The sequence below is a fragment of the Collinsella sp. BA40 genome, from assembly GCF_008014645.1.
GTDB lineage: Bacteria > Actinomycetota > Coriobacteriia > Coriobacteriales > Coriobacteriaceae > Collinsella.
Map to the genome: position 1 here is coordinate 1 of NZ_VOWY01000011.1, position 55,377 is coordinate 55,377.

The window sequence follows — 55,377 nt, forward strand, 5'->3', positions numbered from 1 at the left end:
GGTGGACGGCACTTCGGTGCATGGAAGGGGTCCTCCCGCGGGGGAGGGCCCCTTCCTTCGTTTCTTATGACTTTTCAGCGCTCGTCCTCCTACGGGATACAATAGACATCCTGATAGTGTTTTGGAGGTACCTATGGGCGCTACGAGCATTGGGGTCGATATCGTCGATATATCCCGCATGGAGCGGGTCCTTGAGCGCACGCCGTCTTTCGCAGAGCGCGTGTTCACGGAGGAGGAGCGTGCGTATTGCGACGCTTCCACGCGTCCCGCCGCTCATTACGCTTGTCGGTTTGCAGCCCGTGAGGCGGTTCTCAAGGCGCTCGGCACGGGATTTTCCCAGGGCGTGGGACGCAAGGATGTGTCCGTGTGCAGGGATGAGTCGGGGAAACCCCAGGCCGTGCTTTCGGGTCGTGCGCTTGAAATCGCCACGTCTATGGGTATTCTTGAAATCGCTCTTTCGCTCTCCTTTACGTCGGATGTCGCTGTTGCCAACGCTATGACAATCACGGCCGATGCCCGTCCTAAGCAAAAAGAGGACAAGGAAAGCGAGAAGCAGCGGATCGCCCGCTCGTTTCGTGAGGCGCGTTCCGTATTGGACGAACTTGAACGCGTCCAGCTTGATGAATTGAACCTGGAAGCGTAGAAGTAGACAAAAGGGGATTGCGATGCGTCCTGTTCTGGGCACCGATGAAATTGCACGTCTTGAGGACATTATTGAAAAAGAGGGCACGTCTCGCGCAGAACTGCTCGAGCTAGCCGGCGAATTCGTGGCGGGCATCGTGTGGGATATGCATCCCAGCCGCGTGCTCGTGGTGAACGGATTTGGCAACAACGGCGGTGACGGCTGGGTCGCTGCCGATATTCTGCAGCAGAAGGGCGTTCAGGTGGACGTCGTCTCGCCTGTCGAGCCCGATGAGATACCCAGCGCGCTTGCGCGTCATGTTGCTCGTCGCACTGCTGGGCGCGATGTCACCGTGCACGTGGGTCCGTCTCGCGATGAGCTTATCGAGCTCGCGCGCGAAGCCGATGTCGTCATCGACGGCATTTTGGGAACGGGTTTCCACGGCTCCCTGCGTGCTCCGTTTTCTATTTGGATCCCGGCGCTGAACGAATCGGGTTCTCGAATCGTCTCCATCGATGTGCCGTCGGGCCTTGATTCCCAGACGGGTCACGTCGTTGAGGCATGTGTTCGCGCTGATGTGACGGCTACGATGCTTGCGCCTAAGATCGGCCTGTATAGCGGAGACGGTCCCGAGTACGGCGGCGAGCTTATCTGCGGCGAGCTGTACGACGATATCGATGAAGTAATAGGCGACGTGGACCATGCTGCCGAGATAGTCGAGGCTGTTGACCTGGTCGACTATTTTACCGAGCTGCCCTCTAACGTGAACAAGTACTCGCGTGGTTCCGTTTTGGTGGTTGCCGGCTCCGCTATGTATCCCGGCGCTGCCATGATGGCTGCGAAGGCCGCCGCTCGTGCAGGCTCTGGCTACGTGACCGTCGCCGCACCTGACGCGTGCGCGAATCTAATTCGCATGGCGCTTCCGTCGGTGCCCGTGATCGGTATTCCGTCAGACTCGCGTGGCTGTTTTGGCGCGGCGGCGCGTTCCGTTATCTGCGAGATCGCCGAGAAGTACGATTGCGTGCTATGCGGTCCCGGAATGACCACCGCTTCGGGCTGCATGAAGGTCGTTACCGGACTGCTCGAGCAGGACGTTCCCTTGATCTTGGATGCCGATGCATTGAACTGCCTGTCGCGTGCGAGCATCGATGGCGTCGACACCAATCCCGACTTGTATCGTCGCGAGTCGGCGTTGATCTTGACCCCTCATTATCGAGAGCTGTCGCGTCTGGTCGATTGCGACGATATCGCCGACATGGGCGCTGCCATCGATGCCGCCCAGCGCATCGTGTGGGCCGCGGGGTCTGATAACCTCGTGGTCGTGGCGAAGGGGCCTTCCACCGCGATTGTCGGCGTCGAGTCTGTTTACGTACCCATGTCGGGTCCCGCTTCGCTCGCTACCGCTGGATCTGGCGACGTGCTCGCCGGCATCCTGGCGGGAACCGTTGCGGCCTCGCATGGGAATGTGGACGACTGGGGGCTGCTTACCTCGTATGCGGTCGCGATCCATTCGTATACGGGATATGCCGCCGCGGAGGCCATGGGCTCGCGTAGCGTGATAGCTACGGATCTGGTCGACCTGGTTGGCAGCGCGATGCAACTGGTCGAAGACGAGGCGTATCGCGAGGTGCGCCAGGCAGCGGAAAAGGGTGAGTGAAGATGGCGTTGAGCAAGGAGCCTGCGACACGTTGGGCGTGGGTCGAGATCGACCAGGGTGCGTTGAGGCGCAATGTTCGGGCGTTTAAGAACCTGCTTGCGCCCGGTCAGCGCCTGTGTTGCGTGGTGAAGGCCGACGCCTACGGCCATGGCGCCCCTCAGTGCGCCAAGATCATGCAAGCCGCCGGCGCCGACATGTTTGCCGTTGCCACGCTCGATGAAGGCATACAGCTGCGTCAGAGCGGCGTGAAGATCCCCATCCTCATGTTGAGCGAGCCGCCTGCCAGCTCGGTGGACCTGCTGCTGCAATACGACATCATGCCTTCGTTGTATACCGCTGAGTTCGCGTTGGCCTATGGCGAACGCGCAGTCGAGCTCGGCGTGGTTGGCCGCTACCATATGGCCATCGAGACCGGTATGAACCGCATCGGCGTCCACTATGCCGACGTGCTTGAGTTCCGTCGTAGCATCGACTTCCATCGAGGTATCGAGTGCGACGGCGTATTCACGCATTTTGCCACCGCGGATGATCCCGATAGCTGGGAGTACAGCCTGCAGCGGAGGCGTTTCAGGGAAGCCGTCCAGGCGATGAAGGACGCCGATTGCGAATGCGGTATCGTGCATTGCGATAACACCCCGGCGTCGATCTTGGACCCCGCTACGCATTTCGATATGATTCGCGCGGGCATCGGGCTGTACGGCTTGCAGCCCTGCGAGCGCACCGCACCGATATTCCCGCTCGATCCCGTGATGAGCGTGCGCGCACGCATCACGCGTGTGACGCACCCGGCCATGGGCGAGGGCGTCGGCTATGGCTTCACCTTCCGCGTGCCCCGTGCAAACGTGCAGATCTGCACGTTGCCCATCGGATACGCCGACGGTCTTGCGCGCGTGCTCTCCAACCGCATGGAGGTGCTTTATAAGGGTCGTCGCTTGCGCCAGGTGGGCAACATCTGCATGGACCAATGCATGGTCGCCATTCAGCAGATGACCGCGCAGCCGGTCGAGGACGCCGAGATCGGTGAGCTGGTTACCATCGTCGGTCGCGACGGCGATGCGGTTATCACGATGGACGAGATGGCCGCGTTGCGCGGGACCATCAACTACGAGGTCGCGTGCGGCTTCGGTATGCGTTTGAAAAAGGTATACCTTTAGGAGTTCTATGGGTGTAATGCACATTCCCGGCCACGAGCACCAGGGGCCGCGCGAGGTCTCGCTCGACGAGGTCCGTTCGGTCTTGGGGGATTGCCGACGGTGTCCGCTGTTCGAGACGCGCGGCAACATCGTGTTCGGTACGGGCAATCCCCGGGCGCGCGTGCTGGTCGTGGGTGAAGCGCCGGGCAAGAACGAGGATGAGCAGGGCGAGCCGTTCGTAGGGCGCGCAGGCGCGAACCTTAACGGCGTGCTGGCGCTCGCGGGTCTCGAGCGCTCGGATGTCTACATCGCCAACGTGCTGAAATGCCGTCCGCCGGCGAATCGCAATCCCAAGGCCGACGAGGTGCTGGCCTGTTCGCCGTATCTGCGCGAGCAGATTCGAAGCATCTGGCCGGATATCATCGTGACCCTGGGCAATCCAGCGACGCATTTCATCTTGAAGACGGAGATCGGCATCACGAAGCTGCGCGGTCGTTTTCATCAGATGGGGCATTTCCTGGTGATGCCCACGCTGCATCCGGCGGCGGCGCTGCGCAATCCAGCATGGCAGAGGCTGCTGGAAGAGGATTTTAAGATGCTCGGTGAATACCTGGCCGAACATCCGTCGCGCGCAACCGGCGAGGCCGCGGGGCATTCGGACGCCCTGCCGCGTTTGGAGGACTAGCCATGGCGTTGAAGCGTAAGGCGGCGGGCCGGTATGAGAGCGCGGCCGTCGAGGACACGGTGCGTTTCGGCGAGCTGTGCGCGGGCGCGTTGCAGGACGGCGACGTGCTCATCTTGACCGGCGGCCTGGGGGTGGGCAAGACCCACTTCACCAAGGGCGTGTCGCACGGCCTGGGCGACGAGCATCCGGTGACGAGCCCCACATTCGCCCTCATGTCGGTGCACGACGGGGGCAGGATCCCGCTCTTCCATTTCGACCTGTATCGCCTCGAGCACGCATTCGAGCTGGAGGATACGGGCATCTTCGACGTGTTGGGCTACGAAGGGGCATGCCTGTTGGAATGGGGAGAGCAGTTCCAAGACGAACTGTGCGACGAATTCTTAACGGTGAAGATCGAGCGCCGGGGCGATAACGGCCGCGAAATCGCGCTCGAGCCGCAGGGTCCGCGCGCTGCGGAGCTCGCGGCGGCGATCGATGCGGCGGTGCTGGCGGCGTGCGCATAGCGTGCCGCGAGGTGCGGTGAGCGCGCGGGTGCGCGCAGGTACTGATAATCGATGCGGTGAATGCCGCGTATGGGATACGGATGTTCGACATGCTTGTTGTTGCCCTTGATACCTCGACCGATATGCTCGCGTGCGCGGTCGCCGCGTGGACGCCGGGCCGCGATGGCGCCCGCGCCGACGTGGAGCTGCTGGCGTCGCGCGACCACCTGTGCCGCCGGCGAGCGAACGTCGAGCTGGTGGGCACGGTGCAGACCGCGCTCGAGGACGCGGGCAAACATGTTTCGGATGTGGACGCGTTCCTGGTGGGCCGCGGTCCCGGTTCGTTTACCGGCGTGCGCATCGGTATCTCGACGGCCAAGGGCCTGGCGCGCGGCGCCAATGTTGCGCTGCAGGGCGTCTCGACGCTGGACGCATGCGCCTGGACAGCGTGGCGCGCCGGCGTGCGCGGCTTGGTGGGCGTTGCAGGCGATGCGATGCGCGGCGAGGTATATCCGGCGCTCTATGCGGTCGAGGACGAGGGTCCGCGCCGCCTGTTCGAACGCGAGCGCGTGGTGAAGGCCGCTGCGGCGGTTGAGGAGTGGGCGGACCGAGCCGATCGCGGTGAATTACAGCTTACTGGTGACGGACTGGTGCGTTATGGCAGGCTGTTCGAGGAGGCGGGCCTGATGGCGCGCGCCCTGCCGCGCGAGCTGTGGTGGCCGTCGGGCGAGGGCTTGCTGCTGGCTGCGGCGGACACCGGCATCGGCGGGGGCGTGGAGGCAGGCGACCCCGCGCTGGTATTACCCATTTACACGCGCCTGTCGGACGCCGAGGAAAACGAGCGCAAGCGTCTGGGCCTGGCGCAGAGCGCCACGAGCGAGGTGACGGGCGTGGCCGACGAGCTCGCCGGGCGTCATCTGCAGCTGCGCCCCATGGGTTCGGCCGATGTGGAAGCGGCAGCGGCATTGGATGATGCGTGCTTTGCCGATGCGAACCATGCGCCGTGGTCGGCCCAGCTGTTCTTGTCCGAGCTTTCCGACGATGTGGCAGCGCCTCGATCATGGTGGGTGGCGCATGACAACGGCCAGATCGTGGGCCTGGCGGGCGGCATGGTCGTGGACACCGATGTGCAGATCCTCGACGTGGCGGTGGCTCCCGAGCGCCGTCGCGAGGGTATCGCGCGCAAGCTGCTGTCCCATGTGAGCTATGACGCGCAGATGCTTGGCTGCACGAGCGCCTCGCTCGAGGTGGAGGCCGGCAACGAGGGCGCTATCGCGCTCTATGAGGCGCTAGGCTTCGAGCGCTGCGGCCTGCGCCGCGGCTATTACGGTCCCGGTGCCGATGCTTGCGTGATGGTTGCGCAGCTGCCGCTCGTGCTGCCGGTCGATGCCGCATCGCCCGAGCCCACGGCCGCCGCTGCGCGCACCTGGCCGCTGTCCGCGTCCGCGCGCACGCCCGAGGAGCGCGAGCGCATAGCCGCGCGCGAGCTGGTGTTGGCTATCGAGAGCTCGTGCGACGAGACGGCGGTGGCCGTCATCGACGTCGACGGCGCGCTTTTGGCCAACCAGGTTTCCACGCAGATCGATTTTCACGCCCGTTTCGGCGGCGTGGTGCCCGAGATCGCCTCGCGCAAGCACGTCGAGGTCATGGTGGGTGTGGTGGACGCCGCGCTCGAGGAAGCCGCGGCCTCGTTGGGGCTCGCCGATCCGATTGCGCCGTCCGAGCTCGCCTGCGTGGGCGTCACGCAGGGACCCGGGTTGGTGGGCGCGCTCGTAGTGGGCGTCGCCTTTGCCAAGGGCTTCGCATTCGCCGCGCAAAAGCCGCTGGTGGCCGTGAACCATCTGGAAGGGCATCTGTTCGCCAACAAGCTCACCACGCCCGATCTGGAGCCGCCCTTCATCTTCACGCTGGTGTCCGGCGGTCACACGATGCTCGTGCACGTGCGCGCCTGGGGCGATTACGAGGTACTGGGCGAAACGCTCGACGACGCGGTGGGCGAGGCGTTCGACAAGGTTGCCAAGGCGCTGGGGTTAGGGTATCCCGGTGGCCCCATCATCTCGCGTCTGGCCGAGACCGGCGATCCCAAGGCCATCGACTTCCCACGCGCCCTCAACAGCCGCGGCGACTACCGTTTTTCGCTTTCCGGGCTTAAGACCGCGGTGACGCTGTACATCGAGAACGAGGCGAAGGCGGGCCGCGCGCTGCATCTGCCCGATTTGGCTGCCTCCTTCGAAGCGGCCGTCTTCGACGTGCAGTACAAGAAGGCGAAGAACGCGCTGCGCGAGACCGGTGCCAAGGAGTACTGCATCGGCGGCGGCGTGGCTGCCAATCCGCATCTGCGCCGCATGATGATCGAGAAGCTCTCGCGCCAGGGGATCCGCGTGACGGTACCGCCTACCAATGCGTGCACCGACAACGCCGCGATGATCGCCGTAGTGGCCCGCGAGCGCTATCTGCGTGGCGAGTTCGCGGAGCTCGACATCGACGCCGACCCGAATATGACGCTGTAACGTTCGGTCGAACCGCCTGTTTGCGCGCCCTGCGCGCGCCCGGAGCGTCCGCGCATCGGGCGCGCACGGGGCGTTGTTGTGGCGCGCGTAGGCGCGCGACGCCCGGTATTCAAGAGCGGCTGAGGCATCGAAACAAAGAGGAAACCTGAAAGACCCAGCATTGACACTATCTCAATAAAGCGCAATACTTCCGTTCGTCAACGTTTTCAGATGGGGCGCGAGCTTCCATCGCGATTGCAGAGGGTTTTGAGCCATGAATCAGCGCCAGCTATCCATTATTTGCATTATGAGCTAGCACGGGTTGCGCTGATCACGCCGCTCGTGCTTTTCGCACGGGCGGCTGATACCGAGACGAGGGCCGTCGAGAAGGATCGACGGCCCTCGTTTTTTATGGCTTGCAAGTTTTCGGGGGAGAGGAGAGATATGAACGGCGTGGTATTGATGGTGGTTGCCGCGGTGGTGTTGGCGGCGGGCTACCTTGGTTATGGCAGGTGGCTCGCCAATGCGTGGGGCGTGGACCGCGACGCGCTCACGCCTGCGCGCCGCATGGAGGATGGGAAGAACTTCTCGCCCGCGTCGGCGTTTACGGCGTTCTCCCATCAGTTCAGCTCGATCTGCGGCGCGGGCCCCGTGACGGGAACCATCGTGGCCATGGCCTTCGGTTGGCTGCCGGTGGTGCTGTGGGTGCTGGTGGGCGGCATCTTCTTCGGTGCGGTGCATGACTTCGGCGCGCTGTACGCTTCGATGAAAAACAACGGCAAGTCGCTTGCCCAGCTCATCGAGAAGTACATCGGCAAGACGGGTCGCCGCCTGTTTCTGCTGTTCTGCTGGCTGTTCTGCCTCATCGTGATCGCTGCGTTTACCTCGATGGTCGCGGGCACTTTCAAGTTCACGCCCGATGCCGCCGGCGCCGTCGATTTCACGAAATCCTATGCGGCGGGTTGCGCGGGCACGATCTCGATCCTGTTCACCTTCGTTGCCATGGGCTTCGGCTGGGCGCAGCGCCGCTTCAACCTCGCCGGTGCACGCGAGTTCGTCACGGGCATGGTGCTCATGGTCCTCATGTTTGCCGTTGGTATGCGCTTCCCTATCTATTTGGACCTGAACGGCTGGATCGCCGTCGTCATGGTCTATCTGGTATGCGCCGGCGCGATGCCCATCCAGGTGCTCAAGCAGCCGCGCGACTACCTCACCTCCATCATGATGATCGTCATGATCGCCTGCGCGGTGCTGGGTATCGTGGTGCTGGGTATCGGCGGTCGGGCGACCATCACGGCTCCGGCGTTCACGGGCTTCACGGCTGCTTCGGGCACGATGTTCCCCGTCCTGTTTGTGTCCGTTGCCTGCGGCGCGCTGTCCGGATTCCACAGCCTGGTATCCTCGGGCACCTCGTCCAAGCAGGTTGAGAACGAGGTCGATGCGGTCAAGGTCGGCTTTGGCGCCATGGTGGTGGAATCCTTCGTGGGCGTGCTGGCCATCATCGTTGCCGGCATCATGTTCTCGGATATGAACACCGCCGGTACGGGCGCCTTGAACGGCGGCGTGGCTTCGACCCCGTTCGCGATCTTCGCAACCGGCGTGGCGCGCGGTATGCAGGCGTTCGGCGTCGATGGTACGGTGGCGACCGTCTTCATGACGATGAACGTGTCGGCGCTCGCGCTTACCTCGCTTGACGCCGTAGCGCGCATCGGTCGTACCTCGTTCTCCGAGTTCTTCGCCTCGACCAACGACGCGCTGGCCGTTGAGGGTGCGAAGGCCGGCGCGATGAAGGTGCTGGGCAATCCGTGGTTTGCCACCGTGGTGACGCTGCTGCCCGGCTTGGCGCTCACGTTTGGCGGCTACCTCAACATCTGGCCGTTGTTTGGCGCTTCGAATCAGCTGCTGGGCGGCATGACGATGATCACGCTCGCAGTGTTCTGCAAGTGCACGGGCCGCACGGGCTGGATGCTGTATGTTCCCGTGGCGTTTCTGCTGGTGTGTACGTTCACCTCGCTGGGGATGAGCATCCTGGGATGCCTGCAGGCGCTGCAGGCGGGCGGCGCAGCGGCGATGGCGACCTCGGGCCTGCAGCTGGTGTTTGCCGTGCTGCTGGTGGCGCTCGGCCTGATCGTTGCCGTGAACTGCCTGAAGGAGCTCGTGGGCAAACAGGTTGGCTCGATGCCGGACGAGGAGCCCGAGTGGTCCGAGATGGGTCGCGCCAAGGTGGCGGCCGCCCGCCACGCGGCGGCAACGGCGGATGCGGAGGTTGCGAGCGCATAGCATGAACGGAGCCCGGTCGCTGCTGCAGCGTCCGGGCTTTTGTATGGGTACCGACTTTGCGGGACGCATGGAAAAACCCAGCTACCGGGAGATAGCTGGGTTGTCATTTGCATGGCTGGGGCAGAGGGATTCGAACCCCCGTAACCGGCACCAAAAACCGGGGTCCTGCCGCTGGACGATGCCCCAAGATGGGTTGCTCTGTCGAGCTAGGCATTTAGTGTAGCGCACTTATTCGGCAAATGCATCACAAACGCCGTCGAGAAGGCGGATCGCCAGGGTTTGGGCATCGCTGGATGTGAAGGTGCCGCAGCTCGTGAGGTCGGACAGCTCGAGGCGGATGAGCGCCGGGCGCTGCTTGGATGCCATGATGGCGGTGCGCAGGCGCTGCGCGAGGTTGTGGCACTCGGCCAGCGCGATGGTGGCCTGGGGCTCGGCGTCCTCGGGCAGCTCGCTGGTCGAGAGCATCAACACTACATCGGTATCCTCGGGGATCTCTCCCTCGTACAGCATCACGCCGCTGTTCTCGGTGGTGGCGGTGGCGATGTTCCAGATGCGCGACGCGATGTTGCGCGTGAGCGCGTCCTCGCCGCCTACCGCGAAGCGAGCGCGTTCGAGAGCGCTGGCGGCGCGGGCGAAACCAGTGCGCGCCTCGCCGTTGGCGGCCACCGCGGACGGCTTGTCCTTCCATACGTGGTGCAGGCGATTGATGTAGTTGAAGGTGTCCTGGAAGGCCATGCCGTCGGCAAACAGGCCCACGTTTTCCTGGAACTGCTTGAGTGCGGCCTCGGTATGCGGGCCGAAGTAGCCGTCGTCAACGCCGCAGGCGAAGCCCAGCGTGTTGAGCGCCTGCTGCAGTGCGCGCACATCGGCGCCATGGAAATTGGGCAGGCGCAGGTAGAGGGTGCGGTCGCCGAGCTTGTAGGAGGCGTCTACCAGGGCAGACCAGCAAGCGGCGTCTACGAAATCGCCGTCGGGCAGCTGGTGCTCGGTGCGGAACGCGCGGACGGCGGCGCAGGTGGTGGTGTCGAAGCGCTGCTGCGAGAGCTCGCCCTCGTCGATGGCGAAGCCAAGCGAGACGAGGCGCGTTTGCACGTCGTCCACAGCGGGGCCGGTCATGCCCTGCATGATCGATTCCATCGAAACCCCTTTCGAGTATACGGTGCGCGCCCCGCGTCGGCGCGGGGCGAAACAGTTGCTTTCCGTACCAGTGTAGCAAGATGGCGCGCATATGCCCGCGGCAAACCGTCCCAGGTTGCGGACGAGAAGAAAGAATCCATCCAGAACAGCGGCGTCTGTAAAGACGTCAAATGGTGACACAATGTAGATATTTGCAGCGCACGATAGCATGCGGACCTATTGTGCCAACGACGAGGAGTGCCGAATGCAGACAAGGGACGGCCGCCCGCAGCGAACGATTCTAATCGTCGACGACGAGGCGGCGATCGCAGGTATGCTGGCGGACTATTTCACCATGGAGGGCTATCGCACCCTTACGGCGTCGAGTGGCGTCGAGGCCTTGCAGCGTGCATCCGAGCCGGTCGACGTGGTGTTGCTCGATGTGAACATGCCGGGGATGGACGGTTTCGAGGTGTGCCGCCGCCTGCGCGAGCACCTCGCCTGCCCGATCATCTTCCTCACGGCCCGCATCGAGGACGTGGACCAGATCGACGGCTTCGCCGCCGGCGCCGATGACTACGTGCTCAAGCCGTTTTCGCTGGAAGTGCTGGGACGGCGCGTGGCCGCGCATATCGCGCGCGAGGGCCGCCATCGCGAGCGGGAGCAGTCGGTGAAGTTCTTCCAGGGGGTTACCGTGGATTATGGCGAGCGCCAGGTGACGGTGAATGCGGGCGGGGGCGAGCGCCGCGTCGACTTCACGCGCACCGAGTTCGACATCGTGGCGCTGTTGAGCAAGAGTCCGGGCCGCGTGTTCGACCGCGATCTTATCTACGAGCGCGTATGGGGTTGGGATGCTGCGGGCGACCCGTCGATCGTGCGCGAGCACGTGCACCGCGTGCGCAAGAAGCTCACCGCGGCCGGCGCGCCTGCGGAATGCATCGAGACCGTCTGGGGCGTGGGGTACCGATGGTCCGCCCGGTAGCGGTCGCGCGCGAGCGCGTGGCGCGCTGGTGGCGGGCTCGGCCCCTGGGCACGGTGTTCGTGGCATATCTGGCCAGCTATCTCGTAATAGCCACGGCGGGTACGGCCGCGGTGCTGAGCGTGGTGGATGCGCGCCAATCGGTCTACTACACGGTCGAGATCGAGGCGGGCGACGGAACGCTCACGCGCGCTTCGATCGAGACGGGCCCGTACATCTACGACGCACGACGAGACGAGCTCGTGCCGGCGACCGAGATCAACCTGCCAGGCGACAACCCCTACGCCGTGTTCGTGGGCGTGCAGCGCGAGATCGAGCCCGAACGCGAGCCGATCGAGTCGTACGAGGAGTCGCCGGATGAGCGGTATCCCGAGGCCGATGCGACGATGGGGCTGGTGCGCGCCGGCACGGTCGATCTGTATGACTGGGGCCTCAACTACAACTACGAGCCGGGCTTCACCTCGGAGGATGTCCTGGACGACCGCGGCGTCATCGCGCCCGACCGCCTGTCGGCCTATGATCGCGCCAACCGGGCGGGCCGCGTGGATGCCGTGGCCCTCTTCGAGCAGGCGACAGGGGTCGATCTGCGCCAGGCGTTCGGTCCGGACATGGTCTCGAACGTGGCGTACTACGCGGACGGCATCCCCGCGGACGCGGCTCCGTACGCGCTGGGCATGCTGCTCAACCTGGCGGCGCCGTTCGTGTTCTACGGCGGCTTGGCCTGGATCATGTTCCGTCGTTTCTACCGGCTGCATATCGCAGGGCCGTTGGGCTCGCTGGCGGGCGCGGCGCAGCGCATCGCCAGGCAGGATCTGGATTTTGCCATCGAGCCCGTACGGGGCAGGGAGCTGGGGTCGCTTGCGTGCACGCTCGAGGATATGCGCGCATCGCTGCTGGATGCCCAGCGTGAGCTGTGGCGTACGGCCGAGGAGCGCCGTCGGCTCAACGCTGCTTTCGCGCACGACCTGCGCACGCCGGTGACGGTGCTCAAGGGCACGGTCGAGATGGCGCGCTTGCGGGCGAATCGCGGCGAGCGGATAGACGAGGCGACTTTGGAGGTGCTGGCGAGCCAGGTTGCGCGTCTGGAAGCGTATGCGACGGCCATGGGCGGCCTGTCGAAGCTTGAAGACCGCGCCATCGTGCGCGAGGCGGTCGGCGCGGCGGAGGCCTGCGGGCGCATCGAGTCGGCGGCGCGCGACGTCGCGATGGCCCGTCGGCCCGGGCTCGAGGTTTCCTACTCGCGGCAGCTGGAGGGCACGGGCGAGCTCGCCCTCGACATGCCGCTGGTAGAGGAGGTCCTGGGCAACATCGTGAGCAATGCCTGCGTGCACGCGGCGAGCGGGGTCCACGTGGGTCTCCGCGTCTACACGGAGTCGCTCGGGGCCGCTTTGCGCCTGAGCATCGTGGTGGAAGACGACGGGCCGGGCTTCACACCCGAGGCGCTGCGGCGCGGGTGCGACCCGTTCTTCAGCGAGAACAAGTCGGCCGAGCATTTCGGCCTGGGGCTCAACATCTCCTCAACGCTCGCGCGCCTGCACGGCGGGGCGATCGAGCTGGCCAATGGCAGCCAGGGCGGCGCGCGGGTGCGCGCGGTGTTCGATGCGGACGGCGGCGCCGAGCCTGCTGGGGATACGGTGAAAACCGCAGCGTCCCCTGGGAAATCTCAAAGGGATTCGTCGCGTTGACAAAAGGTTGACATGCGTTTGGGAAGCTGATGCTCACGATAGGAAGGGAGTCATCATGCTTTCACGAGGACGAGGCGAAGGCAGCGCGTCTGCGGCGGCGGCAGCCGGGGAGGCGGCGAGCGTGCGACCGCTCTTCGGCGGGGCTGCGTCTCCCGAACGCGAGTCCGCGCTGCACGGACCCGCGGCTGCGGGCGGTGCGCCCGATGACGGCGGAGGTCCGCGCTTCAGCCGCGCCCTGCGCGCGAGCGCCGCGCTTGCGGCGGTGGTGGCGGTAGGCGCCGTGCTGGCTGCTGGTTGGAGCGTGCTGCCCCAAGCGTATGCATGGCTATCCAGCCCGGACGCGGTACATGCGTTCGTCGATGACCATGCGGTGCTAAGCCGCCTGGCGCTCCTGGCGATCAACACGTTGCAGATCGTGGTGGCGGTGCTTCCCGGCGAGCCCATCGAGCTGGCGAGCGGCTATGCGTTCGGGTTCTGGGAGGGCACTGCGCTGTGCCTGCTCGCCTCGGCGATCGGGTCGTCGCTGGTATATGGGGCGGTGCGGCGCTGGGGCTGGAAGGTTGTCGGCCTCTTCTGCAAGCGCGAGCAGATCGAGCGCTTTGGGTGGATGCGAAATGCGCGGCGCCTCGAGCTGATCATGCTCGTCGTGTTTCTGATCCCCGGGACGCCCAAGGACGTGCTCACCTATGTCGCGGGGCTTACGTCGGTGCGCTTCGCCCCCATGCTGGCCATCGCCACGCTGGGCCGCATACCGTCCATCGTCACGTCGACCATCGCCGCCGCGGCCTTCGGCACGGGGGAGTACGGCGTCATGGCGGTGTCCGTGGCGGTGGCGGCCGTGCTGGTGCTGGCGGGCGCTTGGGTCTACCGTCGTTTCGAATCGCGCTGCAACAACGAGTAGGCGTGCGGGCCGGGTGATCGCGTCCCGCTAGCATCGATTGCGCTCGCATATGAAAGCGGCCCCGGCCCGGGATGCGTTCCGGGACCGGGGCCGCGTTCTTGTACGTATGCCCTTGTCGTTATACGTATGCTTTTTCGCCGCTTTGGAAGCCGTAAGCGGTCGGTTTCCATACGCACGGTGCCCAGCGCGGCGTCCGCCGGTGCGTTCGGGGCGCCGCAGGCCCTGGACGGCGGCTATCCCGCGAGGTTGATACCGTTGGCCCAGCCCCAGCGCGGGGTGACGACGTCGCCGTAGTAAGCGATCCACGAATCCACGTTGATGCTGCGGATGTAGCCGATGTTGTCCATAACGGTGTTATCGCCCACGTAGATGCCCACGTGTCCGTAGATGCGGCCCGCGGCGGTGTGCCCGTGGGACGATACGGCGATAATCATGCCTACCTGCAGGTTTGCCTTGTTTGAGCTGTTGCACCAGGCGTAGTACATATCGTCGGCGTTGCCCGAGACGCGGCAGATGCCCGCGCGCTCGAAGACATCCGATACCCACCAGGCGCACAGGCCCAGGCCGGGCGACGGCGTCTTGTGGCACCACGAAACCACGAGCTGCTGGCGGTTGCCGGCGCTCGCGGAGCCCTGGCCGCTGCCGGGGATGGAAGTGGTGGGTCGGTTCGCGGCCTCCTGACGCGCCGCCTCCTCGGCCGCGGCCGCGGCGAGGATCTCGGCGTCGCGCTTGTTGATGAGGTCCTTGACATCCTGGTCCAGGCCGTCGATGAGCGTTTGGACCTCGTCCTTCTTGGCCTTCATCTGCTCGAGCTGCTGGGCTGTTTGGGCCTTGAGCTCCTCAAGGTCGTGCTTCTGCAGCTCCAGGGCGCCCTTCGTCTCGCGGAGCTCCTCCTGGGCGCGCTGGACGTCGTCGATAGCGCGTTCGTCGCTGGCGTTGACCTTACCGAGGTAGTAGCTGTTCGAGATGAGCTCGTCGAGCGAGGCAGAGGAGAGCAGGATGCTCAGGGGGTTGCCGCCGCCCTTCTTGTAGCTGCTCGAGACGCGCTCGGCGAGAACCTCCTGCTTCTTCTCCAGCCGGCGCTGCTGCTCTTCGATCTGCTCCTGCGTGTCGTCGATATCGGCTTGGACCTCTTCGATCTGGCCGATGGTCTTATCTTGGGCGATGCTGAGTTTCTCGAACTCGCCCGCGAGTTCGTTCATCTGCGCCTGCGCTTCGTCGAATCGCTGCTGGGCGGCGGCGAGCGCATCGGTGGTCTCCTTGCTGGCGGTGGCGGCGGAAGCGCTCCGCGGTCCGCCGAACAGCACCGCGGTGCCGGCCAGCGCGAAGAGCGCCTTCATGGCCTGGCGGCGGGAGAGGTCTTCCTGATAGGAGATGCTCAGGAGCGCGTCGAGTGCGGACTGCTGCTCCTGGTCGGTGGTGTGTGGCTGTGACATATGGGCTCCGTCTGATGTGTATGTATATGTCGGCCAAATTGCCTCCAACAAAGGATACCCCACTCTTGCCCGTTCCATGAAATAACAAGGAAGGAAATCCAAGGGAGGCGGCGGTGCGCCGGCCGCGTCGTAGGTGTGCGCTATACTTTTCCCTGCTTATGAATCGAGAGGAGATTTCCATGGCAGATAAGCTTGCTCCGAAGGATACCTGCGTCCTCGTTACGGGTGGCGCCGGCTTTATCGGATCCCACACGTGCGTCGAGCTGCTGGCGCGCGGATACCAGGTCGTCATCGTGGACAATCTGTCCAACTCCAGCCCTGTCGCCGTCGAGCGCATCAAGCAGATCGCCGGCGAGGAGGCCTCTGAGAACCTGACGTTCTACGAGGCCGACGTGCTCGACCGCGATGCCCTGAACGCCATCTTCGACGCGCATCGCATCGACCGCGTGATCCATTTCGCCGGATACAAGGCCGTGGGAGAGAGCGTGCGCAAGCCGCTCGAGTACTACCACAACAACATCGAGAACACGCTGGTGCTGTGCGACGTCATGCGCGCGCACGGCTGCAAGTCCATCGTCTTCTCCAGCTCGGCCACCGTGTACGGCGATCCGGACAACCTGCCGGTGAGCGAGACCGATGAGAAGAAGCCCGCCACCAATCCGTATGGTTGGACCAAGTGGATGATCGAGCAGATCCTTACCGACCTGCACACCGCCGACCCTGAGTGGGATATCGTCCTGCTTCGTTATTTCAACCCCATCGGCGCCCATTCCTCGGGCTTGATCGGCGAGGACCCCAAGGGCATCCCCAACAACCTCGTGCCCTATGTGGCGCAGGTCGCGGTGGGCAAGCTGGAGGCCGTCCAGGTTTTCGGTGATGACTACGACACGCCCGACGGCACCGGCGTCCGCGACTACATCCATGTGGTTGACCTTGCGACCGGCCATGTGGCGGCGCTCGACTGGATGAACGGCAGGACCGGCGTCGAGGTGTTCAACCTGGGCACCGGCACGGGCAGCTCGGTCTTGGACGTGGTGCGCGCGTTCAGCGCCGCGTGCGGCCGCGACCTGCCGTATAAGATCTGCCCGCGCCGCGAGGGCGACGTGGCCGCCGTGTACGGCGATGCCTCCAAGGCGGAGCGCGAGATGGGGTGGAAGGCGCGCTACGACATCTCCGACATGTGCCGCGATTCGTGGAACTGGCAGTCGCGCAACCCCAACGGGTTCGCCTCGGAATAGCTTGACCTGCCCGCAGGAACGTTATGCCGCGCGTCCGCTCGCGCCAAGGCGCGGGCGCGGCGCGCGGTTCGTTGTAGACCCCCGTGTAAAGGATCGATGATTCACCGTGCAGACCCCGTTCACCGGCTTTCTCAACCGCCACTTCGATGAGATCAACGATTATCTGGCCTCGTTCTTCCGCGACCAGACGCAGAGCGCCGATGTCGACGCGTACCTGTACGCCCCCCTGGGGCGCTTCACGGATAACGCCGGCAAGCGCCACCGCCCCCTCATCTGCATGCTGGCATGCAAGGCCGTGGGCGGCGATTTCCTTTCGGCCCGTAGCGCGGCGGCGGCGATCGAGCACTTCCAGACGGCCGCGCTGATCCACGACGATATCGCCGATAACGGCCAGCTGCGCCGCGGCAAGCCGTGCATGCACATCGCGGAGGGGGAGGGCATCGCCATCAATTGCGGCGACCTGGCGCTCTCGCTGGTCACGGGTACGGTGCTGCGCGACGACACGCTCGACGATCATATGCGCGTGCGGCTGCTGCGCGAGCTCGTGGATATGACCACGCGCACCATCGAGGGCCAGGCGCTCGATTTGGGCTGGGTGCGCGACGGCCGCTTCGATCTCGCCGTCGATGACTACCTGCAGATGGCTACCTTGAAGACGGCGTATTACAGCGGCGCCACCCCGCTGGCCTGCGGCGCCATCATGGGCGGCGGCACGCCCGAGCAGATCGCCGCGCTGCGCGCCTTCGGCCTCAACACGGGCCTGGCCTTCCAGATCCAGGACGACCTGCTCAACCTGGTGGGCAAGAAGGAAGCATCCAATAAGGACTACCGCACCGATATCACGGAGGGCAAACGCACGCTCGTGGCCGTCCATGCGCTCGCGCACAGCGGGCATCGCGACGAGCTGGTCGGTATCCTGCAGGCCGGCACGAGCGATCCGGCGTTGCTGGCGCGCGCGGTGGAGCTGTTCGAGGAGGCGGGTTCCATCGAGTTCGCGCGGGATTACTCGCTCGAGCTCACGGCGGCGGCCAAGGAGCTCATCCGCGATATCGAGCTCGACGAGCACTGCCGCGAGCTGTTCATGAGCATGGCCGATTTCTTCGTCGACCGCTTGAATTAGAGGATGGCCAGGACGCCGAGATAGACGGCGACCAGCGCGATGAAGGGCCCGTCGCGGCGCACGTCGAGCTTGAGCTCGTGGTAGTGCGTCCGCGCGGGCCCGCTCATATAGCAGCGGGCGTCCATGGCGCGGCCGAGGTTGTCGGCATGACGCAGGGCGCTCGAAAAGAGGGGCACCACCAGCGGCACGCAGGCGCGCGCGAAGGCCAGGGCCCCTTTGTTCTCGAGGTCGGCGCCGCGCGCGGTCTGCGCGGCGAGGATGTGCTCGGCTTCGCGCGAAAGCGTGGGAACGAATCGCAAGGCGATGGACAGGATGGTCGATGCCTGCCCGACCAGCACCCCCAAGCGCTCGAGGGGCGCGAAGACGCGCTCGATGGCGTCGGTGATGGCCGTGGGCGTGGTGGTGAGCATGAGCAGCGAGCCGGCGAGCAGCAGCAGGAAGAAGCGCGCGGTGTACAGGACGGCCGCCTCGACGCCGCCCGCGTGTATGCTCACCGGGCCCCAGGCGGCCACGACGGCGCCGGTCTGCACGAAGAACAGGTTGACGATGGAGGTCACCACCAGGAACAGGGCTATTGGCTTGATCTGGGAGAGCAGCCGGCCCATGGGCACGTGCGCCGCGCAGATGGCTGCGAGCACCGCCGCGGCGGCCAGGACGAGCTGGGCGCCCGTGTGGACGAAGAAGCAGCTTGCCATGAAGGCGACGGTGGCCGCGAGCTTCGCGCGCGGGTCGAGCCGGTGCAGGGGCGACGAGGCCGAGTAGTATTGGCCGATGCTAGCGCGCAGCGCCATGGCGAATCACCTTCTCTACAAGATCGGCCGGGACGAGGGAGGCGTCGAGGTTGACGCCTTCGTCCGCGAGCAGGCGGGTGAGCACGAGGGCGGCGGGGGCGCCGAGGTCGGCGAGGACCGGGGTATCTTGCAAGAAGATGTCGCGCGGGGCGCCGTCGGCCACGACGCGTCCGGCGTCGAGTGCGATCACGCGGTCGGCCAGCGCGGCCACGTCGTCCATGGAGTGGCTTACGAGCAGAAGCGTGACGCCCGCTCGCTTGAGGCGGCCGAGGAGGCGGGCAAGCCCCGCACGGCCGATGGGGTCGAGTCCGGCCATGGGTTCGTCGAGCACGACAACCTGCGGTTTCATGGCGAGAACGCCAGCCAGGGCGACGCTGCGCTGCTGGCCGCCCGAGAGCGCGAAGGGCGACCGCGCGAGGAGCGCTTCGGTGGGCTCGAGTCCGCAGGCGCGCAGCGCTTCGTGAACCAGGCGGTCCGTCTCGTCCGGCGCGCAGCCGAGGTTGCGCGGCCCGAAAGCCACGTCGTCGTAGACGGTTTCGGCGAAGAGCTGGCGCTCGGGTAGCTGCGACACGTAGCCCACGCGGCGGCGGAGTTCCCGGCGTCGCTCGAGGTCGGCGGTGTCGATGCCCTCGACGTCCACCGTGCCGGCGACAGGGACCTTGAGCGCGCAGGCGAGCTCCATGGCGGTCGACTTGCCCGAGCCCGTGCGGCCGATGAAGGCGCAGGTGGTGCCGGGGGCGATGGTGAAGCTTGCATGTTCGAGCGCGAACGTGGTTGGCGCTTCGGCGCGGCGCGTGCGGCCGAACAACGGCGCGCGGGCGCGTTTGCGCGGCGAGCGCGCGGTGGCGTACGAGAACGAGACGTCGTCGAAGCGTACAGCGGGAGCCGCTCCGGCCGCCGGGGTCCGGAGGGCGGCGGCGGTCCGAGGTCGCGCGACCGACGGGTCGATGATGGCCTCGCGCTCGCCGCGCCCGACGCGCAGCGCTCCGGCTATGGAGCGCGCGAGCTCGTGCGGGTCGCCGGTCTGCGCGACGGCGAGCCCCGCCTCCTGCAGGCGCACGGCGATATCGAGGTAGGGCGGCAGCTCGAGCTCCAGGCGGGTGATAAGCTCCGGCTGGGCGAACGCCTCGCGCGGGTCGCCGTCGAACGCGATACGGCCCCGCTCCAGGATGATGGCTCGGGTGGCGCGCAGCGCCTCGTCCATGAAATGCGTGACGTGGACGATGGTGATGCCCTTGCGGTTGAGCTGGGCGACCGTGCGTTGGATCATGCTCCGGCCGGCCGCGTCGAGCATGGCGCCCGGTTCATCGAGTAGCAGCACGCGCGGGTGCATGGCAAGCGCGCCGGCGATGGCCACGCGCTGCTGCTGGCCGCCCGAGAGGTCGGCGGGGTCGGCCTGCGCGAAGGCCGCCATCTCCACGGTGGCCAGGGCGTCGTCGACGCGCTGCGCGATCTGCTTGGAGGGGATGCCCAGGTTCTCGGGTCCGAAGGCCACGTCGTCGGCCACGATGCTCGTGGTCATCTGGTCCTCGGGGTGCTGGAACACCATGGCCGCCTGCTGGCGGATGGGTGCCACGGCGTCGGGGAGGGCGGTGTCCAGTCCGAAGACGGTCGCCGTTCCCGCGCAGGGGACGAGCAGGGCGTTCATGAGCTGTACGAGCGTGGATTTGCCCGATCCGTTGCCGCCCAGGACGCAGACGTGCTCGCCTGTCTCGATGCGCAGGCAGATGTCGTGCAGCGCCGGCGCATCGCCGTCGTCTCCGTAGTGGAAGTCGACGTGCGAGAGCTCGATGCAGCTGGTGTTCGAACGGGGGGCTACGGCGGCGGGCATGGCGGGGCTAGCGCTTCCTGCGGTCGCCCGTGCCGGCGCCCGGGCCCGCCACGTTGAGGCAGGGGCCCAGCAGCGCGCTGCCCGCGGCCACGTTGATGACCATCTTCATGGTGTTGAAGGGCAGCAGGATGGGGATGATCATACCCGCCACGGCTTCGATGCTGATGGGCGTGTAGAGGGGCGTGACCACGAGGTTCATGGCGCAGGAGACCGCGATGGAGAGCGCCGCGCCGGCGAGCATGCCGATGAGCGACGCCTTGCGCGTGCGGCCGCCGGCGCGGTAGATGAGGGCGGCGGGAACCACCAGCGCGCAGGTGGACAGGATGCCCATGGGCGCGCCGAAGGGATCGAGGAAGACGCGGGGGATCCAGGAGATGATGGCCGCTGCGGCGCCGATCTTGGGCCCGAAGATGAGGGCCGCGATGAGGCAGACGATGCCCGAGGGGTCGTACATGAGCCACGGGGCGGCGGGGAAGATGGGGATCTGGATGAAGCTCAGCGCCAGCGACGCGGCGGTGAAGAGCGCGGTGAGCGCGATGGTCTTGGTGTTGGTGGTGCCGCTCATGAGGCATCCTCCGTTTCTTTCATCCGGACTATAACCGTCGGTTCCGGAATCGCACCGGATCGGCCGCTGTATGCGGTTCGCGGACTTGCAGCGCGTGGCCGCTCACCGCCGGTGGGGAATCGCGCCCCGCCCTGAAACATATGCAAGCGCCACTATACCCGCTTTATGGAGCGGTATGCAAGGTTCGGGCCGCTGGGTATGATAGGCATCGTAAAGAACGCAACGACGAGGCGGTGCCCCATGCATGAACACGAAAGCTTCAATCCCGACCTGATGTGCGCGCTGGGCGGCATCGTGGGCGAGGACGACGTCCTCATGGTCGAGCCCATGAAGCTGCATACCACCTTTCGGATCGGCGGTCCCGCGGACTTGCTGGTGCGCCCCCATTCGCCCGAGGAGCTCGTGCGCGTGCTCGATACCTGCACGTTCGCGGACGTTCCGGTGACCATCGTGGGCAACGGGTCGGACCTGCTGGTGGGCGACCGCGGCATTCGCGGCGTCGTGGTGCTGCTGCGCGATACCATGCAGGCCATCTCGGTGTCGGGCACCCGCGTGACGGCCGAGGCCGGCGCGCTGCTGCGCGACGTGGCGCTCGCGGCGGCCGATGCGGGCCTGTCCGGCATGGAGCCCCTGTGGGGCATCCCCGCCACGGTGGGCGGCGCATGCTTCATGAACGCGGGCGCCTATGGCGGACAGACGGCCGATGTGCTGGAGTCCGTGGAGGTCTACGTGCCCAGCAAGCGCGGGCAGCGCGGTTCGGTATGCACGCTCGAGGCGGACCAGCTGGCGTTCGGCTATCGCAAGAGCCGTATCAACTCCGATGGCCTCGTCGTGCTGCGCGCGACGTTCGCGCTCGCGCCGGACAGCCCCGATGCGATCCGCTTCGCCATGGACGACTTCCAGGCGCGCCGCGAGGAGAAGCAGCCGCTCGAGATGCCTTCGGCCGGATCGACCTTCAAGCGCCCCGAAGGGTACTTCGCCGGCAAGCTCATCATGGATGCGGGGCTGCGCGGCGCCTCGGTGGGCGCGGCGCAGGTGTCGCAGAAGCACTGCGGGTTCGTGGTGAACACGGGTGGCGCCACGGCGGCCGACGTCTGCGGCCTCATCGAGCACATCCAGACCGAGGTCAAGCGCCAGTTCGGCGTGGACCTCGAGCCCGAGGTCCGTCGCATCGGCGAATTCTAACGCGCCTCGGAAAAGGGACCGCCTCGGAAAAGGGACAGGCACGAATCTGAGGCGGCGGCCCTCTGCGGGCTTCTCTCGCGTCGGACGACGCGTTACCGGGAGGGCGGGTTGTATGGCGCCGCCGTCCTATGCTTTAAAATCCGTGAGCTCCTGCCAGGAGCTGCTCTCGGCCGTCGAACCATCTGTCTTGATGAAGTAGGCGGCCGTCTTCTCATGCGCGTCGGCCAGGGCGGCGCCCTCGCGGCTGCCGGCTACGAACAGCGTGGTGGAGAGCGCGTCGGCGGTGGCGGACGAGGGGCACGCCACGGTGACGCTGGCCGTGTCGGTGGCCACCGGCATCCCGGTGCGCGGGTCGAGGATGTGCCAGTACGTGACGCCATCGAGCTCGAACGTGCGCTCGTACAGGCCGCTCGTCACAAGCGAGCCGCCGGCGAGGCGCGCGGTGCCCACGGTGCGGTTCCCACCGGGGTGGTTGGGGTCGCGGATGCCCGTGTTCCAGGGCGATCCGTCGGGCTTCGCACCCAGGTAGGCGATGTTGCCTCCCAGCGAGAGCGCGGCGGCGGAGGCGTTGGTTTCGCGCTGCAGCAGCTCGCAGAGGCGGTCGGCTATGTAGCCCTTGGCGATGCCGCCCATATCGAGGCGGGCCTCTGGGTCGAGGAGCTGAACGGTGCCGGCCGCCTCGTCCACGACGACCTTTTGCCAATCCACATGCGGCAGCGCGGCGGCGACCTGCTCGTCGCTCGGACGCGCGCCGGCCTGGAAGTCCCACAGCGTGGAGACGGCTCCGATCGTTATGTCGAACAGCCCGCCCGCCTCGGCGCAATAATCGAGCGCGTATCGGACGAGGGCGACGGTGTCGGGGTCGACCGATACGGGGGCGCCGCCCGCGGCGTTGATGCGGGCGATATCGCTGGCGGGGTCGTAGAGGTCGAAGAGCTCGTCGAAGCGCGCACAGGCCGCTGCGAGCCGGGCGGGCGCGGCGTCATCGCCGTATACGGTGAACGTGCAATAGGTATCGAATGCGAAGGTCGAGCCCGTGACGGGTTCGACCGAGCGTCCCGCCGCCCCGCCGCCGGCGTTCGTCGCGCATCCGCAGGTGCCGAGCAGGCTCCCGGCGGCGGTCGCCGCGGCGGCCAGAATCGAGCGGCGGCTCGCGGGCCGCATCAGCGCGTCATCTGCCATATCGCATGCCTTTCTGCGGAAGGGCCGCGTCCACGGCGCGCACGAGCACGCCGACCGCGGCGCCGCAGAGCACGCCTGCCACGAGCAGGAACGGCGCGTTGACCCACGCGACCCCCGGGGATAGCAGCGCGGCCACGGTGAGCAGCTGGCCCACGTTGTGGGCGATGCCTCCCAGCACCGAGATCGCTACCAGCGAGAACGCGCCGCTGCGTTCGGCGGCTGCCATGACGAGCCAGGAAAGGGCGCCGCCCGCCAGGCTGAAGACGAACGTCTGGGGGTTGGCGAAGAGGATGGTGGACGCCACCACCTTGCAGAGCATGAGGATGGCTGCTGGGCGCGCGCCGAGGCGCCGGAGCGCGAAGAGGACCACCGCGTTGCCCAGGCCGAGCTTGATGCCGGGCACGTTGACGGGAAGCGGCAGGAGCATCTCCAGGTAGCCGGCGACGAGCGCCATGGCGGCCAGCACGCCGTAGAGGGCGGCGCGTCGTCCGGGCGAGTCGTGGCGGTGGCGTTGTGGTGCGGTTCGTTGTTCCATGCGCCTAAGTATACCGAACGGTTGCCGGCGATGGCGCCATTCGCATGCGCCCGCGCGTTCGCCCGCGCTGCTCGGAACGGGCGGCATCGCTATGCTTCGGCGCCCGGTCCGAGCTCGGTTTCGAGCAGTTCGATGAAGCGCGCCATGGGCGGGGTGATCCATTTTTGCTTGTGATGGATGAGTTGGGTCTCCATGCGAACGGGCTGCAGGTCGGTCTGGATCGCCACGAGCGCGCCGGCGTCGAGGCGCCGCCGGGCCGAAAAGCGCGGAACGAAGGTGGCGCCCACGCCCGCTTCGGCCAGATGGACCAGCGTCTCGGTGTTGCCTGCCTCGACGAGGGGGTCGATGCGCAGGTCGAGCGCGTCGAGGGCGCGATCGAGTTCGAGGCGGTAGCTCTCGCCGTGCTCGGTGAGGACGAAGGGGAGCTGGACGAGCTGCTCGGCGCCCAGGGGGTCGCCCGCGTCCGCCGCGACGTCGCATGCGGCCAGCAGCTGCGGCGCCGCGGCGAAGACGACGGGCTCGGGCCTCAGCGCGTGCGTGACCAGGCCGGGCAGGTGCAGGTGGCGTTCCATGGTGAGAAGCAGGTCGAGGGTGTTGTTGCGCAGGCCCTCCACCATGAGGTCGCGCGGCGCGCTCACGACGACGGCCTGCACGTGCGGGCAGACCTCGTGGTAGCGGATGAGCAGATCGGGCAGGATGGCGGTGGCGATGGACTCCACGGCGCCGATGCGCAGCGTCCCCGTCATATCGTGCGAATCGAGCGGGTCGGCCGCCACCGAGGCCCGAGCCGCCCGCGCGGCGCCCATGAGCTCCTGGGCGTGGAAAGCGAATGCGCGGCCCTGGTCGGTGAGGACGGCGCCGCGGGGCACGCGGTCGAACAGGCGCGCGCCGAGGTCGTGTTCGAGCTGCTTGACCTGCGTGGTCACGGCGGACTGCGAGTAGCCGAGCTTCTCGGCCGCCTTTGAAAACGTGCCGCAGTCGATGATGGCGAGGAAGGTCTCGATCTCGCGTAGCTCCATGCTTCCTCCTTGGGCGCTGTGATGAAATGCCTTCTACCTCTTGGTATAAACAAAATCGAACGATGCTTCGAATAGTTTCATTTTACATATGCATCGCGTGTTGCGACGATGGGCCTCGCTGTGAATATCGCTTCCGGCGCGTCTCGCCCGCCCGGCGCGGAGCGTTATGCGCCTTCGACGCCGCCAACCAAGAAAACGAGGAATGCCATGTACGCTAAGGGAACGGCCCAGGAGGCCGATGTCGAGCTCGCCGCCGTGCGCTTCGTGTGCGAGCTGTTCTCGCGCAACCGCCATCTGTCCGAGGGGCCGGTGAGCTGCGAGGCATCGCCCGAGCAGCTGCGGGCCATTGCCGAGCGCGGCATTCCCGCGCAGGGCCGGCCGCTCGACGAGGTGGTCGAGGAGATGCAGCGCGACATCATCGGCTACGGCTACAACATCGACCATGCGCGCTTCATGGGCTTCGTTCCCGGCCCGGTGAACGCCCTGTCGTGGCTGGGCGACATGATGGCCTCCGGCTACAACCGCCATGCGGGCAGCTTTGCCAACTATCCGGCGGGCTGCGTGGCCGAGCACGAGCTGCTGCGCTGGTTCTGCGACAAGGCCGGTTTTCCCGAGGGCGCCGGCGGCGTCTTCGTCTCGGGCGGATCGATGGCCAATATGACGGCGCTCGTCGCCGCGCGCGACGCCAAGCTCGCCGAGGACGAATGGTGCCGTGGCGTGGCCTACGTGTCCGAGCAGACGCATAGCTCGGTGGCGAAGGGCCTGCATATGATCGGCATCGCGCCGTCGCGCATCCGGGTGATCCCCTGCCACGACGAAGACTTCACCATGGATCTGGGCGCTCTCGAGCGCGCGATCGTGCAGGACCGCGACGCCGGCCTCAAGCCGTTCGCGATCATCGCCACCGCCGGCAGCACCAACACCGGCGCGGTGGGGCCGCTGCCGCAGATCGCCGACATCGCCCGGGCATACGACCTGTGGATGCACGTCGACGGCGCTATCGGCGCGTCGGTGCTGCTCACGCGCTACCGCGACATGCTGCGCGGCGTGGAGCGCGCCGACTCGCTGAGCTGGGACGCACATAAATGGCTCTTCCAGACCTATTCGTGCGGCATGGTGCTCGTGCGCGACGAGCGCACGCTGCTGCGCAGCTTCAACGCGCATCCCGAGTACCTCAAGGACCTGGAGGAGTCGGCGCAGATCACCAATCCCTGGGACCTGGGTCCCGAGCTCACGCGCCCCGCGCGCGGCCTCAAGCTGTGGTTCACGCTGCAGGTCATGGGGTCCGATGCGCTCTCGGCTGCCGTCGAGCACGGTTTCGACCTGGCGCGCTGGGCGCAAGACGAGTTGGAGCGCGACGAGCGCGTGCAGATCGTGTCGCCGGCGCAGATGGCCATGATCAACTTCCGCTATGCGCCCGCGGGCTTGGGCGAGGAGGAGCTCGACCGGCTGAACGCCCGCATCTCGCGCCGCATGGTGGCGAGCGGGTTCGCCGGCGTCTTCACCACCGAGCTGCGCGGGATGAAGGTGCTGCGCATCTGCTGCATCCATCCCGAGACCACCGAGGACGACATGCGCGAGACGGTGCGCCGCCTGGGCGTCCTGTGCGACGAGGAGCTCGCTGCCATGCGCGATGCCTAGGCAGGCGCCGCCTGGGCGCGCGGTGCTGCTTCCAGCGCCGGCGCGGCGCCGGGAGACCGTTCGTCTGCGCTGCGGCCTCTCTCGTGCGCGATGCCGTGCGAACGGGGCGCGCCGCGGGTACAATCGTCTTCGCACGAAATGAAAGCGACCAAGAGGAGACGCACGCCCTATGTCCACCATGCAGAAACTGCTCAAGATAACCAGCCTGGTCATGCTCGCTCTGGGCGGCTTGTTCATTCCCTTCACCGTGATGAACTTCATCAATGCCGACACGCTGGCGGGTATCCTCATCGCCGTGCTGACGGCGCTCATGACCCTGTTCGACCTGCTGCTGGGCTTTCTGGGCTCCACCGCGGCCAACGTGCCGTCGCGCGTGACGGGCATCCTGCCCATCGTCGTGATCGCGCTCATCGTGAACGCGGCGTCGGTGTTCTACATCATGTTCATGCAGGGGCTGTGGATGCCCGTGGTGGCCAACGCCGTGGTGGGCGTGGTGTTCTCGTTTGCAGCCCATAAGGTGAACAAGCAGGTCATGCTGTAGGTTCGCAGGCAGTGGCGGCGTTTGCGCCGCATGTGCGTCCGGCCCCGCCCCATCGGTGTTACCCGATGCGGCGGGGCCGCCGCGTTCGCGTGGTAGAATCGCTGCACGAGGTCGCTTGCGCAACGGCGGGCGACTGCGTGACCATACGAGGAAAGGGGCGATGATGTCCGTCCTGTTTATCGAATACCCCAAGTGCACCACGTGCAAGCGCGCCAAGAAGTGGCTCGACGAGCACGGCGTGGCCTATACCGACCGCCACATCGTGGAGGACAATCCCACGGCCGCCGAGCTGAAGGCCTGGCACGAGCGCTCGGGGCTGCCGCTGCGCCGCTTCTTCAACACGAGCGGCATGAAGTATCGCGAGCTGGGCATCAAGGCCAAGCTCGACGCCGGCATGTCCGATGACGAGGCGTTCGACCTGCTGGCCACCGACGGCATGCTGGTCAAGCGCCCGCTGGTGGTGGGCGACGATTTCGTCCTGGTGGGCTTTAAGGAGCCCGCATGGGAAGAGGCCCTGCTGTAAGCGATGGTGCGCGCCCGCAGCCCGCTCCGCCCGAGTGGCGGCCGCGCTGCGGGCGTTTTTTAGTGAAAAGGGGACGAGATGGATGCGGATGATCTGCGCGCGCTCACGGCGCGTGTGGCGAACGGCTCGATGTCGCCCGACGAGCTGGTCGAGCGGGTGCACCTGGACGCGGTGGCCGACCTGGGGTTCGCGTCGGTCGATTGCGCCCGGGGCGCGCGGACCGGCGTATCCGAGGTGGTGTACGGCGCCGGAAAGACCGCCGAGCAGATAGCCGCCATCGTGGAGGCCCTGCGCGGCCGCGGGCAGGAGCGCGTGCTGGTCACGCGGGTGGATGCGCCGAAGGCGCGCCGCCTCGCCGACCTGGGGTGCGCGTGCGCGTATCACGATGAGGCGGCCGCGGTCGTGGCGGGCGAGCTGCCCGATCCCACGGGCAACGGCGAGATCTTGGTGGTCACGGCGGGGACGAGCGATGGCCGCGTGGCGCAGGAGGCCGCGCTCACGGCGCGCTTCCTGGGTAACCGCGTGCGCGTCCTGCAGGACGTGGGCGTGGCGGGCATCCATCGGCTGCTCGCGCATGTCGAGGATATCGCCCGCGCCCAGGTGGTCATCGCGATCGCCGGTATGGAGGGCGCGCTGCCCAGCGTGGTGGGCGGGCTGGCCTCGTGCCCGGTCATCGCGGTTCCCACGAGCGTGGGGTACGGAGCCAACCTGGGCGGTCTTACGGCGCTACTCGCGATGGTGAACAGCTGCGCGAGCGGGGTGTCGGTCGTCAACATCGATAACGGATTCGGCGCTGCCTACCAGGCGTCGCTGATCAACCATCTGCCGGGCCGCGCGTTCGGCTGCTATACGAGGGAGGGGTAGCCATGGCTGTGCACGGTGCGCCGCGGACGCTCTATCTGGATTGTCCGTTCGGCATCGCGGGGGACATGCTGGTGGGCGCGTTGCTCGACCTGGGCGGTGCCGAGGCGGAGGCGGCCGTGCGCGCGGCGGTTGGCGCCTTGCCGGTGGGGGGCTTCTCCATCGAGGTGGCGCGCGTGGAGAAGGCGGGGCTCTCCTGCTGCGATTTCGACGTGGTGCTCGACGCGGCCCATGATGGGCGCGACCACGATATGGCCTACCTGCACGGGGGCCGCGTCGGCGCAGGCGGCCCACGCGGGCACGAGGGCCATGGGCGCGGACCGCACGGGCATGGACCGCACGGGCATGGACCGCACGAGCATGGGGCGCACGAGCATGGGGCGCACGAGCATGGGGCGCACGAGCACGATGCGCATGGGCATGAGCATCGCTCGCTCGCCGACATCCGGGAGCTGCTCGACGCCGCCCCGCTTGCGCCCGGCGCTCGCGACCTCGCCCGCCGCGCATTCGAGATCCTTGCCCGAGCCGAGGCCCGCGCTCACGGCGTGGCGGTGGAGGACGTTCATTTTCACGAGGTGGGGGCCGTCGACTCCATCGTGGACATCGTGGCGGCATCCGTGCTCCTCGACCACCTGGGCATCGAGCGCGCGGTCGTGCCGGTGCTGCGCGACGGCCATGGCACGATCCGCTGCCAGCACGGGGTGATCCCCGTGCCCGTGCCGGCTACGGTGAACATCTGCGCGGCGCACGGGCTGCCCTTGGCGCCCGCAGGCGTGGAGGGGGAGCTCGTCACGCCCACCGGCGCCGCCCTGGTGGCGGCGCTCGGCCCATCCTTCGAGCTCCCCGCGCGCTACACGGTCGCGCGATGCGGCCTGGGCGCCGGTAAGCGCTGCTACGAGGTGCCGTCGTTCGTCCGCGCCCTCCTCATCCGCGAGGAGGCGCCCGCATCCGCCTGCGACGGGTCGGCGGTGAAGCTCGAGTGCGATATCGACGATGCCTCGGGCGAGCAGCTTGCGTACGCCGCCGAACGCCTGCGCGCCGCGGGCGCCTGGGAGGTGCACTGGCTGCCCGTCTTCACCAAGAAGGGTCGCCCCGCCTACCAGCTGCAGGTGATCTGCGCGGTGGATGCGGCGTCCGATCTCGAGCGCGTCGTCTTGCGCGAGACCACCACCATCGGCGTGCGCCGCCAGGTGGTCGAGCGCACCGTGTTGCCGCGCTGCGCCGAGCAGGTCGAAACCGCCTGGGGGCCGGTCGCGGTGAAGCGCGTCGAGCTGCCCGACGGCTCGTGGCGCGCCACGCCCGAGTACGAGGACGTGGCCGCCGTCGCACGGCGCGAGGGGTTGCCGTACGGCGTCGTCGACCAGGCCGTGCGGGCGCGCATCGATGCCGGCGGCCCCGCGGTACAATAAGCGCACGCGCGCATCGTCCGCGATGGACGTTGGCGCGCCCGGGCTCTTTGCTACGGAAAGGAATCCCATGAAGGTGCTCATCGCTTCCGATATCCACGGGTCGGCCTACTGGGCCGATCGCCTTATGGCCGCTATCGAGCGCGAGGATCCCCATAAGGTCGTCCTGCTGGGCGACTTGCTCTATCACGGTCCGCGCAACGACCTGCCGCGCGACTACGCACCCAAGCACGTTATCGGCTTGCTCAACGACCTGACCGCCACCGGCCGCGTCCTGGCCGTGCGGGGCAACTGCGAGGCCGAGGTGGACCAGATGGTCCTCGATTTCCCCTGCATGGCCGACAGCGCGCAGCTCGTCGACGAGGCGGGTCGCACGCTCTTCTTCACGCACGGCCACGTGTTCGGCGCCGGCTTGCACAACAGCGTGGACCGCGTGCCCGCGCTGCCGGATGGCTCGGCGCTCGTATTCGGCCACACGCATATCAAGGTGAACGAGGCCTGCGCGCAGCGCGAGGGGCTTTGGCTCTTCAACCCGGGCAGCGTCTCCATTCCCAAGGATGGGACGCACAGCTACGGCATCTACGAGGATGGCGCGTTTCGCCACGTGGTCCTGGAGGAGGAGTAGCCCATGGGAGAGTGGAAAGCGGTGGCGGGCGGCAGCCTTGCCGGCTTGGTGCGCGATACGGCCACGCTCGCGGATGCGCGCGAGGCGATGCAGGGGCTCGTCGAGACCATCTGGCGCCTGCGCCAGCCCGACGGCTGCCCATGGGACCGCGAGCAGACGCATGCGTCCATCGCCAAGAACATGATCGAGGAGGCCTACGAGGCCGTCGATTGTATAGAGGCGGATGATATCGTGCACCTGCGCGAGGAACTCGGCGACGTGCTCATGCAGGTGGTGCTGCACGCGCAGATCGCGGCCGATGCGGGCGCGTTCACGCTGGAGGATGTCGCCAACGATATCAACGAGAAGCTTATCCGCCGCCACCCGCATGTGTTCGGCGAGGCGGCGGCCGACGGCGCCGACGAGGTGCTGGCGTTGTGGGATTCGGTGAAGGTTGCCGAAAAGGCCGTGAAGGACGAGCGGGCCGCCAGCGCGGGGGAGCGCCCCGAAGGCCTACTCGACGGCGTCCCGCGCGCCCTGCCCGCGCTCATGCAGGCGCAGAAGGTGTCGCGCAAGGCCGCGGCGCTCGGCTTCGAATGGGAGTCCGTCGACGCCGTGTGGGAGAAGGTCGCCGAGGAGCGCGCCGAGTACGAGCGCGAGGAGCCGGGCGGCGCGGCGCGCGAGATGGAGTTCGGCGACATGCTGTTCGCGCTGGTGAACGTGGCGCGCAAGGATGGAATAGACGCCGAGAGCGCCCTGCGGGCGAGCACGGCGAAGTTTCGCGCGCGCTGGGCGGCCATGGAGGAAGCGGCCTTCGAGCAGGGCGTCGCGCTCGAGAGCCTCTCGACCGACGAGCTCGACGACCTGTGGGACCGCGCTAAAGTGCGCGAGGTATAGGCGCGGGGCCAAGGCGGCCGCGCCCAGAGGGAAAACGGGACGGCCCGGGCACGATCGCCCGGGCCGTCCCGCGTCCGTTTAGAATGCGATGCCCAGCGCGAAGGTGGTGAACGCCGCGGCCGCGATGGCGCCGACGAACGGCGCGATGCCCGGGACCACCAGGCCGTAGATCCAGTTGTTGCTGGTCTTGGCGGCGATGGGCAGCAGCTGGTAGGCGATGCGGGGGCCAGGTCGCGCGCCTGGTTCATGGCGAAGCCGGTCACGCCGCCCAGCCCCATGCCGACGGCCCACACGAGCAGGCCGACGCCGATGCCCAAGGCGAGCAGGTTGTCGCCCGCCTGCGCGGCGATGCACAGGATGCCCGTGAGGAAGACGAACGTGTCGAACGCCTCTATGAGGAAGTTGCGCACCAGGTTGTACGATTCGGGCGTGGGGTTGGTGGAGAAGATGTTGCGGATCGCAACGGGGTCGACCTCCCCCTCGGATGCTTTGAAGTCGTCGGCGTAGATGAGCCAGGCCATGCAGGCTCCGGCGATTCCGCCGAGCATCTCCGCCAGAGCGTAGGGGGCCACGAACGACCATGGGATGATGCCCACGAGCGCCTGGCAGAGCGCCATGGCGGGGTTCATGCAGACGCCGCCGAATATGAACAGGCAGACGCTGATGCCGAACGACCAGGTGGTGATGGCGAACATATGGCCCGAGTCACGGTACTTGCTGCCCTTGAGGGTGACGTCGCAGTGCACGCCCACGCCGAAGACGATCATGAGCGCGGTTGCGGCGAATTCTGCAAAGAGATGATTGATCATGAGCGATTCCATTTCATGTGAGGGGGATGGTGTCGTGCGGCGCCGTGTCAGCGGGCAACCACGACGCCCAGGCCGTCGGGGATGATGGCGAAGCGGGCGTCGCCGTCCACCAGCGTGCGGGCGAGCGCGACCGCCTCGTCCACCGTATTCGCGGGGGTCATATGCATGGCGCGGATCATGTCGTGGTCGCAGCGGTCGCTTACGAGGATGACCGGGTGGTGGGCGAGGATGCGCGCGAAGATCTGCGCCGTCCACTGATCGGGCAGGGTTTGGTCCGCGGGGCGCTCGATGCAGCTCGCCTCGAAGGCGGCCGGATCGCCCTCGGCGATGTTGCGGAAGAAGCCCTCGCCGCCGTGGCCGTCCTCGCAGGCGGCGATAGCGATGATCACGCCGCCATCGGGCAGCGTCGCCTCGGCGGCCGTCATGCCCTTGACCGCCTGGTAGATGTTTTGGTTGAGCGGGTAGCCGCCGTTGGTGGTGATGGCCACGTTGCAGTCCACGGCCGAAACGCCGGCCAGGTCGCGCACGAAGGAGCAGCCCGCCTGGTGGGCGGCCTGGATGTCGCCGGCGAATGCGCCGATGACCTCGTGGTCGCCGTCGAGCACCACGTTGAGGATGAAGGCCAGGTTCGCCATCCGCGCCGCCGCCATCATGTCGCGGTGCACCGGGTTGCCGTGCAGCACGCCGGCGCGAGCGCGTCCGTCGTGGACGAAGCCGCCGTTGTGGTTGTATGCGATCGTTTTGTACGAGGCGACGCCCGGCAGGACCGATTTGCGCGACCCGGAGAAGCCGGCGAAGAAATGCGGCTCGATGAATCCTTCGGCGATGAGCAGGTCGGCCTGGGCGGCGATGGCGTTGATCTCGCAGTCGCCGCCCGACGGCAGCGTGCCGATGCGCACCATGGCGTCGTCGTCTGTGGCCACGTGCATGACGATCTCTTCTTCGGCCACGATTTCTTCGCCATATTAGTGGAGAAGCTCCTCATGTGTGGAGGAACGGTGCATGCCGGTGGCCACGAGGATGCGAACGCGGGCATCCGGTGCCGCCTCGTGAATGCGCCGCAGCAGAATGGGCATGGTGACCTTCGAGGGGACGGGGCGCGTGTGGTCGGAACTGATGACCACGATGCCGCGTTTGCCCTGCGCGAGCTCTTCGAGTGTTGGAGAGGCGAACGGCGCATCGAGTGCGCTTTCGATGAGTTCTTCCTGCGTACCGTCCCGTTTGTATTCGTTTTGGTGCCCCCGGAGCACGCCGGCTACGTCTTGTTCGGGTAGCCGGACGCGCAGATGCTCCCGCGCGTAGGGCACGTCCAGTTCAAACATACGCGATCCCTGTTCTTCCCTTGCTTGCAATGCGGATATGACGCCTTGCAACTATGGGGACGGGCGGCGGCGCATGAGGTACCTGATGTAGATATCATTTGTTACCGACCGCCGCGCTGGGCTCGCTACAGTTCGAAACCGTGAGGTTTCGAATGAAAGGGGAGGTGAAGCCCATGGCGGAGAGCCATGACTACCTCGTAGATTATTTGAAGGAGAAGGGGTACCCCGAAGTGCGCAAGACGCGCCACGAGTACCTCTCGTATTACGGGCTCGACCAATCCTCGGTGTGCATTCTCGTCTCGGGCGTTGTGAAGGCGAGCGTGACCCTGCGCGAGGGAAACGAGTTCAACATCGTCTACATTCAGGGACCCAGCCCGGTTTCGCTGCTGCGCGACGAGGTGAGCTGCCAGGCGAAGTCGCCCTTCAGCGTGCGCGTCGAGTCGTCCGAGGCCGTTTGCATGATGGTGCCGCGCGTGACGTTCTGGCGGTATGTGAACGAGGATCCCAAGCTGCTCACGTACGTGAAAGACTACTACCGCAACAGCCTCGAGGACTCGCTGCACCGTATGCGCTACCTCACCATGAACGGGAAGATCGGCGCGGTGGGCGGGCTGCTGTTCGACCTGAATAGCCGCTACGGCGTGGCATGCGAGGACGGCTCGATGATCTCGTTGGATGTGACGAACGAGGATATCGCGCAGTTCTGCGGCATCTCGTCGCGCAACAGCGTCAACCGCATCCTGCGCGGTTTTCGGGAGAAGGGGGTCATCTCGACCCAGGGCCACGACGCGCACATCGTGATCCACGACCCGAAGTACCTGGAGCGCTATGTGATGGATTAGCTCCGGCCCGCATGCTGCGCTCGCATGCTGGCGCCTTGCCGGAGCAAAGGAAAAGCGCCGGCCGCCCGAGAGGAAGGGCGGCCGGCGCTTTCGTTCGGGGCGCAGATGGGCCGATTAGTTGTTTCGGGCGGGCTTCAGCAGGAAGAAGGCCAGGACGGCCACGATGGCGCAGGAGAGCGCGACGGCGGGGACGGTCTCCATGCGGATCATGGGGATGCCTACGAGCAGGCCGATGATGTAGGGGACGAGCCACAGCAGCCAGACGATGGTGCTGAAGCGATGGAAGGTCTGCTCCTGGCGGATGGCCTTCTCGTCATGACGACGGCCGCGGACGTAGACGACGGTCGCCCAGCCCGCATGGAAGAGCATGAGCACGATGGCGAGCAAGCCCGTGATGCCGTGGATGGCGGGCGCCGCCTCGCCCGCCGCGCCGCTGCGGGCCATGATGGTCATGACCGTGGTGCCCGTGGTGTCGCAGGCCAGGCCGATCCAGAACAGGGCGAGGTGCTTGCCGGCGAGGTGGCCGGCGCGGCGCTCGGCGAAGACGCCGATGGTGTAGAAGACGAGAGCGGCCGTGATGGCGATGCTGGCGATCATAAGAAGCGGTGACATGGGGGTTCCTTTCTTTGTGCCTCTCGATCCTAACTGTGAACAAGGTTCATCTGAACGCGGTTCATCATAGTGACGGAATATCACCGATGCAACGGCGGGGTTGTATCGTTTGGTATTGGCATGAATTCTTCACAGCGTTGTTCACCTTGGGTAAGGTTATGATGAACCGAGTTCATTTGGGGCCCGAGGGAGGAACATATGGGAAGCAAGCCCGCGATAACACGGGAGGCCATTCTTTCGGTCGCGTACGAGCGCGCGCAGCGGGAGGGGATGGCGTCGTTGGGTATCCGCACGATCGCGAACGAGTGCGGCGTCGCCATCGGCACGATCTACAACTATTTCCCCGATAAGGCGTCGTTGGTGACGGAGGTCGTGGCCCGCTTCTGGCACGCGGCTATCGAGGAGGCCGGCGTGCTCACGCAGGCCGAGGAGCGTTCCGAGGGCTCCGAGGGCACGCTGATGGTGTACTGCCGCTGCCTCGCCCAGGGCCTTACGGAGTCGCTCGACCGTTTTCAGGCGAGCTGGCTGCGCGAGGCGGCGAACCTCGACGCACGCTCGCTGAAGCGTTCGCGCGAGGCCGAGGAGGAGTGCTTCCGCAGCATCTGCGAGGGTATCGCGCGCCATATCGAGGGCGACACGGCGATCCGTGCCCGCGCCCGCGAGGAATTCGAGACCGAGCAGCTGGCGAATTTCATCTGGAAGGGTATGTTCGCCTCCATCAAGATGGGCGATCCGTCCTGCAAGACGCTGTTCACGCTGCTCGAGATGGCGCTGTACGACTAACGTTTCGAAGGGGCGGGCGCCGAAGGACCGGGCCCGCCATCGCCTGCGCCGCCGTGCTTCGGCGCTTCGCGGGCACGATCGCCGCGTATTCGGTCCGCGTGCCCGGTGCGGCGCGGACGGGCCGGCCCTCGGCCCGGCGCAACGACCGCGAAGCCTGCACACTTCCCGGGCGGGTGCATGGTATAACAGGGAGACCATACTTGCGCACAAACACCTCAACCGAACAAGGCGCCATCATGAGAACTTCCACCAACAACAGGGGCGGTTTTTCCGTCTACCAAAGCGCGCGCGATGCAGGGCGCGCCTCGCGTCCCGATGATCGGGAGGCGGACGGCCGCATGCCCCGTTCGGGTGCCGGCTCCACCGCCGTCCCCCGTGGTCCGCGTACGGTGCAGCTCACATCGGCGCGTCGCCCGGTGACGGGCACCCCGTACGCTCGCGATGCATATGATGGCGGTCGCTCGCATCGCGAGGGCGATCATGCGCGCGCTGCCGGTGCCGACCGTGCGGAAGCGGCGGACCGCGCGCCGCGAGGCGCGGCGGGCGCTCGGCGGACGCCGGATCGCGCGGGGGCGGGTCGGTCGCGCGGGGCGTCCCGGTCCGGCCGGCCGGCCGCCGTGCCGATGGCCGAGCGCGTGGCCGCTCGCGCCGCGAGCCGGCGTCGAAGCGAGGCGCAGCGCAACAACCTGATGAAATACGCGGGCGATAACGCGTTCGTCCAGCTGGTCTACGACATCGTCGCCGGGCGGTTTCGCTTCGTCTTCTACGCGGCCGTGGCGGCGGTTATCCTCGTGAGCCTGTACGGGCCGGTGGCCGACCTCTATGCCGCGCATCGCACGAACGCGATCCTGCAGGAGCAGCAGGCCATCGGGCAGCGCTATACCGACGATCTGCAGGGCCAGGTCGACAAGCTGCTGTCCAAAGAGGGCATCGAGAGCGCGGCGCGCGAGCAGGGGATGGCCAAGCCGGGCGAGCAGCCCATCATCATCGAGGGCCTTCCCGACGACGGCGAGGATTCCGGGATTCCCGGGAGCGCGAGCGATGTCGAGCGCGCCCAGCGCGAGGTCCTCGACAAGGCGCTCAACGAGGCGCCTTGGTACTACGAGGTGCTCGATTCGTTGTTCGGTTATACGGGGCCGGTGGGTCAGGTGCCCTCGGCGCCCAGCGAGTAGGGGGCGTGGCTATGATGCGGGGACGCACCATGCGCGTGGCGACGATCGATATCGGAACGGTCTCGTCGCGCTTGCTGCTGGCGACGCTCGAGGACGGGCGCATCGCGTCATCGAGCAAGCGCACGCATATCACCGATCTGGGCGAGGGCGTGGATGCGACGGGACGCCTGCTGGACGAGGCGATCTCGCGCGTTCTTGCCGCTTGCGCCGAGTTCGCCCAGCTCATCAACGAGTTTGATCCGTGCGCCACCGTGCTCACGCTCACAAGCGCCGCGCGCGATGCGAGCAACGGTGCGGTACTGCTCGATGGCTTGAGGGGGCTGGGGTTTTCACCCCAAGTCATTCCCGGCGAGGTCGAGGGCCGTCTTACCTTCCTGGGCGTGGCGCGCGATTTCGAGGGCGAGCGCATCGCGGTTGCCGATTCGGGCGGCGGGTCGACGGAAATCGTCGTTGGCAGCTATGTCGAAGGCGAGGCGCTTGCCGTGGAGGCGCTGCGATCGTTGGATGTGGGATGTCGACGTATAACCGAGCGCTTCGCGCTGGCAGGGCCCGTGGACGAGGCGTGCGTAGAGGAGGCCGCGCGCTGGGCGCGCGGGGAGTTCGATGGCTATTGGGCCTCGCTGCCCGTGCGACCCGACCGTTTGGTCGCCGTGGGCGGAACCGTGACCACGCTGGTGGCGATGGCGCGCCGCATGGCGGCGTACGACTCGTCGCAGGTGCACCTGTCGGTGCTCGCCCTCGACGAAGTCGAGCGCGCGGTCGAGCGCTTGCGCGCGCTGGGCGCCGAGGATATCGCGCGGCTCCCGGGTATCCAGCCCAAGCGCGCTCCGGTGATCCTCGGAGGCGCGCTGGTGGTGCGCGAGCTCATGCGCGCGGGTGGCTACCGCGATCTTACGGTGAGCGAGAACAGCCTTATGGCCGGTATGGCCGCTACCGTGTTCGAGACGGTCGAGGGTGCATCTCCTACAATCGGATGGAGTCCGGCGATATCGCGCTAACAGCGTGCGCGGCGTGGTAGACTCTCTCATCACGGGGGCGTGGCGGAATTGGCATACGCAGGAGACTTAAAATCTTCGGCCGAAAGGATTGTGGGTTCGAGTCCCACCGCCCCTACCATGGAATTTAGGCCCTCCGGCAACGGAGGGCCTTTTCGTTTACGGGCGCCTTGCGGCGGACACGACCCCGGGAGGGCGCGGAGCCGAGCGAAAGGGGAGGCTGTCGGCCTCCTTGCCGTCACCGTTCCGCGTCGAGCCCCCCCGTCGCTCCTCGCCGCCACCGTTCCGCGTCGAGCTCCTCGTCGCTCCTTGCCGCCACCGTTCCGCGTCGAATTCCCCGTCGCTCCTTGCCGTCGCCTTTCCGCGTCGAGCCCCCCGTCGCTCCTTGCCGTCACCTTTCCGCGTCGAGCCCCCGTCGCTCCTTGCCGTCACCTTTCCGCGTCGAATTCCTTGTCAGCGACATTTCCTGACGTAATTATTCGGCGGCAGGGCCCTTGCGTCAGATATTCGCGAGGATGCGGCTGGCGTGCATTATTTCTGACGAGGACAATCGCTGCCCGCGCTTTTCTCTCGCCAGCTAGCAGAATTCGGCCCCCTTGGCGTCAAAAAACCGCGCTCCGCACACCAGGCGTCACGTTTTGACGCGTCCCACGGGTTTCGGCGCGTTTTCCGACGTGAGCGTCCTTGGCGATTTGCTTTACGTCGGGAATCCGCGGGAAATCCGGCTTCCGTGCGCTTTTCGGACGTAAAGGCTTGGTGCTTCGTTTGCTTCGGCACGGCCCCGTGTCGATCCTCGCGCCGGTCGCCTTTCCCGATGCAAGCCCGACCGGCGCCTCATGATACGTTGCAATTGCATGTTTTGTTGTGCTTTCGTTGGCGTTTGTGCATGAAGGCGGTACACTTAGGGGCGCTATAGTGCCATGAAAGGAGACTTCATCCATGAAGAAGATCGTTCTTGCTTGCGGTTCCGGCGTCGCCACCTCCACTGCCGTTGCGAAGAAGGTTGAGGCCCTGCTCGACGCGAACGGCTACGAGGGTGCCTACACCATCGTCCAGTGCGCCATCGCCGAGGCTGCTGCCAACTGCGCCGATGCCGACCTGCTGGTCGCCACCACCGTGGCTCCCGAAGGCATCACCTGCGCCTATGTGAGCGGCGTGCCCTTCCTCACCGGCATGGGCAAGGCCGATGCCGAGAAGCAGATCCTGGACGTCATGGCCCAGTAAGATCGCTGCCGAAATCGATCTGGTGTAAGCCCGGGCCTCTGGCCTGGGCTTTTCTTTGTCACCGCTCCCTCGCGGAACTTTTTCAAAAAAAGTTGGAAATTCTCGCTTGTATCGCGCAGAGTTATTCGATACTATAAGACAGCACGCGGGCGTGGCGGAATTGGCAGACGCGTATGGTTCAGGTCCATATGGGGGCAACCCCGTGAAGGTTCAAGTCCTTTCGCCCGCACCATCAAATGTAAAAGGCTCCTTCGGGAGCCTTTTTGCTATTGAAATCTTATAGTGCCTCCCCTTTGTTGCCCTATACGACCCGCGGAGCGTAGTTTCTCGCGCATGCGTATGGTCCTCTCTTTATGCGTATGCGTTTGTGTCGTTTAACGCCTCCATGGCGGTCCAACTGTATACGCATAATCAATTGGATGGCAAAAGGCATACGCACAACGGGGGTTGTAGGGATAAAAATGTGCTCGGTATCGAAACACGCTTTGAGTCCTATAACCCGGATTGGCCTTTTCGTCCTCGGCGCACGGTGGAATAACCGCTATGGCGCCGGCGAGGATGCCTAGGGTGTGCCCTACTCCTCGCCAGCATTCTTATCCAGGGACTCGGCGGCGGCATCCGAGGGGTCTCCCTTGCCGAACAGCCAGCCGGTAAGCAATCCCACAAGCGGCATCAGCCATTTGGCGAGCATTGGATAGCTCGCCGCAAGCACCAGGAACGCGAGGATGTTACCGCTCAGCAGGACAAAGACCATGGGCAGGCTGAAGATGAAGATCGCGGCGCGACCAGCGGTGCTTTTCCACGTATGGCGCAGGTAGATAACGCCGGAGTGCCAAAGAAACGCGAGCAGGAACATCGCGACGCCCCCGAAGAGCGATAGGCCGATCGCCGCGACCAGACCGTCCGTCTCGATGAACGGTGGGATTGCGTTACCCCAATCGTCGACGCGTTGATCCAAACAAAACGACCAACTCCAAGCGAAGCCCATGACGCCGAACGCGACATCGATGAGGCACCCAATCTTACCGGTGCCGCGCCGCAGCGACCTGCCAAAAGAAACGTCGAACTTCGTCGGTATGCCCATGACCATCCCCCGATCGTATTTCTGCGTGTCGGAACCCTATAGCTGGTGACCCGCTATAGGGACGAGCTGCTTTTCCAGTAGTCTAACCCGGCAGGAGGAAGAGCTGGTGAAAGCCATCGCTGAACTCGTTCTCGTCGAGGACCCAGCTGCCGTCCTCCTTCGCGAGCTTTATGGTGACGAACGCCATGTCCGTCTTTTTGGAAGAGAACGCCTTATCGTAGAACGAGCGCAGCTGCGCTTTTTGCTCATTGCTCAGCGCTCCGTCGTTGGTGTAGACCGATAGGCCGATATCACGTAGGTAGCGCTTGGCCTCATTCTCGAAATCGAAGTACATCTCGTAGATGCCGAGCACCTGGGCGTCGATGCGGACCGTTGCATACGGATTGTCGGAATCAGAGAAGGCGGACGCGCTCGAGATGTCAAAGGAAAAGGCTCCGATTGCGAGCTCTGCGATCGGCTGCACATCGATGCCGAGTTCTTCGGGCGTTCGGGAAAAGTCGTCAAGGACGCTCTTTTCCATCCAGCTCGTGATGCGTTGGACGGCGTCGCTGTGCTGCGGGGAGTCAGGCGTCGTGATGTCGGAAAGCCGGTCCTCGACGAGGGTGCGGCATATCTCGGCATCCTCGCTGTGGAGTGGATCGGTGGGCACGTATTCGTCGCTTGGGGGCTCAGCGGAGGTGGAGCTGAAGAACGATTCATATATGATGCTTCCGGCCTTGAAGGCTATGAGCATGAGCATGAAGATGAGCAGGGACTGGATGGTTAGTCGTTTCACGGTTGCTCCAGGGGGTGGGGTGCTGGGGTTGCTTGCCGGTGTGCTGCCTGAAGGCGCCTCTTTGGGGTGGCGCTAGGCGGGCATGCCGAAGGCGTAGTCGCAGTAGCGCTCGAAGTCGTCCTCATCGACCCTCCAGGTTCCATCCTGGAGGGTGAGCCTCACGCACATCGTCGACTCGCGCGACCCCGTCTCGACCATCGCTGCCTGCAGGATGCCGGCGATATCGGTTTTCTGGGCATCGTCGAGCTCCTTGCCCTGCTTGATGTCGAGAAGGTAAAGCTCCTGATCGCGCAGGTAATCGTATAGATTGCTTTGGAACTCGAAGTACATGGTCATCATCGAGCATGACTCGATATCGAAGTAGACGGAGGCATGCGGATCTTCGGCTTCTGGGAACGCGTTCGTGGAGCTCTCCTCGTAGACGAGCGAGCTTATGACCCATTCGGCGACGATTGAGGGGTCGGTTCCCAGCTCGTCGGGTGTGCGGCCGAAGTCCGTCTCGACGCGCTGGGCGAAGGCCGCCGCGATGCGGCCCGCCTCCGCGTCGTGCTCGGGGGAGCCCGGGAGCATGAGGTGCTCCAAGCGGGTGCTGGCGAGCTCGAGACTCTGGGCTTCGGGGGAGTTCTCGTCTTCTTCGAAGGCGGGTATGTCGTATGCGGGGACGTCGTAGGGATCCTCGGGCGTGCTGGGCGCGAAGGCGCCCGCCACGCAGCTCACGATGCCGCCGCCGATGGACAAGAGGAGGGAGAGCAGCCAGATGCCCAAAAACACTTTGAAGATGCGGCCCGCGGTCCTGCCGGCGGACGTGCCGCGTGCCTGCTGCACGCGGTCGCGGCGGGAGGTCTCGCGCTCCTGCGCCGCCGTCGAGCGCTTGCGTGCTCGTCCCTTCGTCCGCTCGCTGCCCGATTCTCCCCGGGAGGTGGTCCCGGATTCGTCGGCGTCCCAGGGCCCCTTCGCTTCTCCGGCGTCGCGGCGTGATTCCTCATGAGGTTCGTCTGCGACGTCGTAGGCCTCGGAGTCGGGGTCTTGCCAGGGGAGCGTGGGCTCGCCCGCGTTGAACGGGTCGGTGTTGGAGTCGCGCTTGGACATGGTGCCTCCCCGGCCGGAAATATGGATGGGCACAGTATAGCGTGGTGGCTTCGGCGGGGTTCCAAGCTTCGGCAGACGTTCCTTGTTGGTCTGCCTGCGCGGTTCGTGCGAAGTAACCGTGCCCCCTGGGGCCGTCGGCCGCCCGGCGCTTCCCGTCGTACCCCTTTCCTCGTAAAAAGGGCGTAATCGGGCGAAGCCCGTGCATGTAAACGACCGCGCTTGGGTAGCGTATGGGCATATGTGACCCTCGACCGCACCGCTATGAAAAGGAGCACCGCATGATCGCATCCCCTTTGAGCGTCGCCGATCCCGCCGTCGCAACGGCCGTTGCCGATGAGCTCGTCCGCCAACGGCAAACCATCGAACTCATCGCGTCCGAGAACTTCACCAGCCCCGCCGTCATCGAGGCCGTGGGCAGCGTCCTTACCAACAAATACGCCGAAGGCTATCCGCGCCACCGTTACTACGGAGGTTGCGAGCGCGTCGACGTGGCAGAGGACCTCGCGCGCGACCGCGCATGCGAGCTCTTTGGCTGCAGATTTGCCAACGTCCAGCCCCACTGCGGCGCCAACGCCAACCTCGCCGCCTACGCCGCGCTCGTCGAGCCCGGCGACACCATCTTGGGTATGAGCCTGGACCAGGGCGGCCACCTCACGCATGGCAGCCCGGTCAATTTCTCCGGCAAGCTGTATAACTTCGTGCCCTACGGCCTCGACCTCGCCACCGAGACCATCGACTACGACGAGCTCGAGCGCCTGGCGCGCGAGCACCGGCCCAAGCTCATCGTGGGCGGCGCGTCGGCCTATCCGCGCACCATCGACTTCGAGCGCATGGCCGCCGTCGCGCACGAGGTGGGGGCGCGCTTCATGGTCGACATGGCGCACATCGCCGGCCTCGTCGCCACGGGCGCGCATCCCTCGCCGGTGCCGTACGCCGATGTCGTCACCTCCACGAGCCACAAGACCCTGCGCGGTCCGCGCGGCGGGTTCATTCTCACCAACGACGAGGACCTCGCGCGCAAGATCGACAAGGCCGTGTTCCCGGGCACCCAGGGCGGCCCGCTCATGCACGTCATCGCGGGCAAGGCCGTGGCGTTCGGCGAGGCCCTGCAGCCGGCGTTTGCCGAGTATATCGACCGCGTGGTGGAAAACGCCGCGGCGCTGGGCGAGGGCCTGGTCGCCGGCGGTCTGCGCCTCGTGTCGGGCGGCACCGACAACCACCTGTGCCTGGTCGATCTTACGCCAGCCGACGTCACCGGTAGGGACGCCGAGCGCTTCCTCGACGAGGCGGGCCTCACGGTCAACAAGAACTCGATACCCGGCGAGCCGCGTTCTCCGTTCGTGACCAGCGGTATCCGCGTGGGCTCGGCCGCGGGCACCACGCGCGGCTTCACAGCCGACGAGTTCCGCGAGATGGGCGGTCTTATCGCGCGCGTCGTGTTCGCGCGAGGCGATGCCGCCGAGGTGGCCCGCGCCCGCGCCCGCGTCGACGAGCTTCTGGCAGCCCACCCGCTCTATCCCGAGCTGGGCTAGGGGCGCGGCAGAGGACGCGCGCGGGGCCGCGACGACTTGTCGAGGCGCGCTCGTCCGCGGTCGGGTCCGCGGGCTGCGATGGCGACCTCGCATCGCGCCGCCGGACCCGCGCGTCCGTTCATCCGCCTATACTGGTGGCTCGTACAACTCACACGTAGGAAACGGGAGGCAGCATGCTCTCAGTGGAAACGGCCAAGATCGGCTTCATCGGTTTCGGCAACATGGCGTCCGCGATGGCGGACGGCTGGATCGCATCGGGCCGCGTGCCCGCGGGCAACCTGTATGCGTGCGCCAGCCGCTTCGACACGTTGCAGGCTCGCTGCGAGGCGCGCGGCATGCGCGCACTCGAGACGGCGCGCGAGCTGGTCGAGGCGGTCGACGTCGTCGTGGTCGCCATCAAGCCGTATCTTATCGAGGAGGTCCTCTCTCCGTTGGCGGACGTTCTGGCCAACCGCGCCGTCCTCTCGGTCGCCGCGGGCTGGAACTGCGAGCGCTACGGCGCGCTGCTTCCGGGCGTCGGCACGCTGTCCACGATCCCCAACACGCCGGTTTCCATCAACGAGGGCGTTATAGCGTGCGAACGCACCACCACGCTCGACGAGGACGGCGCCGCTCTCGTTCGCGGGCTCCTCGGGCTGCTGGGTTCGGTGGTCGAAGTCGAGAGCCGCCTGCTCTCCGTCGCGGGTACCGTGGGCGGCTGCTCCCCGGCCTTCATCGCCATGGTGATCGAGGCCCTGGCCGATGCCGCCGTCAAGCACGGCATCCCGCGAGCCACGGCGTACACGATGGTGAGCCAGATGGTGGCCGGCACAGCGAAGCTGCAGCTCGCAACCGGTGCGCACCCCGGCGCTATGAAAGATGCCGTCTGCTCGCCCGGCGGCACCACCATCCGCGGCGTGGCGGAGCTCGAGGCCGCGGGCATGCGTTCGGCGTTCATCCGCGCGATCGACGCGATCGAGGGCTAGGAATCGCCCCGTTCGTTCGCCGGATACGGAAAAGCGCCCCTTCTCGCCTGCGGCTGCAGCGAGAAGGGGCGCTTCGCGTAAGGCGTGGGAGCGTGCGATGAGCCTGGGGCGGGCTGTGGCGCGCAGCCGGATGCGCGGGCCGGGTGTACCGGCGGCCGATGGGGCGTTCGGCTGATCGGCCCGCTGCCGGCTCGAGGCATGTCGGGCCTTCGGGCTAGTCCCAGAAGCTGTCGTCGCCGTCCTGCTTGGGTCCACGGTCCACATAGAGCTTGTGCGTGCGCTTCTCCATCACAAGGGCGATGATGCCGAAGAGCGCGATGCCGATGAGGAAGAGCGCGGCGAAACCCTCGCGCGTGCCGAACAAAAAGGAAAAAATAGCGTCCATATGATGCCTTCTCGCCTTCTCAAGTAAGGAAAAACTCTCACAAGTATATACTGGCGAGAGCGGCGTTTCGGCGCCACTTGGAATTGCACATGAGCAGCGCGTGAACCGGAGGAACCATGCTCGATATCAAATTTGTCCGCGAGAACCCCGATGCCCTCGATGAGGCTATGGCGAATCGCCAGGGCTCTTGGGATCGCGAGAAGTTCTTCGAGCTCGATGGCGAGCGCCGTGCCGTCATCACCGAGGTTGAGGAGCTGCAGGCCCAGCGCAACGCCGAGTCCAAGAAGATCGGCATGCTGATGAAGGAGGGCAAGCGCGAGGAGGCCGACGCCGCCAAGGAGGCCGTGCGCTTGGTTAACGAGAAGATCGAGGGCCTCTCCGGCCGTCGCGCCGAGCTCGAGGCGGAGCAGGCCGACTTCATGGCTCGCATCCCCAACATCCCCGGCGAGGCCACGCCCGTGGGCAAGAACGAGGACGAGAATCCCGAGCGCCGTCGCGTGGGCGAGCCCCGCGATTTCGCCGCCGAGGGCTTCGAGCCCAAGGCTCACTGGGACCTGGGCGTCGAGACCGGCATCCTGGACTTCGATCGCGGCGCCAAGCTGTCCGGCGCGCGCTTCACGGTGCTGTCCGGCGCCGGCGCAACGCTCGACCGCGCGCTGCAGAACTTCTTCCTCAACACGCACATCTCCCGCGGCTTCACCGAGTTTATCCCGCCGGTCATCGTCAACCGCGAGATCATGTACGGCACCGGTCAGTTGCCGAAGTTCGAGGACGACGCCTACCATACCGGCGAGGACCAGTTCCTGATCCCCACCGCTGAGGTCGCCCTTACCAACCTGCACGCCGGCGAGACGCTCGATGCCTCTCAGCTGCCGCTGCGCTATACCGCGGGCACCCCGTGCTTCCGCGAGGAGGCGGGCTCTGCCGGTCGCGACACGCGCGGTATCATCCGCCAGCACCAGTTCACCAAGGTCGAGATGGTCAAGTTCGCCCGCCCCGAGGAGTCCGATGCCGAGCTCGAGAGCATGGTGGCCGAAGCCGAGTTCATCCTCCAGCAGCTCGGCCTGCCCTACCGTGTGATCTCGCTGTGCACCGGCGACCTGGGCTTCTCCGCCCGTCAGACCTACGACATCGAGGTCTGGCTGCCGAGCTACAACGCTTACAAGGAGATCTCCTCCTGCTCCAACTGCGGTGACTTCCAGGCCCGTCGCGCGAACATCAAGTACCGCGACCCCGAGAACTTCAAGGGCGCGCGTTTCGTGCACACGCTCAACGGCTCCGGCCTGCCCACCGGCCGCACCATGGCCGCCATCATGGAGAACTACCAGAACGCCGACGGCTCCATCGCGGTGCCCGAGGTCCTGCGCCCCTACATGGGCGGTATCGAGCGCATCGAGCCGATCGCGTAGCTGTCTCATTGTAGGTATTCGATAGGCGCATCTCTTCCATGCGAAATACCTAGGGTAAAAAGAAGCTGCTCTTGATAAGTGAACTGCCTCCCATTTCCTGGACGTAACAGTCGAAGTCTCGGAGATGGGAGGCTTTTCATGATGATCTGTAACGGAAATGATAGGGAGTTGGCCAGCGGGTGCTCTTACTGCGGAATCGGCCATGGGGCCGTTGTTTCGCAAGGCGGGCCGCGTCGTGTGCAATCTTGCCGACTTTACGCATCTATTTCTAGAATTGCAGTGTATACAGTTCCGGTATCAATTAAATTACCTGGGATTTTGCCATCTAAACATGTGGCCCTACTCGGCGTTTTCCAACAAGCCTGTGAAAAGTCGGCAAGATTGCGCAGCAAGTTGCTCCGTGGGCCCTGCGCGCGGGCGAAACGCGGCGCCGGCTTATAGGTTCGAGAAGAAGCGAAGCGCGTTGTCGCCGCAGAGCTTGGCGGTGATCGGCTCGCCGAATCGGGCATCGAGGAGCTTTTGGAACGTGGGCATGTCCGCGGCCGTGGCGATGCAGGCGGGGGTATCGCAACCATCGAAGTCGCTGCCCAGGGCCACGACGTCCTCGCCGTCGCGCTCGAGCCAACGGTCGATATGGCGCGAGATGTCGTCGAAGTCGGGCGCGCCGTCCGCGCGCAGGAAGTCGCGGCAGAAGTTGAGGCCCACGAGGCCGCCCCGCTCGCGGATCAGGTCGAACTGCGCATCGGTGAGGTTGCGCGGATGCCCGCATACCGCGCGGCTGTTGGAGTGGCTGGCCACGAGCGGCGCATCCGTGCTGGCCGCGACGTCTGCGAAGCAGCGGTCGTTCAGATGCGAGACGTCGATTGCCATGCCAACCCGTGCCATGCGCGCCAGCGCGGCTCGTCCGGCCTGCGTGAGACCCTCATCGGTGTCGTGGCCGCTCGCCAGCGGCCCGGCGGCGTTCCAGCTCAGCGAGGCCATCAGCACCCCGCGCCCTCGCGCCTCGTCCACCAGGTGCGGATCGAGTGCGAAAAAGCGGGCGTTTTCGATGGTGCGCACGAGCGCTGGGCAACCGTCGGCCAGGATACCCGGGATGTCGCGCCCATCGGCGGCCGGGCGAATCCGTCCCGCGCATTCGTCGAGCTGCCGGTCGATATCGGCCTGGATGTGCTGGTAGAACCCGAGTGCCTGCTCGGGGGAGAGCTCGTCGGGGATGAAGCACGCGAAGCACTGCGCCCATGGCATGTCGCCGATCGCGTCGAGCGAGATGTGGCAACGGTTTGATGCGAGCGAGCGACAACCGTGCGGATCGAGCTCGTCGCCCGGGCCGTAAAACGCCAGACCCGTTGCCTCCTTGTACGCGCGGGGCAGCGTCTGCCACGCCAGGCGGTCGGCGGTGTCGCAGTGCAGGTCGAAGACGGCATGCATGGCTAGCGCGCACCTCCGTGCGGATGCTCGGCATCCTCCATATCGAGGTGCAGCGTCTGCTCCACGACCTTCATGAGCTCGTCGTCGCTGATGGAGGGGTTGAGCTTGAGCAGCCCGACCATGCCGAAGATCACGACGCAGAACATCTCGTACACAAGGTCGATTTCCACGCGATGGAATTGGGCGTACTCGCTGGCAACGCAGGCGTTGAGCGCGTTGACGGTTTCGCGTACGGCGCGCACGTCGAAGGCGTCGCGTATGCCCAGCTCCTCGACGACGCGGATCATGGGGCGGCTGTTGCCGGCTGCATCGTAGAGCGTTCGGCGAAACGTTTGGACGCAACCGCGGAGCGACTGCTCGGTTTTGCCGAACTCGCGCCCCTCGTTCCATACCATGGCGCTTTCGACCAGGTCCTCGATGTAGTCGTCGACGACGGCCTGGGTGATTTCCTTCTTGCCGTGGAAGTAGTAGTAGATGAGCTCGCGCGTCACGCCCGCTTCGGCGGCTATGTCTTTAACGGTGGTCTTGGCAACCCCCTTGGCTTCGTAGAGGCTGCGTGCCGCCTGGGTGATCTGCCCTGCCTGGCCTGTCAGGCGCTTGCTTTCGACGGAGAGGCGGCTGGCATGGCCGTCGACTCGCCGCGGCTTGATGTGTTCTGATGAGATCATGGAAAGACCTTCGGGCGAAAAGAAATATGGGCACCCCATGTAAAACGGGGTGCCCATATTATACGGATCCTGTGAGTTTCATGATGCGCGGCGGACGGTTTTGTCGACAGAAGTACACGTATCGTGTCGCGCGCGTTGGGGGTTCCTAGCGGTTCTCGGCGACGACCTGCTGATAGGGCTTGGTGTCGGCGTAGAGCTCGTCGCGCATGGGGTTGAGCTTGGCGCGGCGGATGCGCATGAGCTGGTAGACGGCCACGCCGATGTTGAAGGCCAGCGCGATGGCGCTCACGATGAAGAACGCGGTGGGGTTGTGCGTCGTGGGGATGGGCGCGATGCGGTCGGCGAACTGCGGGACGGTCATGATGAACATGATCCACAGGCCGAGCGTCTGCGCGCGATGCTGCAGCCATGCGCCGCGCTTGATGAAGAACGTGGGGATGGTGCAGGAGAGCAGCAGCGCCAGACCGCAGTAGGCGGAGTGGTCGGAGATGCAGTTATAGGTGTAGGCGAAGTTCCACAGGTCGTAGGCGATGATCCAGGGCCAGATCATGTCGGGCCAGATCATGTCGCGGGTCTTGTCCTTCGAGACGAAGATGCCCAGCCAGCCGCAGATGGTCACGATGTTGAGGATGCCGGCGATGCCGTTCATGATGTTCCAGGGGCCGGAGATGGTCCACAGGTTCTCGACGGTGCCGCCGGTCCACAGGCCGAAGCTGAAGACCTGGAAATCGCGCAGGACGGCCTCGGCGATGTTGACGGCGAGGATGAGCGGCGGGAAGCACAGGGCCCACTTCTTCTCGTAGAGGTGGTGGACCTGGCCGTCCTTGCCGGTCCACGTGATGTAGCGCAGCGCCATGAAGCCGAGGCAGCCCGCAAGCGCCGAGTAGGTCTTGACCCAGTTGAACCAGGTGCCGGTGCCGTACTCGTTGCCGGGCGCGGCGGTGGTGGGCCATACGAAGATGGTGAGCAGCAGCGGCACGATGCCGAAGAGCGTGATGCCGGCCCAGGGCTTGGAGCGGCCGAGCTCGTTGAACGCCATGAGGGCGAACAGGATGAAGAGCCAGATGGCCCAGTACGACATGTCACCTGCCGTGTAGAGCAGTCCCATGGGACCTCCATTCGTTGCGGGCTCAAGTGCCCCGTTTGCATGATGCGCTCAGTATAGGTACGGGGAACCTCCGGTGTTTTACGCGCCCGGCCGGCATGGGCTAACGCCGGGGCCCGAAATGTAAAACCCGTGCAACGCGCAAAGAAAAACAAAAAGATGCGAACATATGTTCTGAATATGGGTAGACTATCGGCACGACGCGCATCGGAGAAGGGAGACGTGCATGGAAAACGCGGTAAAGGACCAGGTGGTTCTGTATCGGGAGGAGGTGGATGACGAGCGCCTGTGCATCGCCTGTGCCTTCACGGAGGAGGGGCAGCTCGAGGTGATGCAGGTGAGCGAGGGGCCGCTTACATATTGGTGCTTCGAGGAGAGCCCTCATTACGTATCGACGATGTTCGATCGCGAGGCGATTGAGGGGATGCTCGCCTACTTCCATGTGGAGGAGGATCGCGACCTGCTGCACATGCTGCGGGCGTCGTATGTCGGGTGCGATGCCGGGCGGCGCGTGCGAGGGCTCGCGCGGCGTCTCGGGTGCATATATACGGTGCACGAGAACGCTATCGTACGGTAGCACGGGGTCTGCGTTCCCGTCTGTACCATAGGTACGGCGCGGAATACGGGTTGGGATGGCGATGGCTGATTTCGCTGTCGCCGTCCCGATCTGCTCGTGCGGTTCGCGTTATGGTTGAGAAAACAGTAGGAATGGGGAGGCATCGTATGAAGACATTCGATGGCAAGGTGGCGCCATGGTATATCGCGCTGTTCGCGGCGATGTTGATGGCGATTGCGGGGCTGTACGTATGGGTGGTTCCCGGTGCGGGTGCGGACCAGTCGTTTGTGGCCGGCCTGATACTCATCGCGGCGGCGTGTTGCGGCGTGGTGACGGGCGCGCCCATCGTGCGCAATCGCGTGGAGGTGCGCGTTCCCGCACCTGGCAGACCATCCGAAGGCTCCAGCGAGTCGCGCGGCGACTCACGTGAGGGGGACGAGGAAAGAGATGCTGTGTGGAGCGCGGAAGCGCTGGCTGCCGACGTGGCGGAACCCTGCATCGATGTGGTGTTCGGAGTCGTGCGCACCAGAATCGCGGTTACGGATATCAAAACGGTGGAGCGTCGTCGCTCGTTGATCGTTTTGGGAACGCAGGTCGCCGCGTGTTCGGGCGATTGCGTGCGCATCGTCACGAGCTCGGGTGGCGCTATCGTCGTAGCGCTTAAGGACAACCAAGGTTTCGTAGACCTGCTCCAGGGACTTATGCAGTAACAAGAAGCGAGTCACGAGGACTCGCTTCTTGGTTTCATACTGGCGGAGAGCTGGGGATTCGGGGCGGCTGCGGGCCTGGCGGCCCTTGCGTGCTGCGCCGGCAAACGCTAACGCGTTTACTCGGCTCCGCACCCTTGCGGGTTCGAATCCATGCTGCGGCAACAAAAAAGCGAGTCACGAGGACTCGCTTCTTGGTTTCATACTGGCGGAGAGCTGGGGATTCGGGGCGGCTGCGCCGCCGATCGCTGCGGGCCTGGCGGCCCTTGCGTGCTGCGCCGGCAAACGCTAACGCGTTTACTCGGCTCCGCACCCTTGCGGGTTCGAATCCATGCTGCGGCAACAAAAAAGCGAGTCACGAGGACTCGCTTCTTGGTTTCATACTGGCGGAGAGCTGGGGATTCGAACCCCAGATTCCCTTTTGGGGAATACTCGCTTAGCAGGCGAGCACCTTCGGCCTCTCGGTCAGCTCTCCGTAGCAGCTTGATAAGGATAGCGCAAAAGGGCATGGGAATACAAGGGGTAAGTCTTGACTTCTTTTCCGATCAGGAATGGTGCTTTCGGGATGTCGGTGCCTGCAGGCTGTGATCGGGAAACATGGGTGGAAGAAAAAAGTTCCTTAGAGATATAGGCTTTGACCTTGTGATTTCGTATCGAGGAAAAGATTTCTTCAAAATCTTCGATATTTTGGGTTGACGTATGAGGGGCTGCGTGCGAATATAGTCCTCGCGTTGCGGCGTTACCTCAGCTGGATAGAGGGTCTGACTACGAATCAGAACGTCACAGGTTCGAATCCTGTACGCCGCACCAGTTGAATCTTAAAGCTCCCTTCGGGGAGCTTTTTTATTACCATGTCTTCGATCATAGATATACGCGCGGGGAAGAGCCTCCGTGCGCGCGGCGCCAGGCGGGTCTTGCCGCGTGCTGGATTGAATGGACGCTGGCTTTGAGGCGGGGCCGCCGATCGATGCGCGGGGCGAATACGAAGAATCTTCCACTTTGGATCAAGATTTCGCGGCCCTCATCGCCGTGCGGCCTTCGCTTGAACTGGGTGCCTGTTCCCATGTGGGCAGGGGATTGGGCAGTATCAGGGTGATCAAAAGATTCCAAAAACTTTTTCTAAAAAGCGCTTGACGCCAGTGGGGTGGAGTGCGATTATATTGCTTGCGTTGCGGCGTTACCTCAGCTGGATAGAGGGTCTGACTACGAATCAGAACGTCACAGGTTCGAATCCTGTACGCCGCACCAGTTGAATCTTAAAGCTCCCTTCGGGGAGCTTTTTTATTATCGACAATCTATATGCGCATGCTCCGCGCGTGATGAGTCAGATGGATGGATATCGAATGAGTTGCGAGTTCGCAGGATGAAAGGCGAGCATCCATATGGGTGCTCGCCTTTTTGTGTATAGGAGCGGGATTCACCTGGGCGCCTGCCCGCGATGGGCTCGGTGTCGGCCTGTCGCGGGCATCGGCTATCGCGGTCCGTCCGCCACCAGGTTCGCGGGATGCCGGCGCACGGCCTCCCAGCTGAAGAGCTCCACAAGGTCACCCGCGCTGCGCGGACGTGCGTCGGGCGCGATGCCCGCTGCGTGCGCCACCATGCCCAGCAGCGCCTCGGGCGTGCCGAAGCGCGCTCGCAGCTCGCCCAGATCGCAGTCCCGCTCGCGCTTGGAGAGGCGCCTGCCGTCCGCGGTGACAAGCAGCGGCACGTGCGCGTATGCGGGATGGGGGAGGTCCAGCAAGTCTTGCAGGTACATCTGGCGCGCGCTCGACCCCAGCAGGTCGCGCCCGCGCACCACTTCGTTCACGCCCATCTCGGCGTCGTCGACGCACACGGCGAGTTGGTAGGCAAAGACACCATCGCTGCGCCGCACCAGGAAGTCGCCGCAGTCGCGCGCAAGCGTCTCGTGCTGCGGGCCGTACACGCGGTCGGTAAATGCCACGTCGCCGCGCGGGTCATCCGCGCTCGGCACCCGTAGGCGCCAGGCGCCCGGGCGCTCCGCCCGCCGCCGTGCGACGTCTTCCGCCGATAGCCCGCGGCAGGTTCCCGCGTAGATGGGCGTGCCGTCGCTTGCGTGGGGCGCGCTGGCCGCATGGAGCTCGGCGCGTGAGCAGAAGCACGGATAGAGCAGGCCTTGCGCGCGCAGCGCTTCGAAGGCGCGCTCGTAGCGATCCAGCCGGTCGCTCTGGTAGACGGGGCCCTCGTCCCAGTCGAGCCCGAGCCATTCCAGGTCCTCGATAAGCAGGGCGTCCCATCTTCCTCGGCGGCAGCGGTCGTCGAGGTCCTCGATGCGCAGCACCATGCGCCCGCCCTGGCTGCGCACGGAAAGCCACGCCATGAGCGCGGCGTAGACGTTGCCCAAGTGCATGCGGCCGGAGGGCGAGGGGGCAAAGCGCCCCGTCACGGTCGGGCGCGCGGGCTCGCCGTCCGCGATGTGCGCTGCGGTATTCGTGCCGGTCATCGAATCGTTCTCCAAACTCCTGCCCATCCATGGGAAACGGGTGGGACGCGGCCGGTTTCGTGTCGCGTCCCACCCGTATGCGGTGCGATATGCGCGATGCGCCCTACATGGGCAGCGCGGTCTGCGGCGTGTACACGCGCGCCTGGTACTCGCGGTCCAGGTCGTAGAGGCCCTTGGGGTCGCTACCGAAGAGCTTCATGTTCGAGACCATCTCGCGCGCGTTGGCCTCCTCCTCGCCCTGCTCCTTCACGAACCAGTCGAGCATCTGCATCGCGCGGATGTCGTGTACCTCGAGCGCCGTCTCGTAGCAACGGTGGATGAGCCCCGTGATGTACTCCTCGTGGGCCAGGCCCGCCTCGAGCGGCGCCAGGTCGTTGTCGAACGACAGGTCGGGCTGCGCGATCGCCTGCATCGTGGGCTTGTAGTCGTTGTCGAGCAGGTAGCGGCGGATGGCGAGCGCGTGGCTGGCCTCTTCCTTCGTCTGGATCATGTACCAGTTGGCGAAGCCCTTCAGGCCGCGGTCGTCGTAGTAGTCGGCAAAGGTCATGTATAGGTATGCGGAATACAGCTCGGCGTTGATCTGCTTCTCCAAAACCTCGGCCACCTTCTGATTGATTGCCATCTTCTCATCCCTCTCGAATACGCCCGGCTTAGCGCGGATGCGCTTGCCTACGAGTATACTCGCGCCGTTCGCGGCGCGCACGGGATGGCCGCCGCGAACGAGTACAATGGGCGCACTGCTTTTTTCCGAGGAGAGGATCCCCATGAAGCACGTTTCCCTGGTGCGCGCCTGGGCCGCGTTCGTCGCGCTTGCCTGCTGCCTTTGTGCGCTTCCCGCAACCGCGCTCGCCGCCGCCGAGATGCCGCAGACGAGCATCTTCGCCGTCGTCATGCGCAACGGCGACCTCTATGTGAGCGAACGGCGCACGTTCTCGTTCGAAGACGATGCGAACGGCGTGTTCTGGACGATACCGCACGCTGAAAACGCGCAGGGCGTCGCGGGATCGCCATCCCTGGAGGCGGTGTCGGAGGTGGCGGAAGACGGTTCGCTGCGGCCCTACAGCCTGGTGTCCGCCGCGCATAACGGGGACGCCGGGGCCTATACGGTCGACGCCTCCGACGACGAGACGACCCTCAAGGTGTTCGCGCCGCGCGAGGAGGGCGATGAGCTTACGGTCGCCATCGATTACGTGCTGCCCGGCGCGGTGATGGCCTGGTCGGATACGGCCGAGCTGTATTGGAAGTTCGTCGGTCCGGAGTGGGACGAGCCTTCCGAGAACGTGTCGCTTGCCGTGGGCTTCGAAGGCGACGAGGGGGCTGTTGGCGGTCCCGAGGCCGACGCGCAGGTGCGCGCATGGGGCCATGGACCGCTGGACGGTGCCGTCGACATCGCGCGCGGCAACGTCATCGTGAACTACAAGATGCCGCGTGTGGCCCCGGGAGAGTTTGCCGAGGCCCGCATCGTGTTTCCCGCTGCCTGGGTGCCGGGCCTTGCCGCTTCGGGCGAGGCGCGTCTCCAGACCGTGCTGGATGAGGAGCAGGCCTGGGCCGACGAGGCCAACGCGCGCCGCGAGCGGGCGCGTATCGAATCCGCTCTCGCTGCGTCTGCGCAGCTGGGAGGTGGCGCGGTGTTGCTGGCGGTGGCGCTGTGGGGCCGCTTCAAGAAGTATGCCAGCCCTGCTCCCGTATGTGCGGAGGAGTATTTCCGCGACGTCCCCTCCGCGGATCATCCCGCGGTCCTCTCGGCGTTTATGGCCGACGGGTCGGTTGAGCCGCGCGCGTTCGTGGCCACCCTCATGAAGTTGACCGATGACGGCGTGGTGGCCCTTGCGTCCGAGACGCGCGAGAAGAAGGGCCTGCTCGGCACGAAGCAAGTCGAGAGCTACACGCTCACCCTGAAGGCGCTGGAGCGCATCGACAATCCGGTGGACCAGGACGCCGTGGCGCTCTACTTCGGCGCGAATCCCGCTAACGGCGACACCATCGCTTTCGATCAGGCCCTGTTGGTGGACGACGGCGACGAGGGGACGAGCGCGCTCGATGATTTCAA

At 65.7% G+C, this 55,377-nt stretch carries 50 protein-coding genes, 6 tRNA genes, 2 pseudogenes and 1 riboswitch (1 of these 59 only partly in view); of the genes and pseudogenes, 35 read left to right on the plus strand and 23 right to left on the minus strand.

What is annotated here, in order from left to right; genetic code table 11:
* The first annotated feature begins 133 nt into the window (after nt 1–133).
* The 7 genes from acpS (at nt 134) to E4J93_RS05180 (ending at nt 9,348) form a co-directional block, all read left to right on the plus strand.
* Complete coding sequence (acpS, locus tag E4J93_RS05150; RefSeq protein ID WP_147588409.1) at nt 134–643, plus strand: holo-ACP synthase; 510 nt, start codon at nt 134–136, stop codon at nt 641–643.
* Between the two features lie 22 nt (nt 644–665).
* Nucleotides 666–2,279 (plus strand): NAD(P)H-hydrate dehydratase, encoded by a 1,614-nt coding sequence (locus tag E4J93_RS05155; RefSeq protein ID WP_147588410.1) that lies wholly within the window; start codon nt 666–668, stop codon nt 2,277–2,279.
* A gap of 2 nt (nt 2,280–2,281) precedes the next feature.
* Nucleotides 2,282–3,433 carry an alanine racemase gene (gene alr, locus E4J93_RS05160; RefSeq protein WP_147588411.1) on the plus strand — a complete coding sequence of 384 codons (1,152 nt, stop codon included), beginning with the start codon at nt 2,282–2,284 and terminating at the stop codon, nt 3,431–3,433.
* Nucleotides 3,434–3,440: 7 nt separating this feature from the next.
* On the plus strand, nt 3,441–4,097 hold the full coding sequence (locus E4J93_RS05165; RefSeq protein ID WP_147588412.1) for a uracil-DNA glycosylase: 657 nt from the start codon (nt 3,441–3,443) through the stop codon (nt 4,095–4,097).
* Between the two features lie 2 nt (nt 4,098–4,099).
* Nucleotides 4,100–4,600 carry a tRNA (adenosine(37)-N6)-threonylcarbamoyltransferase complex ATPase subunit type 1 TsaE gene (gene tsaE, locus E4J93_RS05170; protein ID WP_147588413.1) on the plus strand — a complete coding sequence of 167 codons (501 nt, stop codon included), beginning with the start codon at nt 4,100–4,102 and terminating at the stop codon, nt 4,598–4,600.
* Between the two features lie 89 nt (nt 4,601–4,689).
* The gene (gene tsaD / locus E4J93_RS05175) at nt 4,690–7,089 is read left to right on the plus strand and encodes a tRNA (adenosine(37)-N6)-threonylcarbamoyltransferase complex transferase subunit TsaD (protein WP_147588512.1); all 2,400 of its coding nucleotides are present in this window, start codon (nt 4,690–4,692) and stop codon (nt 7,087–7,089) included.
* 423 nt (nt 7,090–7,512) lie between these two features.
* Nucleotides 7,513–9,348, plus strand: coding sequence for a carbon starvation protein A (locus E4J93_RS05180; protein WP_147588414.1), 1,836 nt, complete (start codon nt 7,513–7,515; stop codon nt 9,346–9,348).
* Nucleotides 9,349–9,460: 112 nt separating this feature from the next.
* On the opposite strand, the gene E4J93_RS05185 is transcribed toward E4J93_RS05180, so the two are convergent.
* Together E4J93_RS05185 and E4J93_RS05190 are read right to left on the minus strand one after the other, a co-directional pair.
* Nucleotides 9,461–9,534 (minus strand) — tRNA-Gln (locus E4J93_RS05185).
* 42 nt (nt 9,535–9,576) lie between these two features.
* Entirely contained in the window at nt 9,577–10,485 is a 909-nt protein-coding gene (locus tag E4J93_RS05190; protein WP_187231617.1) for a peptidoglycan-binding protein, read from the minus strand.
* A gap of 244 nt (nt 10,486–10,729) precedes the next feature.
* Between E4J93_RS05190 and E4J93_RS05195 the strand changes: the two genes are divergently transcribed.
* From E4J93_RS05195 to E4J93_RS05205, 3 genes are read left to right on the plus strand one after another with little or no spacing between them, the layout of a single operon-like run.
* Nucleotides 10,730–11,446, plus strand: a complete 717-nt coding sequence (locus E4J93_RS05195; RefSeq protein ID WP_147588415.1) for a response regulator transcription factor — start codon at nt 10,730–10,732, stop codon at nt 11,444–11,446.
* On the plus strand, nt 11,431–13,128 hold the full coding sequence (locus E4J93_RS05200) for a HAMP domain-containing sensor histidine kinase (protein WP_147588416.1): 1,698 nt from the start codon (nt 11,431–11,433) through the stop codon (nt 13,126–13,128). The genes E4J93_RS05195 and E4J93_RS05200 overlap by 16 nt, the downstream gene beginning before the upstream one ends.
* Before the next feature lie 55 nt (nt 13,129–13,183).
* The gene (locus E4J93_RS05205; RefSeq protein ID WP_147588417.1) at nt 13,184–14,029 is read left to right on the plus strand and encodes a TVP38/TMEM64 family protein; all 846 of its coding nucleotides are present in this window, start codon (nt 13,184–13,186) and stop codon (nt 14,027–14,029) included.
* Nucleotides 14,030–14,262: 233 nt separating this feature from the next.
* Here E4J93_RS05205 and E4J93_RS05210 read toward each other — a convergent pair whose 3' ends face one another.
* The gene (locus E4J93_RS05210) at nt 14,263–15,465 is read right to left on the minus strand and encodes a CHAP domain-containing protein (RefSeq protein ID WP_147588418.1); all 1,203 of its coding nucleotides are present in this window, start codon (nt 15,463–15,465) and stop codon (nt 14,263–14,265) included.
* 179 nt (nt 15,466–15,644) lie between these two features.
* Between E4J93_RS05210 and galE the strand changes: the two genes are divergently transcribed.
* Both galE and E4J93_RS05220 read left to right on the plus strand, forming a co-directional pair.
* Complete coding sequence (gene galE, locus E4J93_RS05215) at nt 15,645–16,703, plus strand: UDP-glucose 4-epimerase GalE (protein WP_147588419.1); 1,059 nt, start codon at nt 15,645–15,647, stop codon at nt 16,701–16,703.
* 106 nt (nt 16,704–16,809) lie between these two features.
* Nucleotides 16,810–17,823: a polyprenyl synthetase family protein gene (locus tag E4J93_RS05220; RefSeq protein WP_147588420.1), complete on the plus strand. Its 1,014-nt coding sequence runs from the start codon at nt 16,810–16,812 to the stop codon at nt 17,821–17,823.
* Here the strand turns inward: E4J93_RS05220 and E4J93_RS05225 are convergent.
* Genes E4J93_RS05225 through E4J93_RS05235 form a run of 3 tightly spaced genes read right to left on the minus strand, consistent with a single transcriptional unit; the run spans nt 17,820 to nt 21,010 of the window.
* Complete coding sequence (locus tag E4J93_RS05225; protein ID WP_147588421.1) at nt 17,820–18,614, minus strand: energy-coupling factor transporter transmembrane protein EcfT; 795 nt, start codon at nt 18,612–18,614, stop codon at nt 17,820–17,822. The two genes, E4J93_RS05220 and E4J93_RS05225, sit on opposite strands and share 4 nt — an antisense overlap.
* Nucleotides 18,598–20,445 carry an ABC transporter ATP-binding protein gene (locus E4J93_RS05230; protein WP_147588422.1) on the minus strand — a complete coding sequence of 616 codons (1,848 nt, stop codon included), beginning with the start codon at nt 20,443–20,445 and terminating at the stop codon, nt 18,598–18,600. The genes E4J93_RS05225 and E4J93_RS05230 overlap by 17 nt, the downstream gene beginning before the upstream one ends.
* 7 nt (nt 20,446–20,452) lie before the next feature.
* Complete coding sequence (locus E4J93_RS05235; RefSeq protein ID WP_147588423.1) at nt 20,453–21,010, minus strand: ECF transporter S component; 558 nt, start codon at nt 21,008–21,010, stop codon at nt 20,453–20,455.
* 7 nt (nt 21,011–21,017) lie between these two features.
* Nucleotides 21,018–21,153: riboswitch (FMN riboswitch) on the minus strand.
* Between the two features lie 97 nt (nt 21,154–21,250).
* Here E4J93_RS05235 and murB point away from each other — a divergent pair.
* On the plus strand, nt 21,251–22,195 hold the full coding sequence (gene murB / locus E4J93_RS05240; protein WP_147588424.1) for a UDP-N-acetylmuramate dehydrogenase: 945 nt from the start codon (nt 21,251–21,253) through the stop codon (nt 22,193–22,195).
* Between the two features lie 126 nt (nt 22,196–22,321).
* Here murB and E4J93_RS05245 read toward each other — a convergent pair whose 3' ends face one another.
* From E4J93_RS05245 to E4J93_RS05255, 3 genes are all read right to left on the minus strand, one after another.
* Entirely contained in the window at nt 22,322–23,377 is a 1,056-nt protein-coding gene (locus E4J93_RS05245) for an FAD:protein FMN transferase (protein ID WP_255431927.1), read from the minus strand.
* Nucleotides 23,367–23,912 carry a Gx transporter family protein gene (locus E4J93_RS05250; protein ID WP_147588425.1) on the minus strand — a complete coding sequence of 182 codons (546 nt, stop codon included), beginning with the start codon at nt 23,910–23,912 and terminating at the stop codon, nt 23,367–23,369. Before E4J93_RS05250 ends, E4J93_RS05245 begins: the two co-directional genes overlap by 11 nt.
* 89 nt (nt 23,913–24,001) lie before the next feature.
* Nucleotides 24,002–24,931: a LysR family transcriptional regulator gene (locus tag E4J93_RS05255; RefSeq protein ID WP_147588426.1), complete on the minus strand. Its 930-nt coding sequence runs from the start codon at nt 24,929–24,931 to the stop codon at nt 24,002–24,004.
* Nucleotides 24,932–25,138: 207 nt separating this feature from the next.
* On the opposite strand from E4J93_RS05255, the gene E4J93_RS05260 reads away from it, so the two are divergent.
* The 7 genes from E4J93_RS05260 (at nt 25,139) to mazG (ending at nt 31,404) form a co-directional block, all read left to right on the plus strand.
* Nucleotides 25,139–26,572 carry an aminotransferase class I/II-fold pyridoxal phosphate-dependent enzyme gene (locus tag E4J93_RS05260; protein WP_147588427.1) on the plus strand — a complete coding sequence of 478 codons (1,434 nt, stop codon included), beginning with the start codon at nt 25,139–25,141 and terminating at the stop codon, nt 26,570–26,572.
* A gap of 169 nt (nt 26,573–26,741) precedes the next feature.
* On the plus strand, nt 26,742–27,113 hold the full coding sequence (locus tag E4J93_RS05265) for a hypothetical protein (RefSeq protein ID WP_147588428.1): 372 nt from the start codon (nt 26,742–26,744) through the stop codon (nt 27,111–27,113).
* A 163-nt stretch (nt 27,114–27,276) separates the two neighbouring features.
* A complete protein-coding gene (locus E4J93_RS05270; protein WP_187231618.1) occupies nt 27,277–27,636 on the plus strand; it encodes an arsenate reductase family protein in 360 nt (119 codons plus the stop codon).
* Nucleotides 27,637–27,714: 78 nt separating this feature from the next.
* On the plus strand, nt 27,715–28,500 hold the full coding sequence (larB, locus tag E4J93_RS05275) for a nickel pincer cofactor biosynthesis protein LarB (RefSeq protein WP_147588430.1): 786 nt from the start codon (nt 27,715–27,717) through the stop codon (nt 28,498–28,500).
* A gap of 2 nt (nt 28,501–28,502) precedes the next feature.
* Nucleotides 28,503–29,906: a LarC family nickel insertion protein gene (locus tag E4J93_RS05280; RefSeq protein WP_147588431.1), complete on the plus strand. Its 1,404-nt coding sequence runs from the start codon at nt 28,503–28,505 to the stop codon at nt 29,904–29,906.
* Nucleotides 29,907–29,973: 67 nt separating this feature from the next.
* On the plus strand, nt 29,974–30,528 hold the full coding sequence (gene yfcE / locus E4J93_RS05285; protein ID WP_147588432.1) for a phosphodiesterase: 555 nt from the start codon (nt 29,974–29,976) through the stop codon (nt 30,526–30,528).
* 3 nt (nt 30,529–30,531) lie between these two features.
* Entirely contained in the window at nt 30,532–31,404 is an 873-nt protein-coding gene (gene mazG / locus E4J93_RS05290) for a nucleoside triphosphate pyrophosphohydrolase (protein ID WP_147588433.1), read from the plus strand.
* A gap of 78 nt (nt 31,405–31,482) precedes the next feature.
* On the opposite strand, the gene E4J93_RS08285 is transcribed toward mazG, so the two are convergent.
* The 3 genes and pseudogenes from E4J93_RS08285 to larA all read right to left on the minus strand — a co-directional run bounded on the left by E4J93_RS08285 (nt 31,483) and on the right by larA (nt 33,535).
* Entirely contained in the window at nt 31,483–31,695 is a 213-nt protein-coding gene (locus E4J93_RS08285) for a hypothetical protein (protein ID WP_255431928.1), read from the minus strand.
* A pseudogene (locus E4J93_RS05295) lies at nt 31,683–32,225 on the minus strand (MIP/aquaporin family protein); the annotation flags it as partial. The gene E4J93_RS08285 and the pseudogene E4J93_RS05295, both read right to left, overlap by 13 nt.
* A gap of 35 nt (nt 32,226–32,260) precedes the next feature.
* A pseudogene (gene larA, locus E4J93_RS05300) lies at nt 32,261–33,535 on the minus strand (nickel-dependent lactate racemase).
* A 173-nt stretch (nt 33,536–33,708) separates the two neighbouring features.
* Here larA and E4J93_RS05305 point away from each other — a divergent pair.
* Nucleotides 33,709–34,377, plus strand: a complete 669-nt coding sequence (locus E4J93_RS05305; protein WP_147588434.1) for a Crp/Fnr family transcriptional regulator — start codon at nt 33,709–33,711, stop codon at nt 34,375–34,377.
* A 114-nt stretch (nt 34,378–34,491) separates the two neighbouring features.
* Here the strand turns inward: E4J93_RS05305 and E4J93_RS05310 are convergent, their stop codons facing one another.
* On the minus strand, nt 34,492–34,989 hold the full coding sequence (locus tag E4J93_RS05310; protein ID WP_147588435.1) for an HsmA family protein: 498 nt from the start codon (nt 34,987–34,989) through the stop codon (nt 34,492–34,494).
* A 198-nt stretch (nt 34,990–35,187) separates the two neighbouring features.
* Between E4J93_RS05310 and E4J93_RS05315 the strand changes: the two genes are divergently transcribed.
* The 6 genes from E4J93_RS05315 to E4J93_RS05340 all read left to right on the plus strand — a co-directional run bounded on the left by E4J93_RS05315 (nt 35,188) and on the right by E4J93_RS05340 (nt 39,395).
* The gene (locus E4J93_RS05315; RefSeq protein WP_147588436.1) at nt 35,188–35,772 is read left to right on the plus strand and encodes a TetR/AcrR family transcriptional regulator; all 585 of its coding nucleotides are present in this window, start codon (nt 35,188–35,190) and stop codon (nt 35,770–35,772) included.
* A gap of 236 nt (nt 35,773–36,008) precedes the next feature.
* Nucleotides 36,009–36,944: a septum formation initiator family protein gene (locus E4J93_RS08290; RefSeq protein ID WP_255431929.1), complete on the plus strand. Its 936-nt coding sequence runs from the start codon at nt 36,009–36,011 to the stop codon at nt 36,942–36,944.
* An 11-nt stretch (nt 36,945–36,955) separates the two neighbouring features.
* Nucleotides 36,956–37,942, plus strand: coding sequence for a hypothetical protein (locus E4J93_RS05325; RefSeq protein WP_147588437.1), 987 nt, complete (start codon nt 36,956–36,958; stop codon nt 37,940–37,942).
* 33 nt (nt 37,943–37,975) lie between these two features.
* Nucleotides 37,976–38,060 (plus strand) — tRNA-Leu (locus E4J93_RS05330).
* Between the two features lie 818 nt (nt 38,061–38,878).
* Nucleotides 38,879–39,163, plus strand: a complete 285-nt coding sequence (locus E4J93_RS05335) for a PTS sugar transporter subunit IIB (RefSeq protein ID WP_147588438.1) — start codon at nt 38,879–38,881, stop codon at nt 39,161–39,163.
* A gap of 145 nt (nt 39,164–39,308) precedes the next feature.
* Nucleotides 39,309–39,395: transfer RNA gene (locus E4J93_RS05340), tRNA-Leu, on the plus strand.
* A gap of 342 nt (nt 39,396–39,737) precedes the next feature.
* On the opposite strand, the gene E4J93_RS05345 is transcribed toward E4J93_RS05340, so the two are convergent.
* From E4J93_RS05345 to E4J93_RS05355, 3 genes are all read right to left on the minus strand, one after another.
* Complete coding sequence (locus tag E4J93_RS05345; protein WP_147588439.1) at nt 39,738–40,247, minus strand: hypothetical protein; 510 nt, start codon at nt 40,245–40,247, stop codon at nt 39,738–39,740.
* A gap of 82 nt (nt 40,248–40,329) precedes the next feature.
* A complete protein-coding gene (locus tag E4J93_RS05350; RefSeq protein WP_147588440.1) occupies nt 40,330–41,022 on the minus strand; it encodes a hypothetical protein in 693 nt (230 codons plus the stop codon).
* A gap of 72 nt (nt 41,023–41,094) precedes the next feature.
* Complete coding sequence (locus tag E4J93_RS05355; protein WP_147588441.1) at nt 41,095–42,111, minus strand: hypothetical protein; 1,017 nt, start codon at nt 42,109–42,111, stop codon at nt 41,095–41,097.
* Nucleotides 42,112–42,389: 278 nt separating this feature from the next.
* On the opposite strand from E4J93_RS05355, the gene glyA reads away from it, so the two are divergent.
* Nucleotides 42,390–43,643, plus strand: coding sequence for a serine hydroxymethyltransferase (glyA, locus tag E4J93_RS05360; RefSeq protein WP_147588442.1), 1,254 nt, complete (start codon nt 42,390–42,392; stop codon nt 43,641–43,643).
* Nucleotides 43,644–43,816: 173 nt separating this feature from the next.
* On the plus strand, nt 43,817–44,608 hold the full coding sequence (gene proC, locus E4J93_RS05365; RefSeq protein ID WP_147588443.1) for a pyrroline-5-carboxylate reductase: 792 nt from the start codon (nt 43,817–43,819) through the stop codon (nt 44,606–44,608).
* A 214-nt stretch (nt 44,609–44,822) separates the two neighbouring features.
* Here proC and E4J93_RS08085 read toward each other — a convergent pair whose 3' ends face one another.
* Entirely contained in the window at nt 44,823–44,993 is a 171-nt protein-coding gene (locus tag E4J93_RS08085) for a DUF6724 family protein (protein ID WP_187231619.1), read from the minus strand.
* 116 nt (nt 44,994–45,109) lie between these two features.
* On the opposite strand from E4J93_RS08085, the gene serS reads away from it, so the two are divergent.
* Nucleotides 45,110–46,402 (plus strand): serine--tRNA ligase, encoded by a 1,293-nt coding sequence (serS, locus tag E4J93_RS05370; protein ID WP_147588444.1) that lies wholly within the window; start codon nt 45,110–45,112, stop codon nt 46,400–46,402.
* Between the two features lie 435 nt (nt 46,403–46,837).
* Here serS and E4J93_RS05375 read toward each other — a convergent pair whose 3' ends face one another.
* The 3 genes from E4J93_RS05375 to E4J93_RS05385 all read right to left on the minus strand — a co-directional run bounded on the left by E4J93_RS05375 (nt 46,838) and on the right by E4J93_RS05385 (nt 49,606).
* Complete coding sequence (locus E4J93_RS05375; protein WP_147588445.1) at nt 46,838–47,830, minus strand: dipeptidase; 993 nt, start codon at nt 47,828–47,830, stop codon at nt 46,838–46,840.
* 2 nt (nt 47,831–47,832) lie between these two features.
* Nucleotides 47,833–48,498, minus strand: coding sequence for a TetR/AcrR family transcriptional regulator (locus E4J93_RS05380; protein ID WP_147588446.1), 666 nt, complete (start codon nt 48,496–48,498; stop codon nt 47,833–47,835).
* Nucleotides 48,499–48,643: 145 nt separating this feature from the next.
* Nucleotides 48,644–49,606: a DUF5692 family protein gene (locus E4J93_RS05385; protein ID WP_147588447.1), complete on the minus strand. Its 963-nt coding sequence runs from the start codon at nt 49,604–49,606 to the stop codon at nt 48,644–48,646.
* 223 nt (nt 49,607–49,829) lie between these two features.
* Here E4J93_RS05385 and E4J93_RS05390 point away from each other — a divergent pair, with 223 nt between their 5' ends.
* Together E4J93_RS05390 and E4J93_RS05395 are read left to right on the plus strand one after the other, a co-directional pair.
* A complete protein-coding gene (locus tag E4J93_RS05390) occupies nt 49,830–50,180 on the plus strand; it encodes a hypothetical protein (protein WP_147588448.1) in 351 nt (116 codons plus the stop codon).
* 146 nt (nt 50,181–50,326) lie between these two features.
* On the plus strand, nt 50,327–50,869 hold the full coding sequence (locus E4J93_RS05395) for a PH domain-containing protein (protein ID WP_147588449.1): 543 nt from the start codon (nt 50,327–50,329) through the stop codon (nt 50,867–50,869).
* A gap of 381 nt (nt 50,870–51,250) precedes the next feature.
* On the opposite strand, the gene E4J93_RS05400 is transcribed toward E4J93_RS05395, so the two are convergent.
* Nucleotides 51,251–51,341: transfer RNA gene (locus E4J93_RS05400), tRNA-Ser, on the minus strand.
* A gap of 258 nt (nt 51,342–51,599) precedes the next feature.
* Between E4J93_RS05400 and E4J93_RS05405 the strand changes: the two genes are divergently transcribed.
* Both E4J93_RS05405 and E4J93_RS05410 read left to right on the plus strand, forming a co-directional pair.
* Nucleotides 51,600–51,676 (plus strand) — tRNA-Arg (locus E4J93_RS05405).
* A gap of 361 nt (nt 51,677–52,037) precedes the next feature.
* Nucleotides 52,038–52,114: transfer RNA gene (locus E4J93_RS05410), tRNA-Arg, on the plus strand.
* A 223-nt stretch (nt 52,115–52,337) separates the two neighbouring features.
* On the opposite strand, the gene gluQRS is transcribed toward E4J93_RS05410, so the two are convergent.
* Nucleotides 52,338–53,327, minus strand: a complete 990-nt coding sequence (gene gluQRS, locus E4J93_RS05415) for a tRNA glutamyl-Q(34) synthetase GluQRS (protein WP_147588516.1) — start codon at nt 53,325–53,327, stop codon at nt 52,338–52,340.
* Between the two features lie 103 nt (nt 53,328–53,430).
* Nucleotides 53,431–53,949: a ferritin gene (locus tag E4J93_RS05420; RefSeq protein ID WP_147588450.1), complete on the minus strand. Its 519-nt coding sequence runs from the start codon at nt 53,947–53,949 to the stop codon at nt 53,431–53,433.
* 142 nt (nt 53,950–54,091) lie between these two features.
* Here E4J93_RS05420 and E4J93_RS05425 point away from each other — a divergent pair, with 142 nt between their 5' ends.
* A protein-coding gene (locus E4J93_RS05425) for a DUF2207 domain-containing protein (RefSeq protein WP_147588451.1) crosses the window boundary here: on the plus strand, nt 54,092–55,377 show its 5' portion. 616 nt of this gene lie beyond the right edge of the window; the window shows 1,286 of its 1,902 coding nt (coding positions 1–1,286); it begins with the start codon at nt 54,092–54,094; the stop codon falls past the right edge of the window.

Bases quoted from the DNA above. Each gene is read 5' to 3' on its own strand.
- acpS (WP_147588409.1), top strand. From the start codon at position 134: ATGGGCGCTACGAGCATTGGGGTCGATATCGTCGATATATCCCGCATG.
- E4J93_RS05155 (WP_147588410.1), top strand. From the start codon at position 666: ATGCGTCCTGTTCTGGGCACCGATGAAATTGCACGTCTTGAGGACATT.
- alr (WP_147588411.1), top strand. From the start codon at position 2,282: ATGGCGTTGAGCAAGGAGCCTGCGACACGTTGGGCGTGGGTCGAGATC.
- E4J93_RS05165 (WP_147588412.1), top strand. From the start codon at position 3,441: ATGGGTGTAATGCACATTCCCGGCCACGAGCACCAGGGGCCGCGCGAG.
- tsaE (WP_147588413.1), top strand. From the start codon at position 4,100: ATGGCGTTGAAGCGTAAGGCGGCGGGCCGGTATGAGAGCGCGGCCGTC.
- tsaD (WP_147588512.1), top strand. From the start codon at position 4,690: ATGCTTGTTGTTGCCCTTGATACCTCGACCGATATGCTCGCGTGCGCG.
- E4J93_RS05180 (WP_147588414.1), top strand. From the start codon at position 7,513: ATGAACGGCGTGGTATTGATGGTGGTTGCCGCGGTGGTGTTGGCGGCG.
- E4J93_RS05190 (WP_187231617.1), bottom strand. From the start codon at position 10,485: ATGGAATCGATCATGCAGGGCATGACCGGCCCCGCTGTGGACGACGTG.
- E4J93_RS05195 (WP_147588415.1), top strand. From the start codon at position 10,730: ATGCAGACAAGGGACGGCCGCCCGCAGCGAACGATTCTAATCGTCGAC.
- E4J93_RS05200 (WP_147588416.1), top strand. From the start codon at position 11,431: ATGGTCCGCCCGGTAGCGGTCGCGCGCGAGCGCGTGGCGCGCTGGTGG.
- E4J93_RS05205 (WP_147588417.1), top strand. From the start codon at position 13,184: ATGCTTTCACGAGGACGAGGCGAAGGCAGCGCGTCTGCGGCGGCGGCA.
- E4J93_RS05210 (WP_147588418.1), bottom strand. From the start codon at position 15,465: ATGTCACAGCCACACACCACCGACCAGGAGCAGCAGTCCGCACTCGAC.
- galE (WP_147588419.1), top strand. From the start codon at position 15,645: ATGGCAGATAAGCTTGCTCCGAAGGATACCTGCGTCCTCGTTACGGGT.
- E4J93_RS05225 (WP_147588421.1), bottom strand. From the start codon at position 18,614: ATGGCGCTGCGCGCTAGCATCGGCCAATACTACTCGGCCTCGTCGCCC.
- E4J93_RS05230 (WP_147588422.1), bottom strand. From the start codon at position 20,445: ATGCCCGCCGCCGTAGCCCCCCGTTCGAACACCAGCTGCATCGAGCTC.
- E4J93_RS05235 (WP_147588423.1), bottom strand. From the start codon at position 21,010: ATGAGCGGCACCACCAACACCAAGACCATCGCGCTCACCGCGCTCTTC.
- murB (WP_147588424.1), top strand. From the start codon at position 21,251: ATGCATGAACACGAAAGCTTCAATCCCGACCTGATGTGCGCGCTGGGC.
- E4J93_RS05245 (WP_255431927.1), bottom strand. From the start codon at position 23,377: ATGGCAGATGACGCGCTGATGCGGCCCGCGAGCCGCCGCTCGATTCTG.
- E4J93_RS05250 (WP_147588425.1), bottom strand. From the start codon at position 23,912: ATGGAACAACGAACCGCACCACAACGCCACCGCCACGACTCGCCCGGA.
- E4J93_RS05255 (WP_147588426.1), bottom strand. From the start codon at position 24,931: ATGGAGCTACGCGAGATCGAGACCTTCCTCGCCATCATCGACTGCGGC.
- E4J93_RS05260 (WP_147588427.1), top strand. From the start codon at position 25,139: ATGTACGCTAAGGGAACGGCCCAGGAGGCCGATGTCGAGCTCGCCGCC.
- E4J93_RS05265 (WP_147588428.1), top strand. From the start codon at position 26,742: ATGTCCACCATGCAGAAACTGCTCAAGATAACCAGCCTGGTCATGCTC.
- E4J93_RS05270 (WP_187231618.1), top strand. From the start codon at position 27,277: ATGTCCGTCCTGTTTATCGAATACCCCAAGTGCACCACGTGCAAGCGC.
- larB (WP_147588430.1), top strand. From the start codon at position 27,715: ATGGATGCGGATGATCTGCGCGCGCTCACGGCGCGTGTGGCGAACGGC.
- E4J93_RS05280 (WP_147588431.1), top strand. From the start codon at position 28,503: ATGGCTGTGCACGGTGCGCCGCGGACGCTCTATCTGGATTGTCCGTTC.
- yfcE (WP_147588432.1), top strand. From the start codon at position 29,974: ATGAAGGTGCTCATCGCTTCCGATATCCACGGGTCGGCCTACTGGGCC.
- mazG (WP_147588433.1), top strand. From the start codon at position 30,532: ATGGGAGAGTGGAAAGCGGTGGCGGGCGGCAGCCTTGCCGGCTTGGTG.
- E4J93_RS05305 (WP_147588434.1), top strand. From the start codon at position 33,709: ATGGCGGAGAGCCATGACTACCTCGTAGATTATTTGAAGGAGAAGGGG.
- E4J93_RS05310 (WP_147588435.1), bottom strand. From the start codon at position 34,989: ATGTCACCGCTTCTTATGATCGCCAGCATCGCCATCACGGCCGCTCTC.
- E4J93_RS05315 (WP_147588436.1), top strand. From the start codon at position 35,188: ATGGGAAGCAAGCCCGCGATAACACGGGAGGCCATTCTTTCGGTCGCG.
- E4J93_RS08290 (WP_255431929.1), top strand. From the start codon at position 36,009: ATGAGAACTTCCACCAACAACAGGGGCGGTTTTTCCGTCTACCAAAGC.
- E4J93_RS05325 (WP_147588437.1), top strand. From the start codon at position 36,956: ATGATGCGGGGACGCACCATGCGCGTGGCGACGATCGATATCGGAACG.
- E4J93_RS05335 (WP_147588438.1), top strand. From the start codon at position 38,879: ATGAAGAAGATCGTTCTTGCTTGCGGTTCCGGCGTCGCCACCTCCACT.
- E4J93_RS05345 (WP_147588439.1), bottom strand. From the start codon at position 40,247: ATGGGCATACCGACGAAGTTCGACGTTTCTTTTGGCAGGTCGCTGCGG.
- E4J93_RS05355 (WP_147588441.1), bottom strand. From the start codon at position 42,111: ATGTCCAAGCGCGACTCCAACACCGACCCGTTCAACGCGGGCGAGCCC.
- glyA (WP_147588442.1), top strand. From the start codon at position 42,390: ATGATCGCATCCCCTTTGAGCGTCGCCGATCCCGCCGTCGCAACGGCC.
- proC (WP_147588443.1), top strand. From the start codon at position 43,817: ATGCTCTCAGTGGAAACGGCCAAGATCGGCTTCATCGGTTTCGGCAAC.
- E4J93_RS08085 (WP_187231619.1), bottom strand. From the start codon at position 44,993: ATGGACGCTATTTTTTCCTTTTTGTTCGGCACGCGCGAGGGTTTCGCC.
- serS (WP_147588444.1), top strand. From the start codon at position 45,110: ATGCTCGATATCAAATTTGTCCGCGAGAACCCCGATGCCCTCGATGAG.
- E4J93_RS05375 (WP_147588445.1), bottom strand. From the start codon at position 47,830: ATGCATGCCGTCTTCGACCTGCACTGCGACACCGCCGACCGCCTGGCG.
- E4J93_RS05380 (WP_147588446.1), bottom strand. From the start codon at position 48,498: ATGATCTCATCAGAACACATCAAGCCGCGGCGAGTCGACGGCCATGCC.
- E4J93_RS05385 (WP_147588447.1), bottom strand. From the start codon at position 49,606: ATGGGACTGCTCTACACGGCAGGTGACATGTCGTACTGGGCCATCTGG.
- E4J93_RS05390 (WP_147588448.1), top strand. From the start codon at position 49,830: ATGGAAAACGCGGTAAAGGACCAGGTGGTTCTGTATCGGGAGGAGGTG.
- E4J93_RS05395 (WP_147588449.1), top strand. From the start codon at position 50,327: ATGAAGACATTCGATGGCAAGGTGGCGCCATGGTATATCGCGCTGTTC.
- gluQRS (WP_147588516.1), bottom strand. From the start codon at position 53,327: ATGACCGGCACGAATACCGCAGCGCACATCGCGGACGGCGAGCCCGCG.
- E4J93_RS05420 (WP_147588450.1), bottom strand. From the start codon at position 53,949: ATGGCAATCAATCAGAAGGTGGCCGAGGTTTTGGAGAAGCAGATCAAC.